We start from the raw sequence: 57,671 nt of genomic DNA, 5'->3' as shown, positions 1-57,671 counted from the left end.
TCCAGTGGATATGACTATCAATGCCACCGGCAGTCAGAATCATGCCTTCACCGGCAATAATCTCGGTACCGGCACCAATAGGAATAGTCACGTTAGGTTGAATATCTGGATTACCGGCTTTACCTATTTGCCAGATATGGCCATCTTTAAGACCCACATCAGCTTTGATAATGCCGGTGACTGCATCAATAATCAGTGCGTTAGTGATGACCGTATCCGCCACTTCTGCTGCAGGGAGTTGTGATTGCCCCATGCCATCGCGAATCACTTTGCCACCACCGAATTTGACTTCTTCCCCGTAAGTAGTGAGATCTTTTTCGACTTCAATCCACAGTTCGGTGTCTGCCAGGCGAACTCTGTCACCGACAGTGGGACCAAACATTTCAGCATAGGCCTGACGTGAAATTTTAAGACTCATGACAAGGCCCCCATCACTTTACCAGCAAAACCAAACACTGTTTGTGCCCCCGCCAGTTTCACCAGCTCGACGCTACGCATTTGCCCAGGTTCAAACCGGACAGCGGTGCCCGCAGCAATATTTAAACGAAAACCATAGGCCTGCTCACGATCAAACAGTAAAGCTTCGTTTACCTCATAAAAGTGGTAATGCGAGCCCACCTGAACAGGACGGTCACCTGAATTGGAGACGTCAATTAATTTTGTCTCACGCTGAACATTCAGCTCGATATCACCTTTTGCAAAACGCATTTCACCTGGAATCATTTTGTCACCTCACACTATCGGGTCGTGAACAGTAATTAACTTGGTGCCATCTGGAAACGTGGCTTCCACCTGAATTTCAGTGACCATTTCGGCAATGCCATCCATCACATCTTCACGGGTCAGTAAGGTCGTGCCATAACTCATCAAGTCACTCACACTGCGACCGTCTCTGGCACCTTCCATAATGGCAGCGGTGATATAGGCCACGGCTTCCGGGTAGTTTAATTTCACACCACGTTCTTTACGGCGTTCAGCTAATAATGCCGCGGTAAAAATCAGTAATTTATCTTTTTCTCTTGGCGTTAAATCCATGTCACAGGTCCTATAAAATGTTCAGGTTGCCCAGATGCGTGGGCGTATTGCTTGTGAATTTGCATACCATGGGCGCAGACAAGCCCATAGTCTTTCAAAATACTGACGTGCTTCTTGTGCACAGCTACCGATATAACGTGCCGTAAACACTTCTGGTAAGGCGGAAACGCCGTATTGGGCGTCAGAATTCAGTGTGATTTGTCGACATTGTTCAATGACAGCATCGGGTACTTCACCCGCGGTAACCACAAAGCTACCAAATACTGGAAACCCTCTCAGCCCGGCCAGCGCAGTGACAACATGGCTATCCGGTTTAAACACCGCGGTTTCCTGCCATAACAACCGTTGTTCACGCGATATTTCTAACACTTGTTTATAGCGGCCCTGCTGCCACTGTTCGCCACTGGCTTGTCGACCAAGGCAACTGATATCCCAGCCGGCGAAATGAGCGTATTGGCTTAATTTTACCTGTGTCTTTAAGGTGACATCAGCCCCATCAAACACAATATTTTCTTGTGGAAACCATTCAAGAAGACTGTGATCCGCCTGCTCTATATGCAGTGTTTGACTGGCCTCACGTCCTGCCGATTTATACCATTTGGTGGCACCCGGTGTGGTGATAAAGCTTTTGGCCGTTTTTGCCAAACTAAAGTTCAGTGCTAAACGGTCTCCACCTGCCACCCCCCCCGGTGGATGAATCACCAAAACATGTGTGGGAGTCGGGCCTTCCGGATATAAACATTTTTGAATCGTTAACGGCCCTGAATGAGCCTTTTTTGCCAGAATTGTTTTACCGTCACGTTCGATAAAAACTAACTGAAGACGGGCATCCCAGCCCGTCATTACGGTATTAAGTTGCGTTCTGTCTATCAATTGGGTCACGCATTCTGTCCTGTTTTCATGCCGTAAAGATAGCATGACTAAAACATCCTCTTTGCATAAAATCAAAGAGGATGTTGTTATTTTTACACTGTCAGGTATTGTTTGATTTTGGCTGCATCCACATTTTCACGCAGATCTTCATGAATCAAATTGCCTTTTTCGATCACCATAATCCGATCGGCAATATCCATCGTGAAGCTTAATACCTGCTCTGATACCACAATCGTTATCTCACGCATTTCACGGATTTCATTCAGTACTTTTGCAATATCTTTAATAATAGAAGGCTGAATACCTTCGGTTGGTTCATCCAAAAGCAAGACTTTGGGATTGGTCACCAGGGCACGGGCAATCGCCAGCTGTTGCTGTTGACCACCAGACAAGTTACCGCCTTTACGATGACGCATCTCATGTAACACAGGGAATAAGGAAAAAATATCTTCCGGAATTTTTTTCTGTTTACTGACCTGTAATCCGGTTTCAATATTTTCCTGCACGGTCAGATTGGGAAAAATCATCCGTCCCTGCGGTACATAAGCTAAGCCACTGGCAACACGTTTATAGCTATCCATACCATCTAAATCAGTCCCTTCTAATTCAACCTTCGTCGCCGAACTTGGCAAGATACCCATTAAGGATTTGAACAGTGTGGTTTTACCCATCCCGTTACGGCCCATAATGGCCAGTGTTTCATTTTTATTCGCTGAAAAGCTGATTTCATGAATCACTTCACTCTGGCCATAGCTGACTTTTAAGTTTTCTACTTCAAACATATCAATTTCCTCGCTATTCGCTTAATGGCCTAAATAAACTTCAACGACTTTCTCGTCTGACTGCACTTTATCCATAGCGCCTTCAGCCAGAATCTTGCCTTGATGTAATACGGTGACTTTGTGAGCAATCTTTTTCACAAACTCCATATCATGCTCAATCACAATCACCGAACGGTTTTTGCAGATACGATTCAACAATTCTGCTGTTTCGTCGCGTTCCTTCGCGCTCATACCGGCTACAGGCTCATCGAGCATTAATAGCTCTGGGTCTTGCATCAGTAACATACCTATTTCTAACCATTGTTTCTGACCATGACTCAAAACAGCGGCTTCGGTATCCAGTTCATCTAATAACTGAATCTCTTCCGCTATTCTTAATACAGTTTCTTTCACCTTTTCGTCAGCTTTGAAGAACAAGCTACCAAACACGCCCCGCCCTTCCGGATAAGACACCTCCAGATTTTCGTAAACCGTTAATGTTTCGTAAATCGATGGTGTCTGAAACTTACGTCCTACACCGGTACGAACAATTGCGTGCTCTGACAGTTTAGTAAGCTCTGTATTTTTAAACTTGATCGAGCCTGAGCTGGCTTTGGTTTTACCGCAAATCAAATCCAGTAAGGTGGTTTTACCAGCCCCGTTTGGGCCGATGACCACACGTAGCTCATTTTTATCGATATACAGATTCAATGAATCTACTGCCTTGAAGCCATCAAATGAGACGGTCAAATCTTCAATTGCCAACAGGAAATCAGTTTCAGTACCCATTATTTGGCTCCTTCTAATTCAGCTTTCGCTTCAGTTTTGATGTCAGTCTCTGCTTTTTTCTCGCCCAACAGACGTTGCATGAAAGGCAGCGTTCTGACGTATTTGTCATAAATACCGGCTAATCCATTCGGGAAGAACATCACCACAGCGATAAATAAACCGCCCATCAGGAATAACCAGACTTCAGGAAACGATTCTGAGAATGCTGTTTTCCCAGCATTAACTAGTAAGGTGCCATACACCACACCGATGAGCGACATACGTCCACCCACGGCAGCAAAAATAACCATTTCAATCGAAGGTACGATGCCGACAAATGATGGTGACATAAAGCCAACCTGCAAAGTGAACATAGCGCCACCAATGGCTGAAATCACAGCAGCCAGACAGAAGATAAAGATTTTAAAGCTGGCTACGTCATAACCAGAGAAGCGAACACGATCTTCTTTATCTTTCATCGCCAGTAGCAGTCGACCAAATTTACTGGTCAGTACAAAACGGCTGACACAGATAACCGCCAGTAATAACACTGCATTGACGAAATATAAGACGTACTTCGCTGAATCTGGACGAATACTCCAGCCATTTAAGGTTTTTAGGTCAGTAATACCATTGATACCACCGGTGTAACCTTGTTGACCGACAATCAAAATAGTCAAAATCAAAGCGACAACCTGAGTAATGATGGCAAAATAAACTCCACTTACCCGACGTTTAAACATGGATACACCAATAAGATAGGCAAAGGCTGCTGGCACGACAAATATCGCCAGAATCGCCACCCATAGGTGCTCGAAAGGTACCCAGAACCAGGGTAATTCTGTTAACTGATTCCAGTCCATAAAATCAGGAATACCTGGTGTGGATTGAATGGCGGTACTCTCCGGATCCGATGCTTCCAGTTTCAGAAACATCGCCATTGCGTAGCCACCGAGGCCAAAAAATACACCTTGTCCTAAACTCAGAATGCCGCCGTATCCCCAAAGTAAAACCAGACTGACCGCGGCAAAGGCGTAAGTCAGGTATTTCCCCACCAGGTTAAGGCGGAAAATATCCAGTGCCAGCGGCAATACAATCAGAATAAGCAGCGCAAGGATGCCAATACCGATGGCGCCGTTTCTGCCACCCAATAATCTGTCATAGACAAAATTCATATGGTTATCTCCTACTGCTTATTTACGAACTTTATTGGCAAACAGACCTTCTGGACGAATCATCAGAATGATAACGATCGTCAGTAATGTCAGCACTTTTGCCATAGAACCACTGATAAAGAACTCCAGAATCGATTGCGCCTGGGCAATACTGAAGGCTGAAGCTATCGTGCCGAATAAACTTGCAGCACCACCGAAAACCACCACCATAAAGGTGTCAACAATATAGAGAGAACCTGTTGTTGGACCTGTTGATGCGATAGTGGTAAATGCTGCACCAGCCACACCGGCAATGCCACAACCAAGCGCAAAGGTCATACGATCCACTTTTTGGGTATTAATACCCACTGCACCACTCATTACACGGTTTTGGGTGGTAGCACGGACATTAAGTCCCCAGGTTGAGCGATACATCAGAATAAAGACGCCAAAGGTCACTAACGCGGTTAAACCCAGTACAAACAAGCCATTAATCGGTATAAATACCGTATCTGTTGGCATCCATGACCCCATTAACCAGTCTGGTAATGTTGGGCTGACTTCACGTGCGCCGAACAGAGAACGAAAAATCTGTTGCATGATCAAGCTTAATCCCCATGTCGCTAACAGCGTATCCAGAGGACGTTTGTATAGATGCCTGATAAGCAGCCACTCAACAAAGTAGCCAATAACGCCAGCCACAAAAAATGAGGCGACGATAGCAAAAATAAAGTAATAACTCAGAAAATCAGGAAAGTATTTTTCTGTCATGACTGACAGTATGTAGGTCGTATAAGCCCCTACTGCCATAAACTCGCCATGGGCCATATTAATGACGCCCATCTGCCCGAAAATAATTGCAAGGCCCAGTGCCATTAAAAGTAGAACACTGAATAAACTCAAACCAGCAAACCCTTGCATGGCCAGAATTGATGTCAATTCTTGTATTGAATAATCGCCCATAACGCTACTCCGAAGGTGATCTGAAAAGAGTGATTGAAACGTGTTTAAGAGAGGGCAAGCTGCTTATGCAGCCTGCCCATCTTGGTACTGCGGTCTATTGATAACCTGCTGGGAATGGATTTGGTTCGATCAGTTCTGGTGATTCGTAAATCACTTTCGCTTGACCATCTTTTTGCCATTCAGCTACGCGAGTGTAGCTCCACAGATGGTGGTTTGGATGTAACTTCACATAACCTTCAGGTGCTGTTTTCAGCTCAATATCACCTTCTTCTGAAGCAGCCACCACTTTATCGACATCAAAGCTGCCAGCTTTTTCAACAGCTGCTTTCCATAACCATGGGCCTAAGTAAGCCGCTTGCGTCACGTCACCAATAACGCTGTCATCGCCATGCATTTCTTTAAAGGCTTTAACGAAAGCTTTATTGTTGTCGTTATCCAGACTTTGGAAATACTTCATAACTGAGTAGAAACCGACCAGGTTTTCACCACCGATACCTAAGACTTCATCTTCAGTAACAGAAATTGTGACCAGCGTTTGTTTCGCACCAGTAATACCTGCTGCATTTAACTGCTTGAACCATGCAACATTAGAACCACCAACAACAGCCGCGAAAATAACGTCAGGTTTTTTCAGACGGATTTTGTTAATAACCGAACCGAACTGTGTATCACCTAATGGTTTGTACTCTTCACCCACTACTTTGCCACCTAAGACATTTTCGATATGTTTACGGGCAATTTTCATTGATGTACGTGGCCAGATGTAATCAGAGCCAATCAGATAATACGTTTTTGCACCTTTTTCTTTCGCTACCCAATCCAAACCCGCTAAGATTTGTTGAGTCGCTTCCTGACCGGTGTAGATGACATTATGTGATTGTTCCAGACCTTCGTAGAACGTTGGGTAGTAAAGCAGACCATTTTGCTGTTCGAATACAGGTAATGCCGCTTTACGTGAAGCAGAAGTCCAGCAACCAAATACGGCAGCAACGTGATCGTTCACTAATAATTTACGTGATTTTTCAGCAAACGTAGGCCAGTCACTCGCACCATCTTCCTGGATGATTTCAATTTGACGACCTAAAATACCGCCTGATTCATTGATTTGTTTAATCGCCAGTTTTTCAGCTTCTTGAGCACCGGTTTCACTGATAGCCATGGTGCCTGTCAGTGAGTGCAGAATACCGACTTTAACTGTGTCGTCAGTAATAGCCAGACCGGTCGTGTTCACCGCCGCTGTCGGGTAATCTTCAGCCATCGCTGATGTACTAATGAAGCCTGCCGCTATCATTGCGCCCAGTAAAGCGCCTGTTTTACCTAAGAATTTTCTTCGACTAAAATGTTTCATTGATTAATCTCCAGTTTTAAAACAATGTTTGGTTACTCAGTGACCGAGCATCCAAGGTCGTGCGGTTTTCTTTGTTTGCATCAATAGGCCGTTTCCTTGTTTATTTTCGTTAGAAGATGAAGTGTCTTTTTGCGATGTCGAGCAAGTGTGCGAGCCTGAACAACCACAGCTGGAACGACGTGCTTGTCTCGGGGCATGTGCCGATTTTTCATTACGCTCAAACGCTTTTTTTCTGCCACTGTCCATCAGAGCAAGATTAGGCGCTGAAATAATGCGTGCTGCTGGCTCACCACAGTTTTCACACGTGCAGGGCAAGCTGGATTCACTCATTTTGCGTAAGGCCGAAAATTCGCCACATTGCTCACATCGGTAGTCGTAAATAGGCATCGCACTCTTCCTCTAATCAATTAAGATGTTTTCGCTGTATCAATACCTGGAGTCACCAGCTCTAATGGGCCGTCTGGATTAGGCATGATGTCGAAATCAAAGATCTCAGTGGGTAACCACAAGGTCGCACAGGCATTTGGTACATCAACGATGCCGCTGATATGACCTTCAACCGGTGCTGTACCAAGAATGGAGACGGCCTGCTGACCGCTGTAACCAAATTTCTTCATGTACTCAATGGCGTTCAAACACGCTTGTTTGTATGCCACGTTAACGTCGAGGTAATGTTGTTTACCTTGTTCATCAACTGAAATACCTTCAAAAATCAAGTAATCACGGTACTTAGGCTCAACCACACTGGGTTTGAACAGTGGGTTTTTTATGCCGTATTTCTTAACGCCGCCTTTGATTAAGTTGACGCGGATATCTAAGTAACCCGCCATCTCAATCGCACCACAGAATGTGATCTCGCCATCACCTTGAGAGAAGTGAAGGTCCCCCATAGAAAGACCACCGTCTTTCACATACACAGGGAAATAAATACGAGAACCTTTGGTCAGGTTTTTAATGTCGCAGTTACCACCGTGTTCACGAGGTGGCACAGTACGAGCACCGGTTTTAGCTGCAGCAACTGCTTCGTCACCTTTCATTCTGCCCATAACGGCTGATTTTTCTTCAGGTGGGCAAGCTAACATCGGTACACGGTCAGGATCTGTCGCAATCAAATCGGCTTCACGCTGATTCCACTCTTCCAGCATTTCTTTTGATGGCAAACAACCAATCAAACCAGGATGCATAATGCCGGCAAACTGCACGTTTGGAATATGACGTGATGTGGTGTAAATACCGTGGAAATCCCAAATAGACTTACTTGCATCAGGGAAATGATCGGTTAAGAAACCACCACCGTTTTCTTTAGCAAATAAACCGTTAAACCCCCATTGCTGATCTTCAAAGGTGCCGACATCCAGAATGTCTACCACCATTAAATCACCAGGCTCAGCCCCTTCAACACCAATCGGACCACTTAAATAGTGAACCTGGGTTAAATCAACATCGCGGATATCGTTGGCGCTGTCGTTGTTACCAATTTGGCCACCGGTCCAGTCCATACATTCAACACGGAACTCATCACCGGGCTTGACCATGGCGATCATGGGTATATCTGGGTGCCAACGGTTATGGATTTGACCGTCCTGCTCCCATGGCTTTTTATCTAAATCAAGTTTTACTATCGTTTTCATTAGGTTCCTCCTTCTACTAGAACTGAAGTTGGGTACTGATGACAAAAGCGTCATCATCTGATTCGTTGGTGACTTCAAGATTTCTGTAAACGGCTGTGATTTGAGCGTTGTAGCCATCAATGATGTAGTTCACACCAAAATCGGTGCGTTCTGTTTCAATGTCGTTGTCTGCATCAAAGTTTTGGTAATGGACAAACGGCATGAACTGACCCCAACCCACTTTTTGGTTGAAGATATATCCAGCGCCTACGGCGTAAGCTTCACCTTGTTCAGATAAGAAAACATCATCAGTGTCATAGTCGTAATAAGCCGCTTCAAAAGACACTGCACCAGCAGATAGTTTTTTCTCAATCAACAGATCAGCACCATATTGGCTATAGTCACCAATATCAGTCGCAGAGATAGCACCGTCACCTTTAGAACGGCCGAATACCCCAATGGTGAAAATATCTTTTTGACCTAAGTAGTTACCTGTTCCGTAGTAACCTGGCTCTTTATCCCAGAAGCTGTATTGCAGACGACCGGCATACATCAAATCATCACTAGCACCAGCAGCTGCCCCGGCATCACCTTCATTAAATGCTGTTTGAGTCGATGCACCTTCACCTAAGCTGTAGTAAAAGATTTTGTCTGCTTCGAATGCACCAAATGAATAAGCAAGACGTTGATCTAAAGTAGTACCAACAATGGCAACACCTTCATCACGACCAATCGTGCCGCCATTCCAGCCATAACGTGCTGCAATGTTTTGCCAATAACCATCACCAGAAGTGTAATAAGGACCAGCCATATTGGCGCGACTACTTGGTGATAAGAAACGACCTGCCCAGATAGCTACATCAGGTGTAAATTGAAAAATACCCGCAGCATCAATAATTTTCATTGACTCATCGCTGTTCATTTCAGTGTTAAACATACCTTTGATGTATTTGTTTAACGAACCCGAAACGTAAAGTCTGGCACTGTCCAAATTAAAATCATTCGAACGTCCACCGTCAGCTGCACCATCTTCAGCACTGGTGTAGCTGCCACGCATGCCAAAACCGACGCTGACATATTGATCTTCACCAAACGTGATCGTGCCAGCTGCTTGTGACACGGTAGGTGCCATCATTGCAGAACTGGCGAGAGCCACTGCATAGGTGAGAGAGTTGAGTTTCATTTTCATTCTAATTGCCCCTGTTAGCCATCCAAGAAAAGAAAAAGTCGCAAACGTACTGTTCGCGTCAGGAGCAATACTAGTGAGCTGGGTCAGAAGCTTGAATACGTGAAATTGCGTAGAAACAGATCTGACTTGTTCAGGTAATCTGTAGCCATGTTAAAGAGTCATCAAGGAAAGGCGGATGTTTCAAAAACGAAAATTTAATAAGACGCTTGCCATCACCACGATGGGCATTTTGAGTATATCGGTCTCAGCATGTGGTGAGTTCAGTTACAAACGCGGCGCATCCGTCCGTGATTTTCAGCAAGAAAAGAATGTCTGTGCTGCCAGTACAAATACAGAGGCACAAACAAAAAAATGCTTAAAAGAGAATGGCTGGATCGTTTTAGATTTGGATAACAAGGCTAATGAAGAGGCTGCTAAAACCGGGAGCCCGGCCAATAAAGCTGTGATTCATGGTAGCTATACCAAAAGCTCACCCGACCAGTTTATAGCTGAAAAGGCAACAGACACTGAAATTGAGCCTGCACCTCTGCCTGCTGATCCACTCCAACCGGTCGGTGTCAGCTCGTGGTGGAAAGCGGGTGCAGGTCCTGAGCAATTACTCGCAGAAGGTCAAGTCTGCAAAAATGGTTTAAGTAAAGAGCACCCAATCAACGGTAATTTTAGCCAGGTTACCGTTGGCTTTATTGAGTGTATGGCAGAGAAAGGCTGGAAAGTCTGGCTTAAATAACTCTCTCGTCCTCGGTACCGCCAGTACACCTTCTAGTACTGGCGGTTTTTTTATTCTGATATCGGGGCTAACCAGTTAGTGCCACCTAATTTACGTTGCTGTGCCAAGTTCCAGCGTGCCCGGTCAATAAGATGTTGGGCGGGTCTTGCCGGATCGTATTTCAACGGACTTGGCAGGGTTGATGCCAACAGTGCGGCTTGCATATCCGTCAGCTGTGAAGCCTGTTTGGCAAAGTGATATTCACTGGCGGCTTCAATACCAAAAACACCTTTCCCCCACTCGGCAATATTCAAATACACTTCCAGAATGCGTTGCTTGCCCCAGGTCAGTTCAATTAAAGAAGTAAACCAGACTTCCAGACCTTTTCTTATCCAGCTTCTACCTGTCCACAGGAACATATTTTTAGCGACCTGCTGACTGATGGTACTGGCACCACGTAATCGCCCGCCATCCTCAGCTTCGTTAAGTGCCTTCATAATGGCATCAACGTCAAAGCCCTGATGCAGAGGAAAACGCTGATCTTCAGAGGTTATCACCGCAAGCGCCACTTTTTTGGGAATTTGCTCCCAGCTCAGCCAGGTTTGATGAATCGTATAATCATCATGGGTCAGCCAGCGTTCCACCATCACCATACTGACCGGTGGGTTTAACCAACGAAACGGTAAAACGATAAGCAAGCTTATCACTAGCCAGCCCAGCATGCTGTAGAGTATTAACTTTATAAAAAAACGTCTTATTTTATTCAGCATAATTGCCTTTGCTTTTCCTCAGGCCTGGTTAATTAGGCACCTTATGATCATCCTGATATTATTTAGCATTGCGATACGAAGCTATACGTCCCATGCTAAATACTCTTTCTATTCTGTTGCCCATTTTTGGGCTGATTGCGGCGGGTTTTATCAGTAGAAAAACCGGTGTACTTGGTCCGACTGCTGCCAGTGAATTAAATCGTTACGTCGTCTGGCTTGCCTTACCTGCCTTGTTGTTCGATATTATGGCACATAGCCACTGGCAGGCTTTATTTCTGCCTGCTTTTATCAATGTTTACTTATTGGGTACGGGCATAATCTTTTTACTGATTCTTGTCTGGCGACTTTCACAAGGCAAACATTTAGCGGATGCCAGTGTTGATGGCGTAGCGGCGGCCTATTCTAATACCGGCTATGTTGGTTTTCCTTTATTATTTTTGGTGTTCGGTGCATCCAGTCAGGTACCCACAACTATCGCATCGATTATTGTGGTTTGTATCTTATTCTCTATCGCCATTATGTTAATCGAAACCGGTTTACAGGCTGAGAAAGCGCTACACTTACGGATAAAAAGTGTGTTGTCTGCCGTATTTCGTAACCCATTAGTTGTCTCCCCTATCGCCGGTGTAATGGTAGCTGCGTCAGGTTTTACCATCCCTGGCAGTGTCGAAACATTTCTGCATATTTTGTCTGACTCTGCTAGCCCATGTGCATTGGTGAGCTTAGGCTTGTTTCTGGCAACTAGCCGCAGTGAAATGCCAAGTAATAATGACAACGAGAAACGTGTCGCCTGGGTATTAACCTTTACAAAACTCGCCATACAACCACTTCTTGTCGCCGTATTGGCGTTCTGGGTGTTTGATATGGATAGGACATTAGCCATGATGGCTGTCTTACTGGCCGCATTACCGACAGGCACTGGCCCTTTTATGCTTGCCGAGTTTTACCAACGGGATGCCTATATCACAGCACAGACCATCATGTTCTCCACCGTTATTTCATTACTGACACTGACGGTATTGTTAAATATGCTGTGAAATCACATTAGGCGTTCAAAGCAGTTTTTTGTAGTATAAACAGGCTTATTTACTTTTACTGGAATCACATATGAAAAAGATCATCATCGCAGCACTGCTGGCAACATTACTCGGCTGTACTTCGGCATCCCCAAAGCAGTACTATCGTCCGGCGGGTGCTGAACAACAAGTGGAAGTCTATGGCCGCTTTGATCAAATCAGCTTTGAACATCAAGTCTTAATTAACGGCAATGTGGTGATTGATGGCCAGCTATCATACAACTACGATGATGGTCATTTTAGTGGTGAATATGAAGGCATGACCGTGACTTCAGACTGCAAATGGAAGTTGAAAAAAGATTTGACGTGTTTAGTTAAAATCAATGACGAAATGGCCGCCACGCTGACATTTTAGAAGCTATTGAGTAGTTATCACTTGAGGCTTTTGCTCTAGTGATAACTACTTTTTGTCATCAGACAGTTCCTTCATTACCTTTTCAAACTCTGCTTTATTTTCTCTAACAGCAGCAACACACTCTGCATCTAGTTTATTCGCCTGTTGCATTTTTTCCAGTTCCGCTATGGCATCGTCTAAAGGCCACGGTTTTTTGTAGGGACGCTGACAAGTCAGCGCATCAAAGATGTCTGCCACGGTTGCAATTCTGGCTTCCAGAGGAATCTCATCCCCTTTCAGACCTTTTGGATAGCCTGAACCGTCGATATATTCATGATGACAGGCAACGATATTACGCATCATATCGGTATCACGCATATCTACCAGGTTGTAGTCATTAAGCACTTGCTCAAGCATATCTATCCCCTTGATAACATGCGTTTTCATAATGCTACGTTCATCATCATCTAATCGACCGGGTTTATTAAGAATAGTGTCAGAAATACCAATCTTGCCAATATCGTGCAAGCGGGCAAACAAATACACATGTTCAATAAACTCATCACTTAAGCGATGCTTCTTAGCCAAGTGCGTGGCAATAATCCTGGCATAACAGGCCATACGATCAAGATGTAAGCCCGTTTCAAAATCTCTGAAGTCAGTGAAATCTCTGGCAGCCCTGACTGTCGCCAAGAGCGTATTAACCAGTGATAATTCTTCATTGATCATCATGGATATAAACTGACCGTACAAACTCAAGGTAATCTTTGCAGGATCGCTCAGGTTATCAGGCGAAGACAACATCTCAAAACAAACAAAACCAATGAATCTTTGTCCTTGTTTTATGGGGATAATGAACGCCGCATGACTTTGTGGATCTTGTTTAAAATGTTGCCAAACCGGTTCGTCAGCATCGAAAAATACGAGCTTGCCTTCTTCTTGTTGACAGAGTGTAAACAAAGCCTGATTAGGCTTTAAACGAAGACTTTCTTCATATCCATCATTAGTGAAGTGATGACTACTCAGAAATTTTTTTAGTGAATCTGTTTTCTCATCATAGAGCAGGCAAGATGAATGCGTTATTTGAGGCAAACTCTGTCGCAAACATTCATGAAGGACTTGCAAGCGACCATTGAGCGTATCTGGTTTATTGGCCAGAAGCGATATTACTTTTGCATCCATTTTACGCCTCCTCAACACTGCACTTTCCATTAAGAACAGTGTTATCAATCAATTAATGAGTGCGACAAGAATCCGTCTTGTTAGTTGCTTTCTGTTATTATTCGCATGCCTTTGTGGCAATACGGCTTACTCAATTGTGAGATTGAGCTATCAACATTGATATTTTAGAGATCACTATGCCTGAAATTATAATTGAAAAAAACCCAAGTGAAGCGCGTTTGCAAGAGTTAGGCGTTGCTGGTTGGGAAATCTGGGATTGTCCTGTTACTGAATTCAGATTGGACTTCGACGAAACTGAAAAAGCCTACATTTTAGAAGGCGAAATCGTTGTTACTCCAGATGGTGAAGCACCTGTTACTGTTGTTGCTGGTGACTACGTTGAATTTCCAGCTGGTTTAAAAAGCTTCTGGAAAGTCACAAAAACATTACGTAAACACTACAGTTACGATTAGTTTTTCTGATAAAGGCATCCATGGATGCCTTTTCTTTTTAACGCTTTAAATATTCAGCGATATCATGAGCGATCTGTTTTTCTTCATTGGTTTGTATCACCAGAATCGGAATTTGACTCCTGACATGATGAATCGCTGAAATAGCCTGTTTAATCTGTTTATTTTCTGTAGAGTTGATTACCAAGCCGTACCGCCCTAGTTCATCACAGGCTAGTTCTCGAATCATTGAGGCGTTTTCACCTATCCCCCCTGTAAATACAAGGGCATCGACTCGTCCTAGACTAATCATGTAAGCCCCGATATAACGTCGGAGTTGGTACACATACATCTGAATCGCTAAACTCGCTTGTTTATCGCCCTGCTCAGCTCGATGCTGAATCTCAGCCATATCATGTGTGCCAGTGATGGCCACTAAACCGGATTCAAAATTAAGCTGATGCTCTAGCTGTTCTGCAGAAATGCCTGTCTGCTCTTGTATGTATAAAGGTACCGCAGCATCCAGATCGCCACTGCGGTTTCCCATCATAAGGCCCTGCAGTGGAGTAAACCCCATAGAGGTATCAAAACTCTGACCATTTTTAATAGCACAGGCACTAGCCCCATTGCCCAAATGTAGGGTAATTAAATTAAGTTCACTCAGTGGTTTGTCAAGATAACGCGCTGCCTGCTGAGCGACATATTGATGAGATAGGCCATGAAATCCATAGCGGCGTACACCATGATTTTCGTACCAGTTATTTGGTACTGCATAACGATAAATATGCTCAGGAATGCTCTGATGGAAGTCAGTATCAAACACGGCAAATTGCCTGACCTCAGAAAAGAGTTCCTGACAGGTTTTTATGCCGGCAATATTACCGGGTAAATGCTGTGGTGCCAGATGTTGGTAGGATTCAATAGTCGTCAAAACCTCTTGGTTCAACTCAACAGGTGCGAAAAAAATAGCACCACCATGCACAACCCGATGGCCGATGAGATTTAACTGTATGCCTGATGACTGTTCAAAAAAGCGCTGCATATCATCTGCAATGATTTGAAAAGCGGCTTGATGATCGTTTATTTCAATCGTAGCTTGAGGCTGAGTGAAGTTATCAGTAAATTGCTCATCCACGCTAATATGATGTTTAGCTAATGAGCCAATGCCTTGGATACTGCCCTCTAATAAAACAGCGTCATCCTTGAGCTGAATTAATTTATATTTAACAGATGAGCTACCACTGTTAAGCACCAGAATGACAGGTTGTGTTGTCATGACCTTATTCTTTTATCGCAGACATATCACCCCACTTCCAATCACCGAATTCAGGCTTATCAACGCCATACTCATAGGCATATAAACTACAACTTATCTGATGATCGCGTAATTGCTGTTTGGCATGGGCACCTATGCCTTGCAAACGGTCTACTCTATCAATGATGTCCATGGCGATCGTAAACCGATCAATCTGATTACGAATGGCTAACTCCAGTGGTGTATTGATATTGCCTTTTTCGTTATAACCATGAACGTGGAAATTAGTATGGTTAGTCCGGCGATAAATCAAGCGATGAATCAACCATGGATAGCCATGGAAGTTAAATATTACCGGTTTATCTTTAGTGAATAAGCTATCAAAGTCTTTGTCACTCAGGCCATGAGGATGCTCACTATCCGAGATGAGTTTGAATAAGTCGACGACATTGATAAAGCGAATCTTCAAATCATCAAAATATTGGTGAATCAGATCGATGGCAGCCAAAGCCTCTTGAGTCGGAATATCACCACAACCGACCACAACGGCATCGGGTTCAGCACCCTCATCTGAGCTTGCCCACTCCCAAATGCCGACGCCTTTCGTGCAGTGTTTCACAGCCTCATCCACATCTAGGTACTGGAAATGTTTTTGTTTGTCGGCCACGATCACATTCACATAATTTTTGGCTTTCAAACAATGGTCAGCAACAGATAATAAGGTATTCACATCCGGTGGCAGATAAATACGACAGACTTTTGGGCTCTTATTCAGGACTAAGTCTAAAAACCCAGGATCCTGGTGAGTGAAGCCATTATGATCCTGGCGCCACACTGTAGAAGTAATCAATAAATTGAGAGAAGATATTGGCGCTCGCCAAGACACGTTATTACAAATATCCAGCCATTTTGCATGCTGATTAAACATGGAATCAATCACATGAATAAAGGCTTCATAACTGGCAAAAAAACCGTGTCGCCCAGTTAACAAATAGCCTTCCAACCAGCCTTCCAGAGTATGTTCCGATAACATTTCCATGACGCGACCATCACGAGCCAGTTCACCACCATCCTGATCTTCTGGTAGCAAGTCGGCCATCCATGTTTTTTTACTCACTTCATAGATATTATCCAGCTTATTCGAGCTGTTCTCATCTGGACCGAAAACCCGAAAATTAGACATATTTTTCTTCATAATGTCGCGAAGAAACTGACCTAAAGGCCGGGTATTTTCCACCAGACTCTGACCTGGTTTTTCTATAGAAACAGCATAATCACGAAAATCAGGCATCTTCAGTGATTTTCTGAGTAAGCCACCGTTGGCATGCAGGCTGGCACTCATCCGTTTATTACCTTTTGGTGCCAGTGCTTTTAATTCTGGTTGCAGTTGTCCAGCTTCCGTAAATAGTTTTTCCGGTTCATAACTTCTGAGCCAGCTTTCCAACTGAGCAAGATGTTCAGGGTTGTCTTTCACACCACCCAGAGGCACTTGGTGAGCACGCCAGAAACCTTCCACTTTGTGACCATCGACCTCTTTTGGCCCTGTCCAGCCTTTGGGTGTACGTAAAATGATCATCGGCCAGCGCGGTCTCTCATCACTACCCGACTCTCTGATACGGTTTTGAGCTTCACGGATTTCAAGCACACATTGTTCCATCACATTTGCCATGGTTTGATGCATAAGTGCAGGATCATCGCCTTCGACAAAATGTGGTGTCCAACCATAACCATGGAATAACTGCTCTATTTCCTCATGTGAAATACGAGACAGAATAGTGGGATTATTTATTTTGTAACCATTTAAATTGAGAATGGGTAAAACAGCGCCATCTGTTTTGGGATTGAGAAATTTATTTGAATGCCAAGAGGTTGCTAATGGGCCGGTTTCTGATTCGCCATCACCGACCATCACCGCGACAACTAAATCCGGGTTGTCATATGCCGCCCCAAACGCATGAGAAACGCTATAGCCTAGCTCTCCCCCTTCATGAATCGAGCCTGGCGTTTCAGGGGTGCAGTGACTACCAATGCCACCTGGAAAAGAAAATGATTTAAAAAAGTGTTTGAGGCCGTCAATGTCTTCACTTTTATTCGGATAAACCTCTGAATAAGTTCCTTCGAGATAGACTGGGGCTAATACACCTGGTGCACCATGACCAGGACCAGCTAGAAAAATCGCGTCCAGATCGTATTTGTTAATCAATCTATTCAGGTGAACATAAGTAAAACTTAATGCGGGACTGGCCCCCCAATGCCCCAATAATCGATTTTTAATATGTTCAGGTTTAAGTGGTTCACGCAGTAGAGGGTTGTCTTGCAGATAAATCATGCCGGCAGCAAGGTAGTTACAGGCTCGCCAGTAAGCATCAATGTTTGTCAGATCGTTGGCATTAAGAGGTGTAGCAGACAATGTGCTATTCATAGAGGACTCCTTGCTTTATATATCAGTGCAGACTAGCTAAGTAAGATGACAATGGTTTGACTTACTAAGGCTGACATTTGATAAAAATGATAGTTTCTATCAGCCTACTCTTATTGCAAGGGGTCATAAAGAGGAATAGCGATTAAAATTGATGGGGATCAAGAAAGCATGACAAAGTTGAGCCCCTGCTGCTCAGCAGGGGCTCATACATGGTTAGATTAATAGAAATCTACCGTTGCACTGATTGAAACAGTTCTAGGGGCACCGAGTGTAATTTGCCCACTATCATTTGCTGAACTCCAGTAATCACGATCGAATAGATTATCAACACGTGCTCTCAGTGTCAGATCCTGATTTCCTATATTAAGCAGATAACGTGCGCCAAGTCCTACTGTTGTCCAATCATCTAGTTTCAGAGTGTTGGTTGCATTGGCATATCGTGAACTGACGTAATGGACTTGTCCATCCACTGCCAATCCCTCAATTTGAGGCACTTCCCATTCTGCTCCCATTACGGCCATCCACTCAGCTACACCAATTGCACGTTTTCCTTCAGTAGTGGAATCGCCCGTACCTTTTTGCTTGGCATCTAGCCAAGTGACACCGCCAAGCAACTTCAAATTCTCAGTGGCTTTACCATATAAAGTCAGCTCAATACCTTGATGCTCATTTTCACCAGATTCACGAAAAATATTATCGTCACCAGTCAACGTTCTTGGCTCATCGGTGGTGAAATAAGCTAATCCTGTTCCGAATTTATCTGTTTCATATTTAAGACCGATTTCTTTTTGCTCAGAAACATAAGGAGATAAAGCTGCGCCGAAGTTAATAGCTGTGGAAGGTGCACTATCACCAGCTACCAAACTCTCAATATAGTTTGTATAGACTGAGACTTGGTCAGTTAACTTGTATACGGCTCCTAGAGCGGGTGTTATTTTGCTATCTTCATATGACGTTCTGACACCAGTGTTCACGGCGTAATTATCCACTTTTATTGCCTGATGACGAGCCCCAATAGTTATTTGTAGTTGGTCATCCATAAAAGATAATGTATCACCAATGGCAAAACTGTTAAATTTGGTACGTGTATTTAAGGATGGTGAGTCAAAATTGTTTCCGGATTGAGCAGTTGCAGTAAATGCTGGTTTGGAAACATACTGAGGTTGATAAATATTGGTATTTGTTCGGGTTCCTGAAACATCATATGTGAACCCATTTTTGGTTTCTAACTGAAAGTATGAATAGGCTACGACCCAGTCATGACCAACAAGACCTGTATCAAAATGCCCTCTCAATCCCATTTCACCTGTATCAACACGGTCTTCACGGGCGTTGTCGAACCTATAAAATGTACCAGCACCTGTATTAGCATTAGTCAAAGTAAAGTTTGCCAGTGAGTTTTCTTCTTCAGAGCGTCGCATACCATAGGCAGCCCATGCAGTGACTTCATCAGTTAGGTCATATTCGGCTCTAAATGTCCCAAACTTATCTTCCTCGTTTGAGTAAGACCATGGTTGAGCCCAATTTTTGCTCGCATCAGGTTCTGAAGGCACACTATTTACACCTGAAAGTCTTACATTAGTCCTTGTCTGATCTAATTGATTATTTTGATATCCGATATCAGCAGAGAGTCTTAAACGTTCACCTTGATAATCCAGCCCAATATTGAATAAGTTTAATTCGGCTTGCTCATCATCGATTGACGTTCCACCGTTATGATGTGCGGCATTGACCCTGACACCAACTTCATCATTTTCACCAAAACGCCGTGCTATGTCTGCTGCGATATTGCGTTTATCATTCATAGACGCACCAAGCGTAACGCGGTTCAGATCATAGTTAGGGGCACGTTTTGGTAATAGATTGATTGAACCGCCAATAGCACCACCTAAAGGATTGGCACCAGTTAGAAATGCCGATGCACCCCGTAATACTTCTACTCGCTCAAATAATTCTGTCGCGATATATTGTCTAGGCAGGAGATTATAGAGTCCGTTATAAGCAACCGCATCAGATGAAGTCGTGAAACCACGAATCATATAGGCTTCCTGAAAATTTCCGAAACCACGTGTCACTTGCACAGTCGGGTCATATCGTAAAACATCCCCAACACTCTGCGCTTGTCTATCCTGAATAAACTCATTGGTATAACTGGTTATACTGAATGGTGTATCTAAATTATCTTTCGTGCCTAATATCCCTGCTCTCCCACCTTCAGCGACTTGCCCACCAGCAAAGGCTGGAGAGAGACCTTCAGCACTGGCATCAGCACTTGCTGTAACAGATAAGGTATCTAATTCTAGAGTGCTGGTGTTTGACGTTTCTTCATCTGCTAACGACACCTGCATACCACCCATTATCAGTGCCATCATCACACACGTTGACTTCATTCTCATTTTTTAATCCTGTTAAATTTTACTAAATTTTACATTGAATAAAATTTAATGTAAATGAGAACGATTTATGTTTGTAAGTAAATTTTATCAATAAAAATCATAAATTTGACTATGCTTTGAGTGATAAGTTGATGTAGTCTTTAGCTATTGACACAAGGATTAAATGTGACAAGTAAACTCTCTAAACACCCACACATCTCCTCTGATTTATTAAATCAATGGCAAACTATTATGGATATTCTATCCGTGATCATGGATGTACCCATCGCTTTAATTATGAGGTATGAAACAGCTCACTTTAGCGTGTATGTCAAAAATGACGATCAAGGTAACCCATTCGATATAGGCGAGATTGTTGAAAACGGCACTGGAAGCTATTGTGAGTCTGTCATAAACGACGATAATCCGATACTTATCCCAAATGCATTGTTAGATGAAAAGTGGGTAAACGCACCTGAAATTGAGATGGGACTGATTAATTATCTCGGCTTCCCACTTCGATGGCCTAACGGAGATGCTTTTGGCACCATTTGTATTCTGAACACAGAGGCTGTTTCTTATTCTGAGAAGCAACAGCAACTCATGCTTCAAATCAAAAACATTGTGGAATCTAATTTAGAATTGCTTGAGAAAAATCAGCAATTGGAAGTCCTTTCAAATAATTTGCAATACCTCGCTAATACCGATGACTTAACCGGTATATGGAACAGAAGAGCCTTCATACACGAAAGCAATAAAGAGTTACAACGTACAATAAGAAGTAACCATAACACTTGTCTATTAATGATGGATATTGATGACTTCAAAGTTATCAACGATGCCTTTGGACATGAAGTAGGTGATGAAGTACTTAAATTATTTAGTCATTCGATTCAGGCGGCAAAACGGCCTTACGACGTTTTTGGACGTATTGGTGGTGAAGAGTTTGCTGTTTTACTTCCTGAAACGACACTGAAACAAGCCATGTTGTTAGCTGAACGTTTACGTAAAAAAGTGGCCGCCATTTTTTACTACACCGGAGGAAACAACATCAGTATTACGGTCAGCATAGGCGCTTATGAACTCAAAGAAGATGAGACCAATATTTTAGTCGCCCTGAATAAAGCAGATAAATTACTTTACGCTGCCAAACACGCGGGGAAAAATACCGTTATGGCAGAGGCATTATGAATTAACGCCTGGCCGCATACCACACTGTTCCAGCAAGTGCTGCCAGGATTTGGTATGCAACTGAATTGCTGTCTGTAACTTTTGCCAGATGCCGAAGCTTGACTGAGTATCAAGATACGTCCGTTGATAGTGTTGGAATTCATCAGATGCCACATTCTCACCCTGTAGAACAGCCAACTTATCCAGTAGAGGGAAAATAGATTCCCCCTGCTGACTCACGCTCGCCAGATATGGTTGGACTTTTGCGATATAAATATTGAAGAAGAATGAACGTAGGATCTCGGCTTGAGGAGTAACTCGCTGCTTATAACAAAGAGGTTTTTGTATCAGCCTTTTATCGATAATGCGTGTTGCCTCATTTAACCTAAGCGTCAACAACTGGGCACTTTTTAACAGCTTCCCTGCAACATGTGAATATAGCCATTGCTGTTGTATCGTTCCTAAATGATCCAGATTGATGTCGAATTTTTTATTATCTATCTGTTTTTTTATATCCACCAGAGCCTGCAGTCCCGTTCTTATTGTATTAATCGAGTTCGCATCAACGGGTAAATAACCTTTTGAATACGTCATCAACTGCTCTATTTCTTCTGTCGACCATATTGCATTCCAGAAAACGGCCGGTAATACAGCACTTTTCTTTGCTATGGCTTGCTGAAGAATATGAGTTGTTTTTTTATCATCAGTAGTCGCCAGGCATTGTTTGGCAGACTCTATAAACCGCACCTCATAACGGAGACGGTTTATAGGTAGCATCACACGACCTAAAATTGAGTTGCGTTCAGCCACTACAACCTGTAACTCACATCCATAAAAAGATAAAAATTCCAGCATGTTTACATCTATCTCTGGAATGCTCAGTGTTCTTTCTTTTTTGTCAGGTAACTTTGTTAACACTGGTGCTGCTGGAGCAGGCAGATCTTGCTCTAATACTCTGGCGAGCCGAACCAGATATTCATCCATCATTGATTCTGGTTGACTGAATGGATCACACGAAGTCAGTAAAAAAACCAGCGCCAAGACAAATACACACTTTATGCTCAACATAGGAAACCGTAATGCAATCATTCAATACCCTTGTATAGGGAGTAATGATGCTAAGAAAGTCAATTAATAGCGTAAATTACTCAGTGATATCCTGATGCGTACCAAACATCAGAAGAGGCAAACCTTCATCCGTTCTGGAAAATAATTTTCCTCTGCTGAAGATATATCTCCACGAACCATTTCGATGACGCATGCGTGTTGTCATTTCAAAATAATCTGTCTCACCTTTAAAGTGCCGTTGTAACTCTTCTTCTACAGCAAGACTATCATCTGGATGGCAGAAATTTCTCCAGGTATCAATCGTGGTAGGCATTAACTCGGATAATTTATAACCAATCATCTCTGACCAGCGCTCGTTGTATATGGCATCACCTGTTTGAATATTCCACTCCCAACTACCCAACCTAGCACCTTCCAACAGATTTTCTAAACGCCAGATTTTTTCACGTAATTGCAGATCAACATCATGCCGCTCTGTCACATCAGCCGAGAATCCAATCATACTTAGTGGATTATCCAATGCATCCCGTTCTACTGAAAAGCTGGAGTGAATATGACGAATATGATTATTTACAACGATTTTAAATACGAGCTCAAACCTTTCTTCAAATTGAGCAGCCTTGGCTAATGCCAGCAATACACGCTCACGATCATCTTCATGCAGGATCTGCTGCCATTCTGAATATGTTCCATGAAATTTATCCGGCTCTAATCCATAAATAGAAAGCATTCTTTTATCCAGATAGACTTTATCAGTATTTAGATCCCACTCCATCAATCCCAGATTAGCAGCATTAGCAGCTAGCTCTAAGTGTTGCATTAGTGTTTTCTTTTGCTGATATGCTTTAACAGCTTCTCGTTGAGCATAACCACGCTCTCTTGATAAAAAAGAGATGAAATAGAAAAGAAATCCACCGAAAAGGGTGAGGATGATAGCAATAAAAACAGGAAGAAAACGTTCTGATAAAGTCTGAAAGCCAACGTGGCTATACACAACAAGCTGCCATGGCCTACCAGCCACATTTAAATCGTACGTATGCTTGAATCCTCTGTAGTTAGCATCCACCGAAAGAAATGACTGTTGACTTGCTGAATTGCTATAAAGTAATCCACCATCATTCTCACCCACATCATAGATTTCAAAACCAAGTTGCTTCTGTCCCAGGCCTAAAATACCCTGCATCAGATCATCGACTCTAAAACTACCAAATACGAACCCTTTCAATGCTTGTTTACGATCCGCTAGAGTACTCAGCGTTTTATTCTGCTGATAAATAGGTATATACATTTGAAAACCAAACTGAGCAGCTTGATTTGTCTGATGCGCCACAGTCACTCTTCCGGTAGTTACGGCCTGATTAATATCTACTGCTAACTCCATGGCTCTTCGATGCGCAGGCTCGGATAACAGATCAAAACCTAAGGCAAGTTTATTGCGCCAGTCAAAAGGTTCTATATATACGATAGGACTATATTGTTTATGCTGCCCGTGAGTTTTGATGCTGTAGTTTGGAATACCTTGTGAACGTATCATTTGAATATGTTCCGAAAAGGACTCTGAAGGCACTATCTCACAATAGCCAAGCGCTTGAATCCCAGGAAAATATATTTGTAGCTGAATCGTATCAGCAAAATGTCTCCAATCATTCCTTGTCACTTCATCACTTGCATCAAACAATGCCTTGGCACTTTGAAGTGCTAATGCATAATCATGCATCCGTTCTGAAATCGCATTGGCAAGATCGCGTGATTCATAAGTAAAACGTTGTATTGCTTGATTATGGAAGAAAGAGAAAGAAAGATAGCAGGCAGAGACACTAAGAATAAACCACAAAAATAATGCGACCCATGCTGATGATGGGTGCTTTTTTGTGTATTTGGAAAAAAGGTTTTCCATTACTGGGAGTCAACTCCTTAAAGCGAAACATGTAAAGTCAAGCTTCGCCCCTATAAAAATCAAGTTAATACATCAACTTACAGCTTCTATGTCAATTGATAATAGCACACGAGCCAGTGTTGAAGGATATTCCCTGAATTAAGCTCAACATTTTCATCATTCTGTCATACACCGGAGCATAAACTACAAGTGACAGTTATGACCGTGTCTTTTGCTTTGCCGTTAGAATGATTAGTATCCGCTTATTATCTTGACAGATGAAAATATTTTTGACACGGCCCTATATTGTCTATACATTGAACATAGCTTGAAAGTTGATCTGAATATTTATTTTTCATTTCGAAGCATTACCATCAGTAGCTCGTCCTGTTTGTTAATAAGTACTCTGCACACTTCCAGCTATACCAAAAAGTCTCAATTTGGGACTTCAATTATTTATTAAGAAATTAGGATTATTTATGTCTACAACTACTGGTACTGTTAAATGGTTTAACGAAGCTAAAGGTTTTGGTTTTATTGAACAAGAGTCTGGCCCAGACGTTTTTGCTCATTTCAGCCAAATCAAAGGTGACGGTTTCAGAACCCTGAATGAAGGTCAACGTGTTGAGTTCACTGTAACTCAAGGTGCTAAAGGCCCTCAAGCAGAAAACATTACTGCTCTGTAAGACATTTGTTTACAGAAAAGAAAAAAAGCCTCGTTTTTACGAGGCTTTTTTTTGCCTGCTCTTTAGATAGTCTCAATCACATTTCTGGCAAAACTCTCGTACTCAGCCCAAAGTTGTTGTGCTTTACTATCTGGAAACACATGAGGTTCACCCACCTCTAAAGCATTGATAATAGCCTCAGCAACAACAGTTGCAGGTTCAGCATCTACTAGTCCTATTGACTTTGCCATATCAGTAGCCACAGGACCAGGATGTACACTTAATACAACCGTATTTTGCTTACTCAATTCATGTCTTATGGCTTGAGTTAATGAATAGGCCGCCGCTTTTGAAGCGGCATAAGTCGCAAACTCGGGAACACTTCTCAAAGACGCAATTGAGTTTAGTTGCACGAATGCACCGCCACCATTTTTCTTGAGTAATGGGGCGAACGCCTGAGCCATTCTGACTAATCCAAACACATTAATATCAAACTCGTGTTGCAGTGAATCAATAGCTGACATGGCCAGAGGATTTGAGCCATTCAAAATCCCAGCATTATTAATAACCAAGTCTACGTCTTGTGCATTGGCGGCGGCAGCGAAAATAGAATTAGGTTCGTTGAGATCGAGAAATATAGGCGTTACTCGGTCAATAAACCGTGTTTCTAACTCAGCTACTGTGCTGAGGTCTCTAACAGCCAGATAGACTTTCTCTACACCATAATTGAGTAATGTTTCAGCAATAGCTTTGCCAATACCTCTGTTTGCTCCGGTGATAAAGACGACTCGATGTTTCAGTGTAAATGGGCTATTCATGTGGTATTCCTAGAGTGAATTATTCACTTTGCTGACTTATATAAACGAGTAAAGTTCAGCATCTAAATTTGCCTTATTAAAAGCAGTCAAATACATTGTGTCCGAGATAATTAACAAAGGCATCACATGGATATCGAGCATTATCAAACAGTCATAGAGCAATTCTTAACCCAGCTAATGCACTGGTTAAGCAGTCCAAAATTCTATTCACAAATCGGCTTGATTGTATTGGCAATACTCATCGGGTTATCGATTAATCGATTTTTACGCAATCTGTCACCACTACTCAGACAAATGCCTACCGAAGGTCCTATTCTTCAATTGAGGCAAGGAATTTTTAGGCTGAGAGAATTGATTTTACCGCTTATGCTGGTGCTCTCACTATCAGTAGCCAACGATATCAGCATGGCTGTTGTTGGTCAGGCTTGGTTAGTTAAGCTTAGCTTGAGTTTAGCGGTCATCTTTATGCTCTATACCATCATTACGCGATTTGTAGAAAAACAACTTTTTAGAAAGCTAGCGCTCTGGTTTATTTTACCCATTGCCGTGTTACACATATTCGGCTGGTTAGATGAGGTAGTGGCTTATCTCGAAACCATCTCATTACAAATTGGTAACTTTGAAATCTCAGCCTATGGTGTTGCCAGGGTACTGATTTTTGGTTCAGTCCTATTCTGGTTAGGACGCCTTTCCAATAATGCTGGTCAACAGATCATTCGAAACCAGCATGATCTGGATATAGGCACAAGAGAGGTCTTCGCCAAACTGTTTCAGGTGGCTCTATTCTTTGTTGTTTTCCTGTTACTACTTCAAATAATGGGGATTAATCTGACCGCGCTGGCTGTGTTTGGTGGTGCGCTTGGTGTCGGACTTGGCTTTGGATTACAGGCCATAGCATCAAATTTTATTTCCGGAATTATCCTTCTTTTAGATCGCTCACTTAGTGTAGGTGATTTTGTTGAAATGGAAGATGGTCGTCGTGGCACTATCCGTGAACTTAATATGCGATCAACCACACTGGAAACCTATGATGGTAAGGATATTATGGTGCCAAATGAGCAGTTCATCACGACTAGCTTTACTAACTGGACACATAAAAACATCAAGCAGCGCTACTCTTTAGAATTCCAAGTTGCCTATAAGACCGATCTCCACCTGTTGTTTGACCTCGTTCGTGGCATAGTCGCCAGCCATCCTCAAGTCATCAGCGGTGATGACATCCCACTGGAAGAAAGACCAGACGCCGAAATAAAAGGCTTTGCTGACTCAGGTATAGATATTCTGGTTGAGTTCTGGATGGAAGGGATTGATGATGGACCTAACCGGGTCGGTGCAGATTTACTATTAATGATCTGGGATACTCTCAGACAGAACAATATAGAAATTCCGTTCCCACAACGTGAAATTAAAATTATCAATAACTAAGCATCAATAACATTTCCAACACTAAAATGCTTGCGCACAAGCATTTTAGTGTTACTATTTTGCTATGGATTATCTAATCACTGAATCGCTATTTTTGGGAGGTATTTATGAAATATACAGCTATCATTGCTCCCTTGATCGTCATTACTGTGATCCTATTGAATCAAACCTTTGCTGAAGATGGTCAATTACATAGCGAAGCGAATTTTACCAAGCCTGCAGAAAAATTAGCTGAAAGTTGTTACCAAAACTGGCTAACATTAAACTGGACGCTAACCAATTCTGAAGTGTTAGCAAGCAATAACAAATCCTTCAATGACGGCATAAAAAAAGTCTGTCAGGCCAGAGCCGAACTTTTTTTCGAAGGCTATGAGATAAAGCCATTTATCTCAGCTGATGCTCAACACGAAGTATTCCCACTGGTTTTTCGCCCCAGTGTTGATGAGATCAAGTCGCAAATTCGTATCAATCTTCCGAAACTCAGATTAATATAATTAGTCTAAGATACTATATATCGTTTATTATCATTTATTCACTTTTTCGAGCGTCATTAGAGACAACAGAACTGAGAATAAATCCGATTTGCGTTACTCGAGTTACACTCTATAATTGACGCAATTAATAAAACAATAAACAACACTTTAACCGTACTGCGAATGTACCTCTATTGCATCGTAGCAAAGGTAATAAGCAAAAAAATTAAGGAATCAACGAATGTCAAATTTTGATAACTTGAGACTCGATAATCAGCTGTGTTTTGCTTTGTACACTGCTACCAATAGCATCACACGTTTTTATCGCAGCTTGTTGAACGAATATGATCTGACTTATCCCCAATACCTTGTTCTGGTCGTATTATGGGAGAAAGATGGTATCGCTATCAAAGATGTTATGCGACAACTCAAATTAGACTCTGGCACATTATCCCCTATAATTAAACGACTTCAATCAGCAGAGTTGGTGGAAAAAGTTCGCACCGATGAAGATGAACGGGTTGTTCGTTTATTTCTAACGGATAAAGCTAAGCAGCTAGAGCCACTCATTGCAGAGGTTCAAACTAAAGTGGCTTGTAAAACAGCCCTTTCATCGTCTGAGTTTTTTGAGCTGCTAAGCACGCTTAACGAATTAACTAACAGTCTCAATAAGCGTGAAGAAGCAGCAGAGAAAGTGCTTTAAACTCTTATTTAATTAAAGCTTTTGTCAGTTTAAATAATAGCCAAAGCGTTAATAACGGCATCAGTAACATCAAAAAAACAAATTCAGCAAGCAGATACACGGCTGCATGAACAGCACGATCTGCTTGCTGTGTTATTTGCTGAAGCTTTGATTCAATATCCAATTTACCTTTTAAGCTATCAAACCAGCCTTTAGGTTGTTCTTGCTCACGGCTCGTTAAAGTCTCTACCTCATTCTGAGTAGTCTGCAATACCATCACAGCCTCATCTCTTTGTGACTGCATTAATCCCTGAAGTGAACCGCTGAACATAACAGAAACTGGAATCAACAAACGTAGAACAGATAAAAACAACACCGTTTTTAATAAAAAGCGTTTTTGTTTAACCCCCACCATCGATGACATTGTTGCTATTGCTGCAATCAACACCAATAATATGATTCCAATCCGGAAACCCCATTGATCAGATAGAAACAAAGTTATCTGCTGAATACCCAATGAGGCTGAAGCCGTCAGTAAAATAGTGGAAAATTGCTCGATGAGGTCATTCAGGGGGTCCAGAATTTGTCCTGGTGCGAGAGTCAATCCGACTCCCATAGGTTCAATAGAGACTTCTGTACCCTGGGCTACCGATATCACCCCATTTAAACCACGAGCTATGGCATATACACTAAGTGTCACGGCCATCATCTGTTTGATTTGATGGTCAGTAGACAATGTGACGGGAAAGCAAGCCAATCCTAAACAAATAAACAGCATCAGAAATGTATAGCGATATTTGTTTAGCATCAGCAATCTCACGTATTAACGGACACAGTTGCGTCCGTCATTTTTAGCCTTATAAAGAGATATGTCAGCACGAGCAATCAGCTGGTTCATTGCTTCTGATTGCCGGTACTCGGCTACACCTGCACTAACCGTAATTTGAAGCTTTTTACCACTATAGTCAAAATGATGAATGGCTATCGCTTCACGGAGATTATTCACTACCCTGATGGCTTCATTTTCATTGCAGTCCTGTAGCATCAATAAAAACTCTTCGCCCCCCCATCGACATAAAACATCTTCCTCACGGATATGCTGATTCATAATGCCAGCAACAGTCGTTAATACATAATCACCATATTGATGACCATAATTGTCGTTAACCTGTTTAAAGTGATCGATATCAATCAAAACAACGGATAATGCCTCACTTCGTCGCTTAGTTCTCGCCACTGCCTGCCTGAAAAAAGAATCAAATATTTGTCTATTCGTCGCACCAGTCAGTTTATCTTTTGTGGCCATCGTTTCCAGACGTCCCTGGTAACCACGCGAAGCAATATGCAGAATAAACAGCACAACCAGACTGATAGCAAATGACACCAGCAGGTTCACAAGCAGAGCATTTTCCACTTTTTCTGTAGCTGGATCATTCACTTGTTCAACAATCAAATACCAATCGAACTCAGGAACTAAACGACTATTCAGATAAATGGTACTGCCATTGATCGTGTCAAATGAAAAAGATGAGCTGGGCGTAGTCAAAATACGTAAAAATACTTTATCGAGCCCTTCTTTATTTTGTATGTGCAGTTCTTTACTGTACTGACTGCTCTGCAACATGACTTGTCCCTGCCGGTCAATAAAATAAATTTCGCGGCCATAACGCTGCTGATAATTTTCAATCAACTCTTCTACGACGAGTAAAGATAAACCAACCCCAATCACACCGATAAAATTACCTTTTTTATCAATAACACGATAATTGACAAAAATACTCAGACGGCTGGGTTCAGCTGTATCACGATCAATATTGATTTGATAAGGCTGACTAGAATTTTTTGCTTTGAAATACCAAGCATCAGCATCGTCATCTTCTGATACTTGTTTCAAAATACCGGTTGGATGATAATAATTTTGTGTTTTATTTGAAACAAAAAATGCGGTAATCGTGTTGTATTTTTTTTGAATTTGACTAAGGTAGCTTTCCATTTTTTCAGGATCATTCTCACCCTCATTTACCCAGTCAAACACAAAAACATCATTTGCCATCAACGATGATATGACCAGCGGATGCAGTAAGTCTCGCTGAATTTCTGAGTAAATATTATCACTGGTCAGCGGTAGCATCTCCTGTTGAAGACGCTGTGAAATAGAAGATCTTGCAACAAAATAACCGATGAGACTTGTTGCTAAAAACCCTATTAAAACGATAATGCTGATAATGACTGTATAGAGACGCTTACGATTTTTCAAAGAAAATACACCACAAATAAACCGTTAATAATATTGAAGCAGTAATAGAATTTCCATTTTTTAGTCTAGATCAAAAGGATATTCACGCTCATCCTCTTGTTTCTGTCCTGCTAACTTCTTGTGATGCTTCACTCCTAGAGCAAAACAGACAACAAGCAATAAATAGAAAATATCCAGATCATCATCTTTAAACAGACTCAAGACAGCCCATACTGGCGGAACATAGAAAACAACACTGGATAACAATGAAGCCCAAACGGGTAATTCCCGTCGGGCAGCAAGATAAACATAATGACTGAATAGCCCAGATAAAAAACCACCGAAAATGGCCAGGCAGAGATATAGAATCATCCCAATAGTATTAACGTGTGACATAGCCTACTCAACCATAATTCAGGTTTAGTCGAATGGTATTAACCAACCCGTTGACAATACACCTATCCGACCGAATAAAGCGATGTCTAATCTTAAACAGCCTTAGCCAGGGATAAGCTTTGTTGTAATTTATGTTTGTTTTTAACAACATCAGCGAGTGTATATTCATCCAAAACATTAAAAAAAGCTTGCTGAGCTTTCCTTAAAGCACTAAATAACACGCATACAGATTCAATCGGGCAGGAACAATTGTTACCAAAACACTCTAATAATTCTGGATTTTCTATTTTTCGAATCAGATAACCAATGTTGATTTGCTCGGCAGGCATCGCTAGTGATAAACCACCGCCACGACCACGCTGACTATTGATGACTTTTTCCTGCACAAGACGCTGAGCTACCTTCGCCAAATGATTCGTGGAAATGCCATAACGTTCAGAAGCGTCCTTAACTGTCGCAGGCTTATCGGGAGTATGAATTGCCAGATATATTAGTAGCCTTAAAGCATAATCTGAATGTGAAGTCAGCTGCATTACACCGTCCCCAAAAACATTCTTACATTCATCCCAGTTTCCTTGATCAAAGTGTTAACTAAACATCATCGAGAAGCAATTTCTCAGCCATTAATCTATCGCGCTAGCGAAGGATATGCTACCTACGTACATAAGCATCATAACGGCTCTATAACGACCATTCCATGTCAGAAATACTGGCAGTACAACAAATACACTACCTCTTTTTAAGGTCCGTTCCTGGCGACAAATCGCACTTAAACAGTGCAAGTGATTCAAATACGTGCTTCACAGCAAATTCACGATACACAATTAATCATAGACTGTAAAAGTCAAGGTGAGTGATATGCAACGTTTTGGTCTTCCAGGAATAATTGTCATGGCGATATTTTTAAGTGGGTGTCAGACTAATCATTCGCCTATACAACCTGTTTCTTATGTCGATATAGATCGATTTATGGGAGATTGGTATGTTATCGCTAACATTCCGACTTATATTGAAAAAGGTGCGCACAACGCCATCGAGTCCTATGAGCTAAAGCCAGATGGCAGTATTCAAACGACGTTTACGTTTCATGAAGGTAGTTATGATGGTGAGTTAAAAACGTATCATCCAACGGGATTTATCACCGACAAGAAAACCAATGCTATATGGGGGATGCAATTCATCTGGCCAATAAAAGCCGATTACCGAATCATGTATCTGACTGAAGATTATTCACAAACAATTATCGCTCGTAATAAGCGTGATTATGTATGGATTATGGCCCGCACACCAACCATTCCTGAATCTGACTACCAGCACATGCTCAGTCTGATTAAACAAGTTGGCTACAATATCAGTGAAATTCAGCGTGTTCCCCAGAACTGGTCTGGACAACCACCAAAAGCAAAATAATTGCTATTCAACACATACCAACTAGCGAATCGCATCTATCGGTATGTCATCTACCCGATCAACAACAACGGCATATAAATCCTCAGTAGCCGCCAAAGTGACCTCTTGAACTTGTTCAGCAGATAGTTTCTTACCATTATTCATGCATAAGGCTCTAGTCGCGGTTGCTTCTGCAACAATCGTCACATGATAGCCACGATTAAACCCACCATGCGCGGTTGAGTTGACACACATATGTGTCATAAAACCCGCAAGGATAATATTCTCAATACCACGTTTCCTGAGCGCTTCGTCTAAAGATGTCTGGATAAAGGAATTAGGAAAACTTTTTACGATGACATATTCACCATCTATGGGAGCGACTTCATCTGCAATGGCGCCGAGCCGACTATTTAAATCATATGGCGAGCCTTTGCCACCATCATGTTGTATATGAAAAACTGGGATGCCATGCTCACGGGCCAATTCAAGTAATTTTTTAACGTTTTGCAGAGCTGCTTCAACGTTATCCAACTTCATCACACCTTCTCTATAGGTATTCTGGCAATCAATGATGATTAACGCAGACTCACTTAGTGCCGAAGCCTGATGCCCAATTCCAACGATATCACGTAATGTCGTCATAACCGTTCTCCATTACTGGCAAAAATTGACAATACCATATATCACTCAGTCACATAACGTTCCGACTTGCATAAATTTTTGCAGTCGCTATTATTCCGCAGCAAGCCAAGATATATCATTAAACAGGAGAAAAAATGGCCTCATCTCTTACCCAAAAGACAAATCGTTTTGCGGCTGTTTTTCTTAACATCAAACAAAATAAATTATTTGAATCGATTGTCGTCGCTGTCATTCTTTTTTCAGCGTTAATGATCGGTGCAAAAACCTACAATATTCCGCCTAATCTACTAACGGTGATTGTCTGGCTGGATTACGCCATCACTGTGTTTTTTCTTATTGAGATTAGTATTCGTTTTTTTGCCGAAACAAGGAAAATCGCGTTTTTTAAAAGTGGTTGGAATATTTTTGACACCATTATCGTCGTTGTTAGCCTTATCCCTATAGAGGACAGTGAGCTGGCTCTGGTTGGTCGCTTAATCCGAATATTCCGCGTGTTACGGATGGTATCTGTCATACCTGAATTACGGACGCTACTGAACTCGTTACTACGTGCCCTGCCACAATTAGGGTATGTCGCCCTTCTGATGTTTATCATTGTTTATATTTATGCGGCTGTAGGAACCACTTTTTTTGCCAGCGTCAATAAAACCTTATGGGGAGATATTGCTATTTCGATGCTAACACTGTTCCGTATCATGACGTTTGAGGACTGGACAGATGTGATGTACGAAACGATGGCAGTCTATCCTTTGAGTTGGATTTTCTATATCAGTTTTATCTTCCTAAACGCCTTTGCTTTTCTGAATATGCTGATCGGTATTGTGGTCAATGTGATGGAAAAAGAGAACGCAGAACAGTGGCAAAGAGAGCATGCTGGTGAAACGACTATTCAAGACTTATCTGATCAAATAGAAGAGTTAAAGCAACTTATCACTAAGCAGAAATAAAAAAGGGAGCTTTCGCTCCCTTTTTATAATCTTCAATACAACTAGGCTTTAAGTGCACGTAACATCCATGCTGTTTTTTCATGGACACGCATACGGTCAGACACCAATGATGCAGAAGATTCATCATCTGCTTCTTGAGCAAGTTTTAATACTTTACGACATGTTTTAACAACCTGCTCATGACCATGAGTCAACAGACTGACCATTTCTTTTGCTTCTGGCACGCCTTCCACTTCCTTAATCGTACTCAATTCAGCAAATGCTTTATAGGTGCCCGGAGCCGCAACATCCAACGTACGTATGCGCTCCGCAATGTCATCGACTGCTACAGCGAGTTCAGTATATTGTTCTTCAAACATCAGGTGCAATTCACGGAATTGTGGTCCAGTCACATTCCAGTGGAAGTTATGTGTTTGTAAATAAAGAGTGTATGAATCTGCCAAAAGGTTTTTTAAACCTTCAGCAATATCTTGTCTATCCTGCTTATTGATACCGATATCAATGGTACTCATTAATGAGCCTCCTTATTATTTAAGTGGACATATATAGTCACTATGAACGCTGATTCGTTCATATCGATTAAATATAATTACATCATAATGATTGTATAAGAAATGTGAAACAGTTTATTTTCATTAAAATAATAGATAAAAACGATGATTAAATTATCGACTTTTCCAATCAATATGATTTAACTAAGTTGTTGTACAAAGAACTTAGAGTTAATGATAATCATTCTCAACTAAACAGGAGAATGATCATGACTAAAACGATCAGCTTTGCCATTGTCCACTTCAGTGTGGCATTTACCGTTGGTTATGTAATGACCGGTAGCGTATTAGTTGGTGGCACAATGGCGTTAATTGAACCGGCTATCAATACCGTTGCGTTTTATATGCATGAAAAAGTATGGACAGCCATTAAGCAGAATAATGCTGAAAGAAACCCAGCTATTCAATAAAGGTGAGAAAGATTGAATGAGAAACACAAAGAGATCGTCAACATACTCAAAGGCCTGATGTGAAGCTATCCCTTCAGGCTGATATTTTTAAAGCGTTTCTCACGTTGGGATTGACGGCTTTTGGCGGACCAGTAGCCCATATCGCCTATTTTCGACAGGCTTTTGTTGAAAATAAGCGCTGGCTGTCTGATGAGGACTTCACGCAACTGCTTGCTGTCAGTCAAACGTTACCTGGGCCAGCGAGTAGTCAGTTGGGTTTTGCCATTGGTCTGTATCGTGGTGGCATCTTAGGCGCTATCAATGCCTTCATCGCATTTACTTTACCCTCAGCATTAGCGTTGATTCTGTTTGCAACGTATGTCGTTGCAATAGCATCGCCACTAAAAGATACCGTATTACATGGTTTGCAACTTGTGGCGCTTCCCGTTGTGACCGACGCCGTCTGGAAAATGTCACGTCAACTTTGTCCAGATTTAAATAGAAGAATCATAGCCGGTCTCAGCCTGCTATTTTTATTGCTGATGCCTTTCAGTTTTAGCCAGTTTGTTGTCATGGGATTCGGTGCTATCGCCGGTTTATATCTGCTTCAGCCCAATACAAAAAGTCAAACGTTTTCACTCAACCTACCCTACGGAAAAAAAACGGCTAGCTTATTTCTTACCCTGTTTATTCTGTTGTTTTTTATCCCCTTATTAAATATTGACCAACCGTTATTTCATTTCATTACTATTTTTTATCAGGCAGGTGCTACTGTGTTCGGCGGCGGCCATGTGGTTCTGCCTTTATTAGAAAACAAAATTGTTTTTACTGGTCTGATTTCATCAGAACAATTTTTAGCAGGCTACGGTGCGGCACAAGCCGTGCCCGGACCTTTGTTTACTATTTCGGCATATCTCGGAGCACTATTACCAGGAGAAAATGGTGGTGTTACTGGTGCTGTTATTTCCTTATGCATATTATTTCTGCCGGGGTTTTTATTAATTCTGGCAGTGCTGCCTTTCTGGCAGTCTCTACAAAATAACGCCGTCATACAAAAGTCGCTGTTAGGTATCAATGCAGCTATGGTTGGTTTATTGGCAGCTGCACTCTATCAACCAATATGGCAACATGTTATTCATTCATATACCGATATCATTATCGCGATAACAGGCTTTATTCTGTTACATGTTTATCGTTTATCACCAGTCATTATTGTTTTATGGTGTCTGGCTGGCAGTATTATCACGAGTTTATTATGAATTCACCGCACATCAGAAAAGCTGAGCAAAAAGACCTTACTAAAATCACCCAGCTTTTAATCCGTTGTGCTGAAGACATGCATCAGCAAGGCATGCCACACTGGCTTGGTGTTTATGATGATAATTCGGTTAAACAAAACCTGTTAACCAAACAAGTATATGTGCTGGAAAAAGATGATCAGATTCTGGGATGTATTGCTATAGGCACCGACAAAGCTGGCTATTATGCTGATTGCTGGCCAAAAGCACCCAAAGCAGATGTCTATATCACTCAATTAGCTGTTTCTCCTGACATGCAAGGCGCTGGTTATGGCAAACGACTTATGCAGTTCTGCCTCAATCAAGTACAAGATAAAACAGTACAATTAGATGCGGTAGATCACTACCCAGCATTGCTCAAATTCTATAAAAACCTGGGGTTTCAGATTATTGCCACAGGCATTGGTTTAGGTGATAAACGTCACTTATTCAGCTATTCAGCAAACAGGTGATACACAACAGGAACTCCGTGTCTGAACTCCAGTCATCTAAATGAATAATGATGGAGAAATCACATGGTCTACGCATTACAAGAACACACTGTATCCTGCCCTTACTGTGGTGAAATTATTTCGGTGGTGATTGATGGCTCTGTCGAGTCGCAAGAATATATCGAGGACTGTGAAGTATGCTGTCGTCCCATTACATTTAATGTGCAAGTGGATCAAACAGGTATTTATGTGCAGACCTCACATGAAAATGAATAATCCCTGTTAGCAGCCAAACTAAATAATAACAAACCTTATTTGATATACATTCTTACTTGAACTAACATGCTGGCTTAGCCTCCAAGGCAAGCCACATGTCATTTCATTTATCCTTAACAGCTATCAAACAAAGACCATAGTTTCTTCATGCGAAAATTCTGGATTGAGTTTCACCGAATCAGTGGTCTGATCTTATTTCTTCCGCTGTTTCTGCAAAGCGTTAGTGGCGCAATTATTGTGTTTGATCACGCCATTGATGAGTGGTTAAATCCACAGCTTGTACTTGAAAATGACATCACAACCTCTCCTGCCCCTATAGCTGAAGTGATGTATTCCGCTTTACATGCGTTACCGGATGTGGCGCATATCAATTCATTGCGGGCACCACGAAATGATAAGGCCATGTACACCGCTTTTGTGGAAATGAATTCACAGTCGCCCCTTCATGGAAAAAATATCGAAGTCATGATTAATCCATATACGGCTGATGTGGTGAGTGTGCGTGAATGGGGAAGCTATTTCACGTCAATGGTCTATCTGTTTCACTTTACATTTCTTCTGGATGACAACATGGAGTTAGTATTAGGTTTCCTGGCTATCCTGGTGCTAATCAACGTGATTGTAGGTGTCTATTATGGCTGGCCTAGAAGCAAAAAAGCCTGGAATTGGTTACTGGCTCGCACAAAAAAAGCAGGTTCAACCGTTGCACGATTACGCCGAACACATATTGCTTTAGGACTGATATCACTGCCCGTGTTTATTGTCCTAATTGTGTCAGGTATCAGTTTGATATTCCCGGATCAGACAAAATGGTTGCTCAATCGTCCAGCAAAAGTCTCGCCAGATATAAACTGGTTGAGTAATCATCCTATTCAACCCGATAATTGGCTTATCAGCGCCAAACAGTATTGGCCTGATAAACAATGGCAGCGAATTATTCCACCAAGCAGTCAAAATCCAAGTGTTGAAATCCGCTTAAACGCAGCTAACGACCCGCGTAAAACTTCGGGAAGCTTTGTGTTGTGGCTTAACCCACAAACCAACCAGATTCTGGCCGAGCAAAGCTATGACGCGATGAGTATCAGGCAAAAAATCGCCTTCTGGTTATTCCCTTTACACAGCGGTGAAGCCTTTGATTTAACAGGTCGTATTCTTGTCTTCATCACTGGCATATCCACCGCCGTGTTAAGTATTGCGGGTGGCTGCTTATGGTACCGACGTAAATTTAAACGTCAGCACCAGAAAAGCGCTATTTGATCCAGACTTGTTTGGCATTTACAAACTCTTTAATACCATGCGGCCCCAGCTCACGCCCATAACCAGACTTTTTAATGCCACCACTCGGTAACCGAGGATCGGTCTTCACAATACCGTTTATCGCCACCTGCCCTGCGTTAATCTTCATGGCAAAATCTTTCGCAAGTTCAGCATTATCAGTCCAGACAGCAGCGCCAAGCCCGAACTCCGTATCATTAGCAAGCACTAAGGCATGTTCAGCTGACTCTGCCTTTGTTGCACACATTACCGGACCAAATGTTTCTTCTCTGAATGCCGTCATATCAGCCGTGACATCTGCCAGAAAAGTGACTGGATAGGCAAAACCATTGCCCTCTGGTGTTTCACCACCTAACAGACAACGAGCACCCGCATTTATCGTTTCAGTGACCTGACGATGCAAATTATCCCTTAAATCAGCACGTGCGATCGGCCCTATATCCGTTGATTCTTCTAAAGGGTCCCCCATGTTTAATTTTTGCAAACGTGTTTTTAATTTATCAATAAACTCGTCATAAACAGGAGCTTCAATAATAATGCGCTTAGCAGCGATACAGGACTGTCCAGCATTAATAATACGCGACAGAGTCGCCACGTCTGCGGCGGTATCCAAGTCAGCATCCGCCAGCACAATCAAAGGATCACTGCCACCCAGTTCAAGCACGGAAGGTTTAATTTCAGAAGCTGCCATTGAAGCGACTTTAGCCCCTGCTCCTGCCGATCCCGTAAACGAAATAGCCACAATATCAGGATGACGAATGGCTTTTTCTACTAAGGGTGTCTCAACCGGCAAATTCACCATCACCCCCACTGGAGCACCGGCTTCCTCAAATACCTGCTCGATTGCCTGAGCACAGCCCGGTACATTCGGATCATGTTTCATCACACAAGTATTGCCGGCCATCAAGGCAGGAGCGAGATAGCGGAAAGCTAACCAGAGAGGGGCATTCCACGGTAAGATGCCCAACAAGGTGCCAAGTGGCTGATAACAAACATAGCTCTCAGATGCATCAGATGGCAGTTTTTCATCACTTAAATACGCCTCAGCATGTTCAGCGTAATATTCTGCACACCAGGCCGCTTTTTCCACTTCCGGCCCACCTTCTTTTACCGGCTTTCCCATTTCTTCTGCCATCAGTTTACTGAGTAATGGCTTATTTCTACGCAGTGAAGCAGCGACTGATTTTAAAATCTCTGCCCGTTGCTGAATAGGCATAGTGCGCCAGGAGTCAAAGGCATTGACCGCTTTGGCTATCGTGATATTAACGCCTTGTTCATTTAACGCTTCGTACTTAAGAATCTCTTGTCCAGTATATGGATTCGTTGCAGTTAACATCTCCACCTCATTTCGATTGTTTAGCTTTCGGTTTTGATTTATCGCTTGTCTCAGCCTGACGTGCCTCACTGATATCCACTAAAGTTTTATCAGCTTGTTCAGGCTTAACGGTGAAATCGCGATCCATGGTAAAAAAGGATTTACAGCCATCTTCGGTCACATAGATCGTGTCAGATATGCCACAGGTTTTATCCCCATCCACACCCCACATCCATGGAATGATATGAAAGGTCATTCCCTCTTCCAGAATGGCAGATTCCCCTTGCTTCAGACTGCAGATATAGCCTTCATCCCAGCTTGGAGGAAAAGCAATGCCAATGGAATAACCGGAACGCGTGATGAGACGGGCACCAATATCATTGTCTGAAATAATATTACGTACCATATTGTCGACATCAGACACGGTCATGCCTGGCTGCACAGTTTCATGAACAGCACTTAACGCTTTTTTCATGGTTTCCTGCGCTTTGTACATCGAGTCCGATAATTCGCCCAGCACCACGGTTCGCATCATCGCCGTGTGGTAGCGTCGATAACAGCCACCAACTTCAAGAAAGACATGTTCTCCAGGCTTCACTGTGCGTCCTTCCCATGTGGCATGACCAATCATCGTGCGTGGGCCCGATGTGACATACGGCATGACTGCCGGTGGTTCGCCTCCTGCTTTAAACATAGCTGAACTGATTGCCGCGCCAATATCATTTTCGGTGACACCCGCTTTAGCCGCCTCCAAACCAGCTTTCATACCAGCCTCAGTGGCTTTAGCGGCACGATGCATTAACTCAATCTCTGCTGCAGATTTTCTGATGCGCCCCTGCTCCACAATGCCAAAACAATCCAGTAATTTGCCATCGGTTAATGTGGTGTGAATAAAGTCCTGTTGATAAGCAGGGAAGAAATAACTGTTGCGCTCATAGCCAATGCGTTTGTCTGACAAACCAAACTCTCGCAAGGCATCTACCAGCATTTGAATGGCATCTCCGGTGTCAGGATAAGGCCGGGTCCGTTCTACCCAGGTACGGGCAATAATATTGGACTCCTCCATCGCCCGGGTGATCATGAAAGGTTCCTGCTCTAACGGCACGACTAAGGCTTGAAAGAAGGAATATCCCGTGGTCTGATAATCCGTCATATACATAATATTTTCTGGATCAGTTATCACCACAGCATCTAAATGACGTTGAGCAATTCTGACGCGTAATTCACTCAGGCGACGTTCATATTCCTCAAAGGGAAAGGTCATATCATCACGTTGTCTCATGCTGCTTCCTCCATGACTTTGTATGTGGTCTGTACCAGAACATCTAAACCAGCCTGCAGATCCTCTTCAGGTATGGTTAAAGGAGGAATAAGCTTGACTACACGTCCGCCAGTGCCGCAACTGGCAATCAGTAATCCGGCTTTGAAGCATTCATCAACAATTGCTTTGGCACGTTCACCCGTCGTCACATCCAGACCGATAATCATGCCTTTACCACGTATCTGCACCTGCTCGAATTTTTCTTCCAGCGGTGCCAGAGCCTGATTCATTTTCTCAGCTTTTTGTTTGACCTCAGCCATCAAATCATCATTTTCAAAATAGGTCAGCGCTTCTTTACCAGCGACAAAAGACAGGCTCTGGCCACGGAAGGTGCCAGTGTGCTCACCCGGTGCCCAATATTCATCCACTTCTGGTTTAATCAGGTTCATCGCCATTGGTGTTCCCATGCCGCCAAGTCCTTTCGCCATACAAATGATGTCAGGATCAATATCCATATCATCAAAACTAAAGAAAGACCCGGTTCGGCCCATGCCAACCTGTATATCATCAATAATCAGCAGAGAACCTACTTCCCTAGCTAGTTTTGCTAACTCCTGAAGCCATTCTTTGGAGGCAACATTGACACCACCTTCCGCCTGAATCGTTTCAAGTAAAAATGCCGCAGGCGGTGTCACACCACTCGATGTATCCAGATACAGCGAACGCAAGTGTTCTAACACCGACATGCCACAGCCTGATTCACAGCCTTGACATGTTTTTTCACAGCCAAAGGGATAATGTGAGACGTGATTTAGCGGGACACCAGCAGCACCACGAAAATAACGATTTGCCGTTGCAGCCAGAGAGCCCAACGTCATGCCATGAAAGCCACGAGTAAAAGCGACTATTTCCTGCCGTGAAGTTACGCGTCTTGCCAGCTTCATGGCTGCTTCCACCGCATTGGTGCCGGTAGGCCCAACAAACTGCATTTTGTGAGTCATACCCCGTGGTTTAAGAATCGTCTTTTCGAACTTCTCCATAAACTCACGTTTTGCTGTTGTTTGCATATCCAGCGCGTGAGTCACGCCGCCCGATTGAATATAGTCCACCACAGCCGAAGTCATCCGCTCATTATTGTGACCAAAATTCAAGACACCGGCACCGGCAAAGAAATCGATATATTCATTCCCCTCTTCATCGGTTTGCCTAGCATTACTGGCTTTATCAAAAACCACAGGATAAACACGACAATACGCACGGATACCGGACTCACGTTGTTCAAATATACTCATTCATTACCTCCTGGTTAGTGATATCCACTGCTATAACAGCGAATGATGTAGTCAGTTATTCAGGCAAAGGCGCACCGACCAAACGCGCATAGAGACGGGTAACTAAAGGAATTAGTTGATCATTAAAGTCATATAAAGGACTGTGACATACCGATTGATGATCAGGACCATCATCCGCACCAATCAAGGCAAATGCGCCAGGAATTTCATTCAGGTAATAGCTGAAGTCCTCAGATGCCATAATCGGCACTAAGGTGTCTGTATCCATTCCAGCCAGCCCATGCTCCGCCTGCCACTGGGCACGCAGATTCGAAGCCTGATGAGCATGATTGATAGTGGCTTCATATCGGGGATAGATATTGACCTCACAGTCCACCCCATAACTTGCAGCTGTCTGTTGGCTTATCTCGGTAATTAAACGATTGATCAGATCACGCGTTTTTTGGTCAGGAACGCGAATACTTCCACCTAATACCGCCTTATCAGGGATCACGGTGGCCGCACTCGGAGCTTCGATAGATGAGACATTGACCACCGCTGCCTGTTGCGGTGAAAGATGACGACTAATAATCTGCTGAAGTGCCATAGTGACGGCACTGGCTGCCAACACAGGATCACGACAAAGTTCAGGCTGACTGGCATGTCCACCTTTACCAGTTAAAGTAATACTAAACGTACCATTCCCGCACATGACGATGTCATCTGGGCAAATAAGCTTGCCAAAAGACATCGCAGGCCAGTTATGCCAGCCATAAATTTCATCAATGCCCTGCAAAGCGCCGTCATCGATCATCTTTTTGGCGCCATGGCCGCCCTCTTCTGCTGGCTGAAACAGTAAGGTCACTGGACCTGGTAATTTATCTTCTACCGACTTTAACCAGGCGGCTGTTGCCAGTAATGTTGCTGTGTGACCATCATGACCACAGGCATGCATGCAACCTGTATTCTGAGATACCCAACTATGCTGTGTTTTTTCTGTAATAGGCAGCGCATCCATGTCAGCGCGCAGTGCGATATGCGGTTTGCTATCACCGTGAGGGTTCAGTCTTGCTAAAGTGCCCAGCTCAGCACAAGACTCCCAGGGAATACCCAGTAAATCTAATTGTTTGCGGATCAATTCAGCTGTTTGCACTTCTTGCCAACCCAGCTCCGGTTGACTGTGCAAGTGTCGACGCAGTTGCTGCGCATGACTGATCGCTTGTTGCCAGATGGTAGCCATCTTGCTCCTTTGCGTTTTTTATTGACTCAAAACAGTGCATGTTCTGATGAAACGAAAGTATCTAAGCACCTGAATAGGTAATTTATGCTGTCAATTACAATACTTTCAAACTCTGACAAAGATAAAGCAAGCGTTGTTCCAATATTTCCAATAACGCTTTTTATCTGAATTCAACACAAACTAGACGACTGGTCTAATATATGAAATGATAATAGCCATGACACAGACAAATAAAACACGAACTACAGACACAAGACAACAGATCTTAACGACAGCACAGCAGATTATCCTTGGGAAAGGCTTTTCTGCCGTGGGTCTGAATGAAATATTAAAAGCCGCTAATGTGCCAAAGGGATCGTTTTATCACTATTTCGAATCCAAGGAACAGTTTGGCAACGCGCTGCTGGAGCATTATTTTGCTCAATATATAACGACCGTGGATAAACAGTTAAAAACGGATAAGCGTTCTGCTGTTGAACGTCTGCTCGCCTACTTTGAGCAGTGGAAAGCCAATCAATGTGATGACACCAGCATGGACCGATGCCTTGTGGTGAAGTTAAGTGGTGAAGTAACAGATCTATCAGAAGCGATGCGGTTAACACTTAAACAAGGCACGCAACAGGTCATTGAACGACTCTCCGTTTGTGTTCAGGAAGCGATAGATAAACGCGAAATCAATGCTAATTATGATGCTAAAACAGTCACAGAAGAGATCTATTATCTATGGGTAGGCGCAACGCTGATGACTAAAGTCAATCACACACCCGCTGCGCTTGAAATCGCCATGAAAGCGACACAAAACAGACTGGGCTTGACTGATAATAACGAGTGACCTGCTCTATTTATCCAAAATAAAGACGACTGGTCTAATAAACTATTTTTAAGGTGGTACGGCAATGAATAATTTTAATTTTTACAATCCGACACGTATTATTTTTGGTGAAGGTCAAGTTGCACAACTTGATGAGTTTGTGCCGAAAGATGCGCGTGTTTTAGTGTTGTTTGGTGGACACAGTGCCCGTAAAAACGGCACCTTAGAGGAAGTCACTACTGCCCTCGGTAATCGTCATGTAGAAGAGTTTGGCGGTATCGAAGCTAATCCTGGTTACAGTACCTTGATGCGTGCGGTTGAGCAGATTCGTCAAAATAAGTTGGATTATCTGTTAGCTGTTGGGGGTGGTTCCGTCATAGATGGCACCAAGTTCGTTGCAGCAGCTGTACAGTGTGACGGTGACCCATGGCAGGAAATCTTAGTGAATCACGCCACAAATATTCGCCAGGCATTACCGTTTGGTTCAGTGCTTACCCTCCCCGCTACTGGCTCAGAAATGAATGCCAACTCCGTGATCACACGTTACGAAACACAAGAAAAACTGGCCTTCAGCAGTAAGCTCGTCTATCCAGCATTTTCTATTTTAGATCCCACCAAAGCCTATACTTTGCCACCACGACAACTGGCGAATGGTGTAGTGGATGCCTTCACTCACATCATGTAGCAATATCTGACTTATCCGGTTAATGCCATGGTGCAGGATCGATTCGCAGAGGGATTATTGCAGACACTGATTGAGATTGGTCCTGAGTTGCTTGAGTCGCCTAATGATTACGATCTGCAGGCCAATTTCATGTGGACAGCGACATTAGCGTTAAACGGCTTGATTGGTGCCGGAGTTCCTCAGGATTGGGCAACCCACATGATCGGTCATGAAATCACCGCACTACATGGGCTGGATCACGCACAGACATTGGCGATTTTATTGCCCACGGTACTGCAGGAACAACGTGAGAAAAAATCCGCCAAATTACTACAGTATGCCGAACGTGTCTGGGGACTCAACGAAGGCACTGACGACACTAAAATAAACATGGCGATCACAAAAACTCGCGATTTTTTTGAACGAATGGGTGTGAAAACACATCTGAGTGATTACCAGATTAACGCTGATGCTATTCCAGTGATGATCAAACAACTGGCTGAACATGGTCTGACCCAGCTTGGCGAACATAATGATATCGACCTCAAAAAAAGCCAACAAATTCTGCAAGCAAGCCTATAAATAAAGGAGCGCTTTATGTCAAAAACAGTTCAATTTTCTCAGGCAGGTGAACCATCCGTTTTATCGATTATTGATGAAACCGTCCCAGCCCCTTCTGCTGATGAAGTACAGATCCAAGTCCATGCTATTGGTCTTAACCGTGCTGAGGCAATGTTCCGCCGTGGCCAGTATCTTGAAACACCTCAATTCCCTGCCCGTATAGGCTATGAATGTGCTGGAACCGTTACCGCCGTCGGTGACAACGTTAAACATATTAAAGTCGGCGATGCCGTCAGTACCATTCCCAATTTTTCAATGAATCAATATGGTGCTTATGCAGAAATCACCAATATGCCAGTCACAGCCGTCACTCATCACCCGGAGAATTTAAGCTGGCAGCAAGCGACATCAGTGTGGATGCAATATTTAACAGCGTATGGTGCCTTGATTGATATTGCCAAAATGCAAGCTAGTGATTATGTGTTAATTCCAGCCGCGTCCAGTAGTGTCGGTATCGCAGCCATACAATTATGTAACCTGATTGGTGCCACACCTATTGCGATGACCCGAACAGCTGAAAAGGTAGAACAACTCCATCAGTTAGGGGCTAAGCACGTGATTATCAGTGAACAAGATGATGTGGTTGATGCGGTGATGGCCATCACTCAAGGCCGTGGTGTCAATATCGTTTTCGATCCTGTTGCCGGCCCGATGTTAAACACCTTAGCTGCAGCCTGCGCACCATTAGCAATGATCTTTCAATATGGCGCATTAAGTGCTGACCCCACCCCTTATCCGCTGTTCCCGGCTTTACAGAAAGGGCTCACAATTCGGGGGTACACGCTATTTGAATTCACCAGCGCTCCAGAACGTTTAAACAAAGCTAAAGAAAAAATCTTTGACTGGTTGAAGCATTCGCAGCTAAGCCCGGTTATCGCTAAAACATTTGAATTTGACGATATTGTCGCGGCCCATAGCTATCTGGAAGCCAATAATCAGTTAGGCAAAATTGTTATTACACTTTGAACTTAGGGATGCACTATGACAGCAATGAATCAACAATCTCAGTCGCTTTTATCACCTATTGAACTGGGTTCCATCAGCTTGAAAAACCGCGTGATAATGGCACCGCTTACGCGTAACCGTGCAGGTGAAGGTTTAGCCCCCACAGATATGAATGTTGAGTATTACCGTCAGCGAGCTTCAGCAGGGCTGATTATCAGTGAAGCCACATTAATCTCGGCTCAAGGTATTGGTTATCCGAATACACCAGGCATATACAGCAAAGCCCAGATTGAAGGCTGGAAAAAAGTCACCAAAGCGGTCCATGCAGAAGGTGGCAAGATTGTTTTGCAAATATGGCACTGTGGTCGAGTCTCACATTCATCTATGTTACCCGGTGGTATGAAACCACAAGCCCCATCAGCCATTAAACCTGCTGGTGAAGTGTATACCTACGAGGGTATGAAACCTTATGAAACACCACAGGAAATGACAAAGGATGAAATCAAGCAGACAATCGATGATTTCAGAACTGCCGCTTATAACGCCTTAACAGCAGGCTTTGATGGTGTCGAAGTGCATTCTGCCAATGGCTATCTGCTTGACCAATTTTTACGTGATGGCAGTAATCAGCGAACGGATGAATATGGTGGCAGTATTGAAAACCGCGCCCGTCTGACCCTAGAAGTCGTTGATGAAGTTTGCAAAATCTGGGGTTCAGACCGTGTTGGTATTCGTTTGTCTCCGTTGCAACCTTTTAATGATATGAAAGACAGTCAGCCCGAAAAAACCTTTGAGTACATTATCAAGGCGCTAAACAAGTTTAACCTGGCGTATTTACATATCACTGAAATGGGCGCTGAAAATCCAGGCGCTGCGGGCCCCGAGTTTGATTTAGGCCTATGTCGTGAGTGGTATCAGGGAACGTATATGACAAACAGTGAATATAATTTTGATACTGCCAATGTAGCGATCCAAAGTGGCGATGCTGACTGTATATCCTTCGGTAAGTTATTCATTGCCAACCCGGATTTAGTTGAACGTTTCTCTACTCGCGCCCCATTGAATACACCTGACAGCGATAGCTTTTATGGTGGTGATGAACATGGTTATATCGATTATCCCTTTCTCACTGAAAAATAACGATATGTAGAAACCAGCACAAACCCCGTTTTATTAGGCAAGCACCATGAGTATCAGTGACGTATCGTGTCCTGATACCACTCAAGCAGCGTATCGATTCTCTGTGATTCAATAATCGATACGCTGCACAGCAGGAAAATACATACTAAAGGAGGATGTATGACACTTAAGACAATAACACAGCTTATGCTAGCCGGTTCGTTAGGACTGATGGGACAGGCTGCATTTGCTGACCGAGCCGATGCGGAAGAAAATCTACACAAGCTCAAGCTGCCAGAAGGCTTTCATATTAATGTTTATGCCGAAGTCGAAGGTGCGCGTCAAATGGCCTTAGGCCAGTCAACAGGCACAGTATTTGTTGGCACACGCGGTAATAATGTCTTTGCGGTAGTCGATAAAAACAAAGATCGTAAAGCCGATAAAGTGGTGAAGATTCTTGATGATTTAAAAGTCGGTAATGGTGTAGCGGTGCATCAAGGCAACCTTTATGTTGCTGAGCAAAACCGTATTGCCATTTACCCCGCTCCGGGTTTCGATCTCAACTTACCATTTAAACAAATGCGTGAGGTTATTTACGATAAGCTACCGGATAAAGCACACCATGGCTGGCGCTATATTGCTTTTGGCCCTGATAACAAGCTTTATGTCACCGTAGGTGCCCCCTGTAATATCTGTAATCCTCAGGGTATTGAAGCCAGCATTATTCGCATGAATGCCGATGGCAGTGATGCTGAAATATATGCCAAAGGTATCAGAAACTCAGTGGGTATGGACTTCCAGCCCGACACTGGCACCCTGTATTTCACTGATAATAACGTCGATATGATGGGTGATGATAATCCACCGGGTGAACTCAATGCCGCACCTAAAGCCGGTATGCACTTTGGTTTCCCTTATTATGCGGGTGGCAAAGCGCAACATCCTGACTGGAAAGACAAACAAGCACCACAAGACGTCACGTTCCCTGTCCAGGAATTCCAGGCACATACCGCAAGTCTGGGTCTCAAATTCTATACAGGTGATATGTTTCCAGCTGACTACAAAGGCGATGCCATTATTGCTCAGCATGGTTCATGGAATAGAACGAGTCCTGTGGGTTACCAGTTAATGCGTGTCACATTTGATGATAATCATCAGGTGACAGGTCATGAAGTCTTTATCGATGGTTGGTTGCAGAATGGTGAGGCCTGGGGACGTCCGACCGATGTATTACAACTTGCCGATGGTTCCTTACTGATTTCTGATGATTATAACGATGTGATTTACCGTGTTAGTTATGGCGATGACAACGCATCTTCAACTGATGCCACGTCTCAATCAAATAGCAAAACAATCACTGATCTGCAGATGCCTGAATCAGCCATTGCAGCACCAGATGGTCGTGTATTTGTCACTGAAATTGGTGAGTTTGGTAAAGCCGGTGACGGTAAAGTCACGGTTATCGATAAGTCCGGACAAAAAACAACGCTGGCTACAGGCTTAAATGATCCCAAAGGCATCGATTTATGGAATAACGAACTGTATATCGCTGATGTCGATCATGTCGTTAAAGTAGATATGAAAGGTGATATCACAGTTATCGCCAAAGCCAAGGATTTTCCCGGAAAACCTGTCTTTCTGAATGATATGGAAATTGATGGTAACGGTACCTTATATGTCTCTGATAGCGGCACTGATGATGGAGAAAATGCCGGCATTTATCAAATTACTCAAGCAGGTAAAGTGAGCGAAATTTTGGATGATAAATCGGCTATTAAACGTCCTAATGGGTTGCTGATGGACGGTAATGACACGCTGTTAGTTGCTGACTTTGGCACAGGTGACTTGTATCGTGCGAATATCAGCTCGGGTAAAACTGAAGCACTGAACAAAGGCTTTGGTGGTGCTGATGGTCTGGTCAGAGACAGCAAAGGCTATCTGTATGTGAGTGATTGGCAAAATGGTAAGGTGTGGCAGTTAGTTGAACCTAAAGCAACACCACAATTACTCAGTGATGACTTTGTCTCTGCTGCTGACATTAGTCTCTCAGCAGATGGTCAGTACCTGATAGTGCCGGATATGAAAGGCAGTAAAATAGTCTATTTACCCATACAGTAATACACTAAAAAATGCCCGGTGTTATTCACCGGGCATTCTAAAATCCGGTGATCACACTTTGTGTCTCTGACGTCTTGAATGTGGGTTGTTTGAAAAAGTTATAACTGTTTTTGTTGTGTGATTTGACTTCATACATCGCAAGATCAGCGTACTTGAGTAATGTCTCAATATTATCAGCATTGAATGGATAGAGCGCGATGCCAATGCTAGCACTGATAGTCACACTCATATCAGACTGACATTCGATTGGTTGCTGTAATATATTTAACAGTTTTTCTGCAATACTGCTCGCTTCTGATAAATCCGTGGTTAATCTGGCAAAAACAACAAATTCATCGCCTCCCCAACGTATCGCAATATCTTCAGCACGAATTGAACCTAATAATCGATTTGCAACCGCTATAAGCACTCTGTCTCCTGCTTCATGGCCAAATTGATCATTAACAGGTTTAAACCCATCCAAATCAATCATAAACAGGCCATATGAAAACCGCTTAGAGTCCGAAGATGAGATAAGTTGTTCAATTTTATTCTCACCTGCACCGCGATTATACAAATTGGTTAAGGCATCGACTTCAGCCTGCCCCTTTAACTTTTCTTCCCGATTGCGACGCTCTGAAATATCTTGCAAGACAATTTCAAAAGACGACGTCTTATCATCGTCTGTCATGACCGAAATAAGGCAGTATAACCACCTCGTTTGTGACCCCTCCTCAACTTTTATATCAACTGCTCGTGACTCACCACTCGATAAAACTTCAGCGGCAGCTGATTCCAAGCGACTTTTTTCTTCATCAAATAGTGCAAAAAAGGAAAGGGAGTCTTGCTTTGAAATCTTCTGAAAACATTCATCACCAATAATCTGTTTGAAAGACGGGTTATGTAGCCTCATTTTGCCATCAATATCGACAATGGCGATACCGTGACTGGACTGTTCGAAAATATCTCTGAATCGGTTTTCTAACGCTTCCACTTCAAGTCGAAGCGTTCTTTCAAGATTAATATTCTCCTCGACCGAATTTAATAACTCATTTATATCGTGGGTTAATAAACCAATTTCATCGTATTGGTGAGACTGAGTTGGAATAATTCGCTCTTCACTGCCAATCCGAATACCATGCAAACGACTGGCAAGCCGTTTTATTTCAGTTATCAACTGTGTATTCAATAAGAAAATAATAAGTGTGATCAAAACAAACGTCTGAACAGAAATTAATATAACGTGATTGATAGCGGCCTTTCTCGCATCCGACTTAATCAAAGCGACATTCGGCACAAGGTTTAATTTACCAACCATTTCACCGCTTGAAAAAGGAGATTCCAAATCAAACTTCATTGTCTCAGCGTCATCAGGTACGGTACCACGTAAAGCTAGCGATTCCTGCGTTGACTTTAACTCCACAGCTTTGACTAAATCACTGCCTGCAATCCCCTCAACGACTTCTTTAGCCAGTGTCAGATCATCTAAATAAGCAGCGATTGCAGCTGTATGAGATACGGCATGAGCGAGTTGTCGGATATTTTTCTGACTTTGAGCAAACTCTTTTGAATAGGTATAACTGTAAAACAAATATCCTGTTGATAACGCAGACACAACACCAGCCAGGATCAATATGAATGCTAATCGAGTGGCAATACTTGTGCGAAGCTTAGTCAACATAACCCAGGACTTTTAATGAGTCATTCACCTTATCAGCTTCAATATAGCCGATTGCATTAGAATCTTTTTCTAACCACTTTATCATCTCATCATCACTGACTTCCTTAGGTAAAGCAAATCGACCAGAAAATAAGAGTCGGGCGCGGTAGGAATTGATTTCATTGAGTGTTTTATTAACCAGATTTTGATAAAAATCTCTTCTCGCTGGAGACGCAATCTCCTGATCTAGTAACACTATTCTTTGTCCGGTCGAATAAAATTTTGTCCGCCCCATAAAAATATCAACAATCTGCTGCTTACTCAGCGCGGCTAGTGGATTGTTTTTATTTGCAACCACAGCAATCTCTCCTGAGGCTGCTAAGGATGGCACCAGCGATAAACACAATATTGCTAATACTAATATCGTCTTCATCAGAATATAAAGTCCACGGTCAGACTGAATACGTTAAAAATATGCTGTTTATCTATTTGTTTTTTTTGTTCAAAGATAAAGTCGCCATACTTCTCAACCCAAGTACGATCCCATTGCGCTTTTAATGAAACCGTTTGCGAAACATCCCAACGAGCGCCGATACCAAGCGTACTTTGGTCAGCATAAATGCCATTTGACGCAGCCTGAGCGATTGATTGTAATCGTTGATATGATGTAATGAATGCAGGTGCAGGTGGTATGGTTTCTCGACTACCCAGCGTGGTAAATTTGCTGACAATAAAATAGGGTGTCACAGCACCAAACCGATGCCCCACACTCAAATAAGCAGAAGCGTATTTATCATGCGTACTTGTTTCTGCCTTAACGACGCTCAATTCACTTTGAACAAGCCAGTCGTCTTTATCATAGCTGAGTCCCGCCGTAACATATCTCAGCCAGGTATCATTAATAGAAAAACCCGCGATAGAAGCCGCTTCAGGCCAGCCAAACTTGGATGCTTGTATTAACGCATCGTCAAATGCAGCGGCAGGATCGTCTTTGTCATTAATTCTGGCTTGTGAGTAAAGAAGTCTTAATAACCAGGTCTGATTTTCCCAGCGCAGCCCTGCCCCAAAGTTCGGCTCAAACTTTATCTTTTTTGCCTCACCATTACTGTCATAAGGAAAGTTGCTTCGACCCGCCCATACAGACGAGGTCAACACACCATCCCCTAATCTGAGGTGATGGCTTAATTTTGCGCCATCGTAGGATTCACCCGCTAGCTGGCCATAAAACGCGACGGGTAAATGCGTCCATAAACGAGCAAAACCAACATTTTTATATTCTGATGACATGAAGACATCATTCGGTAATCGACCAAACCCAATTTCAAAACGATTATCAAAATGATAGGTAAAAAAGGCTGATTTAAGGGTGTTATTAAATGACTGCTCAGGTCTGTCTATGAAAACAAATTGTGTGGTGAAATTTAACTGCTGGTTGAAAATGTAATCAATTTGCAGGCCAAGGTTAGACTCGGTTGCTGAATCAAATCCATGCCCACTGCCCTCTTGTTCGATGGAGTTGCGATAGAGAGTATTATCGCTGTCATTGTAGATGAGGCCTAATGTGCCGTAACCATTCACAGACAAGCCCTCAATACCTGTATCTAAGGCCTCACATCAAAATGGTAACGTCAATAACAATCCGATTAATAAAAAACTGTGTTTAACATTTAGCAAGCCAACACCCACGCTCATGACAAAATCCACATGGATTATATAGATATTTTCCTGCATTTTGTTGTTCTTAAATGAATTATCCCCCTTTATTCAGGCGTTTCGCACTTACTCACAGTTTCTGTGGAAAAGAATGTGGATAACTTTCTGGTAAATCTGTAAGTGATTCTTTTACGACAAACTTTACATGATGGTTAATTTTTAACCATTGCAAAAAAAGCGTGAAGATTGTTGATATAGCTACATCTATAAAATTCATAAATCTCATCGTCAATCTAAAGTTTTATTCACTTTACTCACAAAAACGGTGGATAAGCATGTGGATAAGTTTCTGGTAAAGCTGTAAGTGACTCTTTTATGACAAGCTTTATGACATGGTTAAATTTTAACCAAGAGCCATTTTTCGGAGGATCAGAGAAAAGACAAAAGCTTTATGAATGATACGAAGATAATTATCTCGAATAATTTATACACATTACCCACAATTTCAGTGGATAAGCATGTGGATAAGTTTCTGGTAAATCTGTAAGTGACTCTTTTCTGACGAGCTTTAAATGGTGGTCAATATTTAACCACTGCTATCGAATAAAAGCTTGACAAACCATGCAAAGCAGACAAAAAAAGACAAGATCAAACAGTCAACAAGGCCTTTTCACGGCCCAATAAAATTTGTTTACGTTCTACACCCCATCGATAGCCTGACAGCGTGCCGTTTTTATTAACAATCCGATGACAAGGTACCAGCAAAGCCAATGAATTAGCGGCACAAGCATTGGCGACAGCTCTCACAGCCGAGGGTTTTCCCAGCATGTTTGCCAGCTCGGTATAGGTTCTGGTTTGCCCAACAGGAACTTGCTGTAAGGTCATCCATACTGATTTTTGAAACGTCGTTCCTTCCATTTCAATCGGTAAATCTAACTCACCTTTTGGTGACTCGATATAGTTTAATATCCGGATTAAATAGCTGGTTAGTAAAGTATCATTTTGCTGTTGTTTTGCATGTGGATATTTTTCTTGGAGATGCTCAACCAAAAGGTCGGGGTCATCAGCCAATGCAACAAAGCATATAGCTCTGTTATTTCTAGCCACCAGTAGACAACCTAGGCTGGAAATCCCTAATTCATAAAACACCATGAACTTGTCCTCCCTACTGAATGCATTTTTCATATACCATATAAACGATTGAACTTAATCGTATTCAAAACTGCCAAAAGTTAATTGAATACTGAGGAGTAAACCATTGAGAACCTTTAGCCTCTTGTCGTTATTATTTTTATGCCCTGCTGTATTTGCTGGCAACATCAGCTCTCAATATAGCGGAGACAGTTTACAAAAATTATATGCTGAGCTTCATTATTTACGTGAAGTAGGTATCGAAATTCATCAAAAATATGATCTCAAAAAAAATCCGGATCAACTCCGCTTTTGTAAAGGTGAGTATGGCTATATTTCTACACGGGCCAAGTCCACAATAGGCATTGCCAACCGCTTACCCAGTCCGCATAAAGAAGAATATATTGCTGCTGGCTGGAAAGCATATGAATGTAGTCAGTGTACTGGTAACATTGAAGCTTGTGACGCCGTCCCACCCGCACTGGAAACCATAAAAGCAGAATTTAAAGAAAAACAAAACGCGACTGAATAAACTAGTGAAAACATTAACGACACATTTGCTACTGCTGTGCATGACACTGATGATGACCTTGTCATCATGGTCAGCGCACGCAGACAAAGCAGAAATGCGTTCAGATATGTCTCACTCTTCCTCGCATCATGTTCAATCTTCTGATACTCAGAAACACTGTGCAGAAACGTCATCAAAAGAGTGTCCGCATTGTATGAATATGGATCATTGTCAATCCAGTCATCACAGCTGTTTCAACACTGTCACACTGCCAACGAAGTCTTACCTTTCCATTAATCAGCCTCTTTTTATTCTGCTGACCATGAGTCAGATTGAAGCAAAACCAACAGAACAACACAGCTCCCTGTTCAGGCCCCCCATAAGCTTATAACACCTATCTCCTCATTTCCGTGAGGCCACAGCACATCTGTGCTTATATCATTATTAATGATTGGTGAAGCTTATGAAGCAATGGAATACAACCATTACCGCGTGGTTAATTTTTTTACCACTGATTTTCCTCATACCATCCGCTTATGCGGCTGAAGATACCAAAGAGCGCGTTGAGCAGGTATACGCTGTTTTAACGCTGGATACAGCCGTAGCCATGGCTGAGCAGTCCAACCCAGGTCTTGCCCAACGTCAGGCTCAGGCTGAAGCAATGTCTGCGCTTCCCTCACAGCTTGGCAGCCTGCCGGATCCCATGATCAGTATGGGCCTGGTTAACCTGCCCACGGATAGCTTGAACACATCACAAGAAGCTATGACGCAATGGCAGTTAGGCATTAGTCAGGAGATTCCATTTCCAGGCAAGTTAGCACTGAAACAACAAGCGGCCACTGAACGCGCTAATGCCAGTGCCTTGATGACGACAGAGTATAAACAGCAGCTAATCCAATATGTAACAAGCTACTGGTGGCAACTGTTTTATCTGGAAAAAACGCTGGCCATTATTTCCACCAACAAAACGCTACTTAAGCAGTTTATCGATATTGCTGAAACAAAATACCGTGTCGGGCATGGTCTGCAACAGGATGTCTTACTTGCTCAACTGGAGTTATCCAAACTCCTGAACCGTGAGATTGAATTAAACAGTGAACGCGAACAGGTGGTCATAAGGCTTAACACCTTACTTAGTCGCCCAACGAACACGGCGATTCAACTTCCGGCATTTCAGCATATTGATACCACGCTGCCAGAGATTAAATCTGTTGATGAAATTCTCGATATTGCCGAACAGAACAGACCTTTTCTGCTGCAACAAAAACACCTTATTGCCGCCGCCTCAGAAGATAAAGCTTTAGCTGAAAAAGACCTATTACCTGATTTCAAAATCTCAGCGGCTTATGGTGTAAGACAAGGTCATAATCTGGATGGCTCAGATCGGAGTGACATGTTGTCACTGCAAGTCGGGATTAACGTGCCGTTATTTGCCGATCGAAAACAAAAAATGGCCATTTCACAAAAAAACAGTGAATTAAAACAACAACAATTCGCTTATCAGGATAGCTGGAACCAGGTTCAATCTGAGATTGCTAACTACATTACCCAGTATCATCAGGCGCGTCAGCAATACAGCTTATTGGATACAGGCATCCTGCCTCAGGCCAGACAAACCATAGCGTCCATGTTATCGGGTTATCAAGTGAATAAAGTCGACTTTCTTAACCTAGTTCGAGCACAAATCACACTTTATGACTACGAAACACAATTATGGCTTAGCGTAAAAACCGCAAAAACGGCATTAGCGGATCTTGAGGCCAGTGTAGGTAAGGACACTTTTTATGAATAAAACAACGTCTATATTTATTAGTTTAATCAGCGGCTTATTGATTGGCACTGGTGGTTTAATGGCATATCAGCACTTGACCAGCCCACCAGCCGTGACAGCAGAAACCACACAAAAACCGGCCAAACCACTGTATTACCGTAATCCAATGAACCCGGAAGTCACGTCGCCTGTTCCAGCTAAAGACCACATGGGAATGGACTATATACCGGTTTATGAGGACGAGGCCTCTGCACCAGAAAAAGCTGGTACAGTTAAAATTGATCCTGTCACCGAACAGAATATTGGTGTTCGTACCGCAACGGCGAAACTTTCCAGTTTATCTCACCTTATTCGTACAGTCGGAAAGGTGACCTATGATGAAGAGCGCATATCTAAACTTCATCCCAAAACTGAGGGATGGGTTGAAAAGCTTTTTGTTGATAAGACCGGTACTCAGGTCAATAAAAACACGATGTTATTGAGTGTCTATTCGCCACAACTGGTCACCAGCTCACAGGAATATCTGCTGGCGATCAGCAGTGCAAAAACGCTGGAAAACAGTCCTTTCGATGATATCCGTCGCAGTGCGGAGCAAATGGTCGTTTCAGCACGGGAACGCCTGGCATTTCTGGATGTGCCAGAGCATCAGATTCGCGATATGGTGAAAACCGGCAATATCCCCAAGGCGCTTCATATCCATTCCCCATTCACAGGTACAGTAATTAATATCGGCGCACGTGAGGGTCAATATGTCACACCACAAACCGAGTTATATATGCTGGCTGATCTCAGTAAAGTCTGGGTGATAGCACAGGTCTATGAGTCGGATCTGCCTTGGGTCAATGAGAATGATACGGTTGACATGCAATTAACTGCCATTCCAGGAAAAACCTTTAAAGGCACACTTTCTTATATATATCCCTATGCTGAAGCTGCAACCAGAACCATTAAAGTGCGTATGGCATTTGATAATCCGGATTTGCTATTAAAACCGGACATGTTTGCCAATGTCACCATTCATACCAAAAATCAGCCTGAAGCCATTACGGTACCGACTGAAGCCATTATTCGCTCAGGTGATAAAGAGCAGGTATTTATTATGAGAGCAGCGGGCCAGTTTGAACCGCGTAAGGTCACTACCGGATTAAGTGCCGATGGCAGGACGCAAATCCTGAACGGAGTGAAAGTGGGTGACGAGGTGGTAACGTCTAGTCAGTTCTTGATTGATTCTGAGTCTAAACTTAATGAAACGACTGAGAAAATGCGGGCAATTGACGCCCCCGCTTCTGAAGAAATGCAAGATCATCAACAAAACATGCTCGGACAGGACATGCTAGCACCC

The 57,671-nt window shown here is 42.8% G+C and carries 59 protein-coding genes (2 of these 59 only partly in view); 25 read left to right on the top strand and 34 right to left on the bottom strand.

Going from position 1 to position 57,671, the window contains the following annotated elements; translation table 11 throughout:
• The 12 genes from ureC to B2248_RS00995 all read right to left on the bottom strand — a co-directional run.
• Positions 1 to 418 carry the 5' portion of an urease subunit alpha gene (ureC, locus tag B2248_RS01050; protein ID WP_273181546.1) on the bottom strand. Its footprint begins 1,301 nt before the window's first position, so the window shows 418 of its 1,719 coding nt (coding positions 1–418); the start codon lies at positions 416 to 418; the stop codon falls past the left edge of the window.
• Entirely contained in the window at positions 415 to 723 is a 309-nt protein-coding gene (locus B2248_RS01045) for an urease subunit beta (protein WP_273181547.1), read from the bottom strand. Before B2248_RS01045 ends, ureC begins: the two co-directional genes overlap by 4 nt.
• Before the next feature lie 9 nt (positions 724 to 732).
• Positions 733 to 1,035: an urease subunit gamma gene (locus tag B2248_RS01040; RefSeq protein ID WP_273181549.1), complete on the bottom strand. Its 303-nt coding sequence runs from the start codon at positions 1,033 to 1,035 to the stop codon at positions 733 to 735.
• A gap of 21 nt (positions 1,036 to 1,056) precedes the next feature.
• A complete protein-coding gene (locus B2248_RS01035; protein ID WP_273181551.1) occupies positions 1,057 to 1,917 on the bottom strand; it encodes an urease accessory protein UreD in 861 nt (286 codons plus the stop codon).
• An 83-nt stretch (positions 1,918 to 2,000) separates the two neighbouring features.
• Positions 2,001 to 2,690: an urea ABC transporter ATP-binding subunit UrtE gene (urtE, locus tag B2248_RS01030; protein WP_007145301.1), complete on the bottom strand. Its 690-nt coding sequence runs from the start codon at positions 2,688 to 2,690 to the stop codon at positions 2,001 to 2,003.
• Positions 2,691 to 2,711: 21 nt separating this feature from the next.
• On the bottom strand, positions 2,712 to 3,458 hold the full coding sequence (urtD, locus tag B2248_RS01025; protein WP_007145302.1) for an urea ABC transporter ATP-binding protein UrtD: 747 nt from the start codon (positions 3,456 to 3,458) through the stop codon (positions 2,712 to 2,714).
• Entirely contained in the window at positions 3,458 to 4,612 is a 1,155-nt protein-coding gene (gene urtC, locus B2248_RS01020) for an urea ABC transporter permease subunit UrtC (protein ID WP_273181554.1), read from the bottom strand. The genes urtD and urtC overlap by 1 nt, the downstream gene beginning before the upstream one ends.
• Before the next feature lie 18 nt (positions 4,613 to 4,630).
• On the bottom strand, positions 4,631 to 5,554 hold the full coding sequence (gene urtB / locus B2248_RS01015) for an urea ABC transporter permease subunit UrtB (protein WP_273181556.1): 924 nt from the start codon (positions 5,552 to 5,554) through the stop codon (positions 4,631 to 4,633).
• Between the two features lie 94 nt (positions 5,555 to 5,648).
• Positions 5,649 to 6,902: an urea ABC transporter substrate-binding protein gene (urtA, locus tag B2248_RS01010; RefSeq protein WP_273181557.1), complete on the bottom strand. Its 1,254-nt coding sequence runs from the start codon at positions 6,900 to 6,902 to the stop codon at positions 5,649 to 5,651.
• A 36-nt stretch (positions 6,903 to 6,938) separates the two neighbouring features.
• Positions 6,939 to 7,289: an FmdB family zinc ribbon protein gene (locus B2248_RS01005; RefSeq protein WP_007145306.1), complete on the bottom strand. Its 351-nt coding sequence runs from the start codon at positions 7,287 to 7,289 to the stop codon at positions 6,939 to 6,941.
• Between the two features lie 20 nt (positions 7,290 to 7,309).
• Entirely contained in the window at positions 7,310 to 8,533 is a 1,224-nt protein-coding gene (gene fmdA, locus B2248_RS01000) for a formamidase (RefSeq protein ID WP_273181560.1), read from the bottom strand.
• A gap of 16 nt (positions 8,534 to 8,549) precedes the next feature.
• Positions 8,550 to 9,701: a hypothetical protein gene (locus B2248_RS00995; RefSeq protein WP_007145308.1), complete on the bottom strand. Its 1,152-nt coding sequence runs from the start codon at positions 9,699 to 9,701 to the stop codon at positions 8,550 to 8,552.
• Between the two features lie 175 nt (positions 9,702 to 9,876).
• On the opposite strand from B2248_RS00995, the gene B2248_RS00990 reads away from it, so the two are divergent.
• On the top strand, positions 9,877 to 10,428 hold the full coding sequence (locus B2248_RS00990; RefSeq protein ID WP_273181563.1) for a hypothetical protein: 552 nt from the start codon (positions 9,877 to 9,879) through the stop codon (positions 10,426 to 10,428).
• A gap of 50 nt (positions 10,429 to 10,478) precedes the next feature.
• Here the strand turns inward: B2248_RS00990 and mtgA are convergent, their stop codons facing one another.
• The gene (gene mtgA, locus B2248_RS00985; RefSeq protein WP_273181564.1) at positions 10,479 to 11,177 is read right to left on the bottom strand and encodes a monofunctional biosynthetic peptidoglycan transglycosylase; all 699 of its coding nucleotides are present in this window, start codon (positions 11,175 to 11,177) and stop codon (positions 10,479 to 10,481) included.
• Between the two features lie 92 nt (positions 11,178 to 11,269).
• Here mtgA and B2248_RS00980 point away from each other — a divergent pair, with 92 nt between their 5' ends.
• Both B2248_RS00980 and B2248_RS00975 read left to right on the top strand, forming a co-directional pair.
• Entirely contained in the window at positions 11,270 to 12,214 is a 945-nt protein-coding gene (locus tag B2248_RS00980) for an AEC family transporter (protein ID WP_273181567.1), read from the top strand.
• 70 nt (positions 12,215 to 12,284) lie between these two features.
• The gene (locus B2248_RS00975; protein ID WP_007145312.1) at positions 12,285 to 12,608 is read left to right on the top strand and encodes a hypothetical protein; all 324 of its coding nucleotides are present in this window, start codon (positions 12,285 to 12,287) and stop codon (positions 12,606 to 12,608) included.
• Between the two features lie 45 nt (positions 12,609 to 12,653).
• On the opposite strand, the gene B2248_RS00970 is transcribed toward B2248_RS00975, so the two are convergent.
• On the bottom strand, positions 12,654 to 13,769 hold the full coding sequence (locus B2248_RS00970) for an HD-GYP domain-containing protein (protein WP_273181570.1): 1,116 nt from the start codon (positions 13,767 to 13,769) through the stop codon (positions 12,654 to 12,656).
• Between the two features lie 176 nt (positions 13,770 to 13,945).
• On the opposite strand from B2248_RS00970, the gene B2248_RS00965 reads away from it, so the two are divergent.
• Positions 13,946 to 14,221 carry a cupin domain-containing protein gene (locus B2248_RS00965; protein ID WP_007145314.1) on the top strand — a complete coding sequence of 92 codons (276 nt, stop codon included), beginning with the start codon at positions 13,946 to 13,948 and terminating at the stop codon, positions 14,219 to 14,221.
• Positions 14,222 to 14,258: 37 nt separating this feature from the next.
• Here the strand turns inward: B2248_RS00965 and B2248_RS00960 are convergent, their stop codons facing one another.
• The 3 genes from B2248_RS00960 to B2248_RS00950 form a co-directional block, all read right to left on the bottom strand.
• The gene (locus B2248_RS00960) at positions 14,259 to 15,473 is read right to left on the bottom strand and encodes an acetate/propionate family kinase (RefSeq protein WP_273181573.1); all 1,215 of its coding nucleotides are present in this window, start codon (positions 15,471 to 15,473) and stop codon (positions 14,259 to 14,261) included.
• Between the two features lie 4 nt (positions 15,474 to 15,477).
• Positions 15,478 to 17,874 (bottom strand): phosphoketolase family protein, encoded by a 2,397-nt coding sequence (locus B2248_RS00955; RefSeq protein ID WP_273181575.1) that lies wholly within the window; start codon positions 17,872 to 17,874, stop codon positions 15,478 to 15,480.
• Between the two features lie 218 nt (positions 17,875 to 18,092).
• The gene (locus tag B2248_RS00950; protein ID WP_273181577.1) at positions 18,093 to 20,264 is read right to left on the bottom strand and encodes a TonB-dependent receptor; all 2,172 of its coding nucleotides are present in this window, start codon (positions 20,262 to 20,264) and stop codon (positions 18,093 to 18,095) included.
• 171 nt (positions 20,265 to 20,435) lie between these two features.
• Here B2248_RS00950 and B2248_RS00945 point away from each other — a divergent pair, with 171 nt between their 5' ends.
• Positions 20,436 to 21,440 (top strand): GGDEF domain-containing protein, encoded by a 1,005-nt coding sequence (locus tag B2248_RS00945; protein WP_273181580.1) that lies wholly within the window; start codon positions 20,436 to 20,438, stop codon positions 21,438 to 21,440.
• On the opposite strand, the gene B2248_RS00940 is transcribed toward B2248_RS00945, so the two are convergent.
• Together B2248_RS00940 and B2248_RS00935 are read right to left on the bottom strand one after the other, a co-directional pair.
• The gene (locus B2248_RS00940; RefSeq protein ID WP_273181583.1) at positions 21,435 to 22,508 is read right to left on the bottom strand and encodes a DUF3080 domain-containing protein; all 1,074 of its coding nucleotides are present in this window, start codon (positions 22,506 to 22,508) and stop codon (positions 21,435 to 21,437) included. The genes B2248_RS00945 and B2248_RS00940 overlap by 6 nt on opposite strands.
• A 55-nt stretch (positions 22,509 to 22,563) precedes the next feature.
• Complete coding sequence (locus B2248_RS00935; RefSeq protein ID WP_273181586.1) at positions 22,564 to 24,384, bottom strand: CHASE domain-containing protein; 1,821 nt, start codon at positions 24,382 to 24,384, stop codon at positions 22,564 to 22,566.
• Positions 24,385 to 24,842: 458 nt separating this feature from the next.
• Here B2248_RS00935 and B2248_RS00930 point away from each other — a divergent pair, with 458 nt between their 5' ends.
• Complete coding sequence (locus B2248_RS00930) at positions 24,843 to 25,049, top strand: cold-shock protein (protein WP_007145321.1); 207 nt, start codon at positions 24,843 to 24,845, stop codon at positions 25,047 to 25,049.
• Between the two features lie 62 nt (positions 25,050 to 25,111).
• Here the strand turns inward: B2248_RS00930 and B2248_RS00925 are convergent, their stop codons facing one another.
• Positions 25,112 to 25,846, bottom strand: a complete 735-nt coding sequence (locus B2248_RS00925; protein WP_273181588.1) for an SDR family oxidoreductase — start codon at positions 25,844 to 25,846, stop codon at positions 25,112 to 25,114.
• 126 nt (positions 25,847 to 25,972) lie between these two features.
• Between B2248_RS00925 and B2248_RS00920 the strand changes: the two genes are divergently transcribed.
• From B2248_RS00920 to B2248_RS00910, 3 genes are all read left to right on the top strand, one after another.
• Entirely contained in the window at positions 25,973 to 27,271 is a 1,299-nt protein-coding gene (locus tag B2248_RS00920; protein ID WP_273181590.1) for a mechanosensitive ion channel family protein, read from the top strand.
• Positions 27,272 to 27,378: 107 nt separating this feature from the next.
• Positions 27,379 to 27,765 carry a hypothetical protein gene (locus B2248_RS00915; RefSeq protein WP_273181591.1) on the top strand — a complete coding sequence of 129 codons (387 nt, stop codon included), beginning with the start codon at positions 27,379 to 27,381 and terminating at the stop codon, positions 27,763 to 27,765.
• A gap of 220 nt (positions 27,766 to 27,985) precedes the next feature.
• On the top strand, positions 27,986 to 28,447 hold the full coding sequence (locus tag B2248_RS00910) for a MarR family winged helix-turn-helix transcriptional regulator (protein ID WP_273181593.1): 462 nt from the start codon (positions 27,986 to 27,988) through the stop codon (positions 28,445 to 28,447).
• Between the two features lie 4 nt (positions 28,448 to 28,451).
• Here the strand turns inward: B2248_RS00910 and B2248_RS00905 are convergent, their stop codons facing one another.
• From B2248_RS00905 to B2248_RS00890, 4 genes are all read right to left on the bottom strand, one after another.
• Positions 28,452 to 29,234: a hypothetical protein gene (locus B2248_RS00905; RefSeq protein ID WP_273181595.1), complete on the bottom strand. Its 783-nt coding sequence runs from the start codon at positions 29,232 to 29,234 to the stop codon at positions 28,452 to 28,454.
• Positions 29,235 to 29,249: 15 nt separating this feature from the next.
• Complete coding sequence (locus B2248_RS00900) at positions 29,250 to 30,683, bottom strand: sensor domain-containing diguanylate cyclase (protein ID WP_273181596.1); 1,434 nt, start codon at positions 30,681 to 30,683, stop codon at positions 29,250 to 29,252.
• A 60-nt stretch (positions 30,684 to 30,743) separates the two neighbouring features.
• Positions 30,744 to 31,058: a hypothetical protein gene (locus B2248_RS00895; protein WP_273181599.1), complete on the bottom strand. Its 315-nt coding sequence runs from the start codon at positions 31,056 to 31,058 to the stop codon at positions 30,744 to 30,746.
• Between the two features lie 92 nt (positions 31,059 to 31,150).
• Positions 31,151 to 31,591, bottom strand: coding sequence for an RrF2 family transcriptional regulator (locus B2248_RS00890; RefSeq protein ID WP_273181600.1), 441 nt, complete (start codon positions 31,589 to 31,591; stop codon positions 31,151 to 31,153).
• Between the two features lie 325 nt (positions 31,592 to 31,916).
• Here B2248_RS00890 and B2248_RS00885 point away from each other — a divergent pair, with 325 nt between their 5' ends.
• Entirely contained in the window at positions 31,917 to 32,468 is a 552-nt protein-coding gene (locus B2248_RS00885) for a lipocalin family protein (protein WP_273181602.1), read from the top strand.
• Between the two features lie 21 nt (positions 32,469 to 32,489).
• On the opposite strand, the gene B2248_RS00880 is transcribed toward B2248_RS00885, so the two are convergent.
• On the bottom strand, positions 32,490 to 33,092 hold the full coding sequence (locus tag B2248_RS00880) for a cysteine hydrolase family protein (protein WP_273181604.1): 603 nt from the start codon (positions 33,090 to 33,092) through the stop codon (positions 32,490 to 32,492).
• Between the two features lie 134 nt (positions 33,093 to 33,226).
• On the opposite strand from B2248_RS00880, the gene B2248_RS00875 reads away from it, so the two are divergent.
• Complete coding sequence (locus B2248_RS00875; protein WP_273181605.1) at positions 33,227 to 34,039, top strand: ion transporter; 813 nt, start codon at positions 33,227 to 33,229, stop codon at positions 34,037 to 34,039.
• A gap of 41 nt (positions 34,040 to 34,080) precedes the next feature.
• Here B2248_RS00875 and B2248_RS00870 read toward each other — a convergent pair whose 3' ends face one another.
• Positions 34,081 to 34,551 (bottom strand): Dps family protein, encoded by a 471-nt coding sequence (locus tag B2248_RS00870; protein WP_273181606.1) that lies wholly within the window; start codon positions 34,549 to 34,551, stop codon positions 34,081 to 34,083.
• A 248-nt stretch (positions 34,552 to 34,799) separates the two neighbouring features.
• Here B2248_RS00870 and B2248_RS00865 point away from each other — a divergent pair, with 248 nt between their 5' ends.
• From B2248_RS00865 to B2248_RS00845, 5 genes are all read left to right on the top strand, one after another.
• Positions 34,800 to 35,000: a DUF2061 domain-containing protein gene (locus tag B2248_RS00865; RefSeq protein ID WP_273181607.1), complete on the top strand. Its 201-nt coding sequence runs from the start codon at positions 34,800 to 34,802 to the stop codon at positions 34,998 to 35,000.
• Between the two features lie 59 nt (positions 35,001 to 35,059).
• Positions 35,060 to 36,238 (top strand): chromate efflux transporter, encoded by a 1,179-nt coding sequence (gene chrA / locus B2248_RS00860; protein ID WP_273181609.1) that lies wholly within the window; start codon positions 35,060 to 35,062, stop codon positions 36,236 to 36,238.
• A complete protein-coding gene (locus B2248_RS00855) occupies positions 36,235 to 36,729 on the top strand; it encodes a GNAT family N-acetyltransferase (RefSeq protein ID WP_273181611.1) in 495 nt (164 codons plus the stop codon). The genes chrA and B2248_RS00855 overlap by 4 nt, the downstream gene beginning before the upstream one ends.
• 63 nt (positions 36,730 to 36,792) lie before the next feature.
• Positions 36,793 to 36,984: a CPXCG motif-containing cysteine-rich protein gene (locus B2248_RS00850; protein WP_273181612.1), complete on the top strand. Its 192-nt coding sequence runs from the start codon at positions 36,793 to 36,795 to the stop codon at positions 36,982 to 36,984.
• 147 nt (positions 36,985 to 37,131) lie between these two features.
• Positions 37,132 to 38,241, top strand: coding sequence for a PepSY-associated TM helix domain-containing protein (locus tag B2248_RS00845; protein WP_273181614.1), 1,110 nt, complete (start codon positions 37,132 to 37,134; stop codon positions 38,239 to 38,241).
• On the opposite strand, the gene B2248_RS00840 is transcribed toward B2248_RS00845, so the two are convergent.
• From B2248_RS00840 to doeB2, 4 genes are read right to left on the bottom strand one after another with little or no spacing between them, the layout of a single operon-like run.
• A complete protein-coding gene (locus B2248_RS00840) occupies positions 38,234 to 39,595 on the bottom strand; it encodes an NAD-dependent succinate-semialdehyde dehydrogenase (RefSeq protein WP_273181616.1) in 1,362 nt (453 codons plus the stop codon). The two genes, B2248_RS00845 and B2248_RS00840, sit on opposite strands and share 8 nt — an antisense overlap.
• Positions 39,596 to 39,602: 7 nt before the next feature.
• A complete protein-coding gene (gene doeA / locus B2248_RS00835) occupies positions 39,603 to 40,856 on the bottom strand; it encodes an ectoine hydrolase (protein WP_273181618.1) in 1,254 nt (417 codons plus the stop codon).
• Positions 40,853 to 42,127 carry an aspartate aminotransferase family protein gene (locus tag B2248_RS00830; RefSeq protein ID WP_273181620.1) on the bottom strand — a complete coding sequence of 425 codons (1,275 nt, stop codon included), beginning with the start codon at positions 42,125 to 42,127 and terminating at the stop codon, positions 40,853 to 40,855. Before B2248_RS00830 ends, doeA begins: the two co-directional genes overlap by 4 nt.
• Positions 42,128 to 42,182: 55 nt before the next feature.
• Positions 42,183 to 43,346, bottom strand: a complete 1,164-nt coding sequence (doeB2, locus tag B2248_RS00825; protein WP_007145343.1) for a N(2)-acetyl-L-2,4-diaminobutanoate deacetylase DoeB2 — start codon at positions 43,344 to 43,346, stop codon at positions 42,183 to 42,185.
• Positions 43,347 to 43,563: 217 nt separating this feature from the next.
• On the opposite strand from doeB2, the gene B2248_RS00820 reads away from it, so the two are divergent.
• The 6 genes from B2248_RS00820 to B2248_RS00800 all read left to right on the top strand — a co-directional run bounded on the left by B2248_RS00820 (position 43,564) and on the right by B2248_RS00800 (position 49,624).
• Positions 43,564 to 44,178, top strand: a complete 615-nt coding sequence (locus B2248_RS00820; RefSeq protein ID WP_273181623.1) for a TetR/AcrR family transcriptional regulator — start codon at positions 43,564 to 43,566, stop codon at positions 44,176 to 44,178.
• Positions 44,179 to 44,242: 64 nt separating this feature from the next.
• Positions 44,243 to 44,842, top strand: coding sequence for an iron-containing alcohol dehydrogenase (locus tag B2248_RS14810; RefSeq protein ID WP_420538338.1), 600 nt, complete (start codon positions 44,243 to 44,245; stop codon positions 44,840 to 44,842).
• A gap of 57 nt (positions 44,843 to 44,899) precedes the next feature.
• Positions 44,900 to 45,403, top strand: a complete 504-nt coding sequence (locus B2248_RS14805) for a hypothetical protein (RefSeq protein ID WP_422655659.1) — start codon at positions 44,900 to 44,902, stop codon at positions 45,401 to 45,403.
• A gap of 15 nt (positions 45,404 to 45,418) precedes the next feature.
• On the top strand, positions 45,419 to 46,408 hold the full coding sequence (locus tag B2248_RS00810; RefSeq protein ID WP_273181625.1) for a zinc-dependent alcohol dehydrogenase family protein: 990 nt from the start codon (positions 45,419 to 45,421) through the stop codon (positions 46,406 to 46,408).
• 15 nt (positions 46,409 to 46,423) lie between these two features.
• Complete coding sequence (locus tag B2248_RS00805; protein WP_273181626.1) at positions 46,424 to 47,527, top strand: alkene reductase; 1,104 nt, start codon at positions 46,424 to 46,426, stop codon at positions 47,525 to 47,527.
• Between the two features lie 159 nt (positions 47,528 to 47,686).
• Entirely contained in the window at positions 47,687 to 49,624 is a 1,938-nt protein-coding gene (locus tag B2248_RS00800; protein WP_273181627.1) for a PQQ-dependent sugar dehydrogenase, read from the top strand.
• A gap of 37 nt (positions 49,625 to 49,661) precedes the next feature.
• Here B2248_RS00800 and B2248_RS00795 read toward each other — a convergent pair whose 3' ends face one another.
• The 4 genes from B2248_RS00795 to B2248_RS00780 all read right to left on the bottom strand — a co-directional run bounded on the left by B2248_RS00795 (position 49,662) and on the right by B2248_RS00780 (position 54,068).
• Positions 49,662 to 51,284 (bottom strand): diguanylate cyclase, encoded by a 1,623-nt coding sequence (locus B2248_RS00795; RefSeq protein WP_273181629.1) that lies wholly within the window; start codon positions 51,282 to 51,284, stop codon positions 49,662 to 49,664.
• On the bottom strand, positions 51,274 to 51,696 hold the full coding sequence (locus B2248_RS00790; RefSeq protein ID WP_007145350.1) for a hypothetical protein: 423 nt from the start codon (positions 51,694 to 51,696) through the stop codon (positions 51,274 to 51,276). The genes B2248_RS00795 and B2248_RS00790 overlap by 11 nt, the downstream gene beginning before the upstream one ends.
• Positions 51,696 to 52,847: a hypothetical protein gene (locus tag B2248_RS00785; RefSeq protein ID WP_273181632.1), complete on the bottom strand. Its 1,152-nt coding sequence runs from the start codon at positions 52,845 to 52,847 to the stop codon at positions 51,696 to 51,698. The genes B2248_RS00790 and B2248_RS00785 overlap by 1 nt, the downstream gene beginning before the upstream one ends.
• A 717-nt stretch (positions 52,848 to 53,564) precedes the next feature.
• A complete protein-coding gene (locus B2248_RS00780; RefSeq protein ID WP_007145353.1) occupies positions 53,565 to 54,068 on the bottom strand; it encodes a methylated-DNA--[protein]-cysteine S-methyltransferase in 504 nt (167 codons plus the stop codon).
• Positions 54,069 to 54,174: 106 nt separating this feature from the next.
• Here B2248_RS00780 and B2248_RS00775 point away from each other — a divergent pair, with 106 nt between their 5' ends.
• The 3 genes from B2248_RS00775 to B2248_RS00765 all read left to right on the top strand — a co-directional run.
• A complete protein-coding gene (locus B2248_RS00775; protein WP_273181636.1) occupies positions 54,175 to 54,579 on the top strand; it encodes a hypothetical protein in 405 nt (134 codons plus the stop codon).
• Between the two features lie 442 nt (positions 54,580 to 55,021).
• On the top strand, positions 55,022 to 56,350 hold the full coding sequence (locus tag B2248_RS00770) for a TolC family protein (RefSeq protein WP_273181639.1): 1,329 nt from the start codon (positions 55,022 to 55,024) through the stop codon (positions 56,348 to 56,350).
• On the top strand, positions 56,343 to 57,671 hold the 5' portion of the coding sequence (locus tag B2248_RS00765; RefSeq protein ID WP_273181641.1) for an efflux RND transporter periplasmic adaptor subunit. 54 nt of this gene lie beyond the right edge of the window; the window shows 1,329 of its 1,383 coding nt (coding positions 1–1,329); the start codon lies at positions 56,343 to 56,345; its stop codon lies beyond the right edge, outside the window. Before B2248_RS00770 ends, B2248_RS00765 begins: the two co-directional genes overlap by 8 nt.

This window comes from Methylophaga sp. UBA2012 (assembly GCF_002335235.1).
Lineage (GTDB): Bacteria > Pseudomonadota > Gammaproteobacteria > Nitrosococcales > Methylophagaceae > Methylophaga > Methylophaga thalassica.
The sequence above is the reverse complement of the archived record's forward strand: the minus strand, read 5'-3'. Positions and strand labels throughout refer to the sequence as shown.

What these genes read in the sequence shown, in the direction of transcription:
- B2248_RS00870 (WP_273181606.1), bottom strand. Translation starts at nt 34,551, where the DNA reads ATGAGTACCATTGATATCGGTATCAATAAGCAGGATAGACAAGATATT.
- B2248_RS00770 (WP_273181639.1), top strand. Translation starts at nt 55,022, where the DNA reads ATGAAGCAATGGAATACAACCATTACCGCGTGGTTAATTTTTTTACCA.
- urtB (WP_273181556.1), bottom strand. Translation starts at nt 5,554, where the DNA reads ATGGGCGATTATTCAATACAAGAATTGACATCAATTCTGGCCATGCAA.
- B2248_RS14810 (WP_420538338.1), top strand. Translation starts at nt 44,243, where the DNA reads ATGAATAATTTTAATTTTTACAATCCGACACGTATTATTTTTGGTGAA.
- B2248_RS00955 (WP_273181575.1), bottom strand. Translation starts at nt 17,874, where the DNA reads ATGAATAGCACATTGTCTGCTACACCTCTTAATGCCAACGATCTGACA.
- urtD (WP_007145302.1), bottom strand. Translation starts at nt 3,458, where the DNA reads ATGGGTACTGAAACTGATTTCCTGTTGGCAATTGAAGATTTGACCGTC.
- B2248_RS00890 (WP_273181600.1), bottom strand. Translation starts at nt 31,591, where the DNA reads ATGCAGCTGACTTCACATTCAGATTATGCTTTAAGGCTACTAATATAT.
- mtgA (WP_273181564.1), bottom strand. Translation starts at nt 11,177, where the DNA reads ATGCTGAATAAAATAAGACGTTTTTTTATAAAGTTAATACTCTACAGC.
- B2248_RS00995 (WP_007145308.1), bottom strand. Translation starts at nt 9,701, where the DNA reads ATGAAAATGAAACTCAACTCTCTCACCTATGCAGTGGCTCTCGCCAGT.
- B2248_RS00865 (WP_273181607.1), top strand. Translation starts at nt 34,800, where the DNA reads ATGACTAAAACGATCAGCTTTGCCATTGTCCACTTCAGTGTGGCATTT.
- B2248_RS00940 (WP_273181583.1), bottom strand. Translation starts at nt 22,508, where the DNA reads ATGATTGCATTACGGTTTCCTATGTTGAGCATAAAGTGTGTATTTGTC.
- B2248_RS01005 (WP_007145306.1), bottom strand. Translation starts at nt 7,289, where the DNA reads ATGCCTATTTACGACTACCGATGTGAGCAATGTGGCGAATTTTCGGCC.
- B2248_RS00820 (WP_273181623.1), top strand. Translation starts at nt 43,564, where the DNA reads ATGACACAGACAAATAAAACACGAACTACAGACACAAGACAACAGATC.
- B2248_RS00790 (WP_007145350.1), bottom strand. Translation starts at nt 51,696, where the DNA reads ATGAAGACGATATTAGTATTAGCAATATTGTGTTTATCGCTGGTGCCA.
- B2248_RS00800 (WP_273181627.1), top strand. Translation starts at nt 47,687, where the DNA reads ATGACACTTAAGACAATAACACAGCTTATGCTAGCCGGTTCGTTAGGA.
- B2248_RS00950 (WP_273181577.1), bottom strand. Translation starts at nt 20,264, where the DNA reads ATGAAGTCAACGTGTGTGATGATGGCACTGATAATGGGTGGTATGCAG.
- B2248_RS00780 (WP_007145353.1), bottom strand. Translation starts at nt 54,068, where the DNA reads ATGGTGTTTTATGAATTAGGGATTTCCAGCCTAGGTTGTCTACTGGTG.
- B2248_RS00905 (WP_273181595.1), bottom strand. Translation starts at nt 29,234, where the DNA reads ATGCTAAACAAATATCGCTATACATTTCTGATGCTGTTTATTTGTTTA.
- B2248_RS00980 (WP_273181567.1), top strand. Translation starts at nt 11,270, where the DNA reads ATGCTAAATACTCTTTCTATTCTGTTGCCCATTTTTGGGCTGATTGCG.
- B2248_RS00920 (WP_273181590.1), top strand. Translation starts at nt 25,973, where the DNA reads ATGGATATCGAGCATTATCAAACAGTCATAGAGCAATTCTTAACCCAG.
- B2248_RS00880 (WP_273181604.1), bottom strand. Translation starts at nt 33,092, where the DNA reads ATGACGACATTACGTGATATCGTTGGAATTGGGCATCAGGCTTCGGCA.
- B2248_RS00850 (WP_273181612.1), top strand. Translation starts at nt 36,793, where the DNA reads ATGGTCTACGCATTACAAGAACACACTGTATCCTGCCCTTACTGTGGT.
- B2248_RS00830 (WP_273181620.1), bottom strand. Translation starts at nt 42,127, where the DNA reads ATGAGTATATTTGAACAACGTGAGTCCGGTATCCGTGCGTATTGTCGT.
- B2248_RS01045 (WP_273181547.1), bottom strand. Translation starts at nt 723, where the DNA reads ATGATTCCAGGTGAAATGCGTTTTGCAAAAGGTGATATCGAGCTGAAT.
- B2248_RS01040 (WP_273181549.1), bottom strand. Translation starts at nt 1,035, where the DNA reads ATGGATTTAACGCCAAGAGAAAAAGATAAATTACTGATTTTTACCGCG.
- B2248_RS00910 (WP_273181593.1), top strand. Translation starts at nt 27,986, where the DNA reads ATGTCAAATTTTGATAACTTGAGACTCGATAATCAGCTGTGTTTTGCT.
- B2248_RS00965 (WP_007145314.1), top strand. Translation starts at nt 13,946, where the DNA reads ATGCCTGAAATTATAATTGAAAAAAACCCAAGTGAAGCGCGTTTGCAA.
- urtE (WP_007145301.1), bottom strand. Translation starts at nt 2,690, where the DNA reads ATGTTTGAAGTAGAAAACTTAAAAGTCAGCTATGGCCAGAGTGAAGTG.
- B2248_RS00970 (WP_273181570.1), bottom strand. Translation starts at nt 13,769, where the DNA reads ATGGATGCAAAAGTAATATCGCTTCTGGCCAATAAACCAGATACGCTC.
- urtC (WP_273181554.1), bottom strand. Translation starts at nt 4,612, where the DNA reads ATGAATTTTGTCTATGACAGATTATTGGGTGGCAGAAACGGCGCCATC.
- B2248_RS00805 (WP_273181626.1), top strand. Translation starts at nt 46,424, where the DNA reads ATGACAGCAATGAATCAACAATCTCAGTCGCTTTTATCACCTATTGAA.
- B2248_RS00810 (WP_273181625.1), top strand. Translation starts at nt 45,419, where the DNA reads ATGTCAAAAACAGTTCAATTTTCTCAGGCAGGTGAACCATCCGTTTTA.
- B2248_RS00895 (WP_273181599.1), bottom strand. Translation starts at nt 31,058, where the DNA reads ATGTCACACGTTAATACTATTGGGATGATTCTATATCTCTGCCTGGCC.
- B2248_RS00915 (WP_273181591.1), top strand. Translation starts at nt 27,379, where the DNA reads ATGAAATATACAGCTATCATTGCTCCCTTGATCGTCATTACTGTGATC.
- B2248_RS00990 (WP_273181563.1), top strand. Translation starts at nt 9,877, where the DNA reads ATGTTTCAAAAACGAAAATTTAATAAGACGCTTGCCATCACCACGATG.
- B2248_RS00840 (WP_273181616.1), bottom strand. Translation starts at nt 39,595, where the DNA reads ATGTTAACTGCAACGAATCCATATACTGGACAAGAGATTCTTAAGTAC.
- B2248_RS00960 (WP_273181573.1), bottom strand. Translation starts at nt 15,473, where the DNA reads ATGACAACACAACCTGTCATTCTGGTGCTTAACAGTGGTAGCTCATCT.
- B2248_RS00845 (WP_273181614.1), top strand. Translation starts at nt 37,132, where the DNA reads ATGCGAAAATTCTGGATTGAGTTTCACCGAATCAGTGGTCTGATCTTA.
- B2248_RS00975 (WP_007145312.1), top strand. Translation starts at nt 12,285, where the DNA reads ATGAAAAAGATCATCATCGCAGCACTGCTGGCAACATTACTCGGCTGT.
- B2248_RS00925 (WP_273181588.1), bottom strand. Translation starts at nt 25,846, where the DNA reads ATGAATAGCCCATTTACACTGAAACATCGAGTCGTCTTTATCACCGGA.
- B2248_RS00935 (WP_273181586.1), bottom strand. Translation starts at nt 24,384, where the DNA reads ATGGAAAACCTTTTTTCCAAATACACAAAAAAGCACCCATCATCAGCA.
- B2248_RS00855 (WP_273181611.1), top strand. Translation starts at nt 36,235, where the DNA reads ATGAATTCACCGCACATCAGAAAAGCTGAGCAAAAAGACCTTACTAAA.
- urtA (WP_273181557.1), bottom strand. Translation starts at nt 6,902, where the DNA reads ATGAAACATTTTAGTCGAAGAAAATTCTTAGGTAAAACAGGCGCTTTA.
- B2248_RS00930 (WP_007145321.1), top strand. Translation starts at nt 24,843, where the DNA reads ATGTCTACAACTACTGGTACTGTTAAATGGTTTAACGAAGCTAAAGGT.
- B2248_RS00795 (WP_273181629.1), bottom strand. Translation starts at nt 51,284, where the DNA reads ATGTTGACTAAGCTTCGCACAAGTATTGCCACTCGATTAGCATTCATA.
- B2248_RS00875 (WP_273181605.1), top strand. Translation starts at nt 33,227, where the DNA reads ATGGCCTCATCTCTTACCCAAAAGACAAATCGTTTTGCGGCTGTTTTT.
- fmdA (WP_273181560.1), bottom strand. Translation starts at nt 8,533, where the DNA reads ATGAAAACGATAGTAAAACTTGATTTAGATAAAAAGCCATGGGAGCAG.
- doeB2 (WP_007145343.1), bottom strand. Translation starts at nt 43,346, where the DNA reads ATGGCTACCATCTGGCAACAAGCGATCAGTCATGCGCAGCAACTGCGT.
- doeA (WP_273181618.1), bottom strand. Translation starts at nt 40,856, where the DNA reads ATGAGACAACGTGATGATATGACCTTTCCCTTTGAGGAATATGAACGT.
- B2248_RS00885 (WP_273181602.1), top strand. Translation starts at nt 31,917, where the DNA reads ATGCAACGTTTTGGTCTTCCAGGAATAATTGTCATGGCGATATTTTTA.